Raw genomic sequence first — 57,671 nt, 5'->3', positions numbered from 1 at the left:
CCTCACCGGCATAATCATCCGGCAGGCCGCCCTTCCTTTGCGCAAGACTCGCCTGCTCCAGCGTCAGGCCATAGCGACGCTGGATTTCCCCGGTCAACTGCCGACCGCCGAACAGTTGCTCACGGGTGTAGATAATCCGCCCGTTGTGCAACACGCTCAGGGTGGTCATGGTGGCGCCGACATCCACCACTGCGACCGTCAAAGGCCCCTCGGAAACCGCAAACCGACTGGCCAGCAACCCGAATGAACGCTCCAGAGCGTAGGCCTCGACATCGACTACGCGGGCGGTCAGCCCGGCCAGAGCCAGGGCGGCCTCGCGGACCTCGACGTTTTCCTTGCGGCAAGCCGCGAGCAATACGTTGACCCGCTCCGGGTTGCGCGCGGAGGCCCCCTGGGCTTCAAAGTCGATCGCAACTTCATCCAGGGGATAAGGAATGTATTGATCAGCCTCGATCTTCAGTTGGCTTTCCATCTCGTCTTCGGAAAGTCCAGCATCCATCTCGATGATCTTGGTGATCACCGCCGAGCCTGCCACAGCGACGGCCACACCCTTGAGGCCGGTTCTGGCCCTGGTCAGCGCGCGCGCGAGGGCCAGCCCCACGCCTTCGAGGTCAGCGATGTTCTTTTCGATCACCGCGCCGACCGGCAACGGCTCGACCGCATAAGCCTCGACCCGGAAGCGTTCGCCCTGACGGCTCAATTCCAGAAGCTTTACCGAGGTAGAGCTGATATCGATTCCGAGGAGCGTACTGGATTTTTTGTTGAAGAGTCCTGGCACTACCAATTCCCTATGACTTTCCGTGAGTTACGGACTCTGCAATGTCCATTGCGTTCAATCCGCCCGTCTTGACAGCAGCGCCAACCGCGCTCCCGATCAGAAAAATGCTTATAATGCCCAGCGTTTTTTTCCGCATTTGCTCAAGCGCGGGTCGTTCTCATTTAGCCTGAACCCTGTTGCCCAATTCATTTTTGCCCTGGATATCCAAAAGCCTTGATTCGTCTGCTGAAGTTTTTCGGTTGGTCCATCGTCGCGGTTTTCTGCGGACTCCTTCTGGGTCTGAGCGGGGCGTACCTCTACCTTAGTCCCGGGCTGCCGTCCGTGGAGGCGCTGAGAAGCATCCAGTTGCAGATTCCTTTGCGGGTCTACAGCAGCGATAACAAGTTGATTGCAGAGTTCGGCGAAATGCGCCGCACACCGATCCGTTTCGCCGACATTCCCCCCAATTTCATTAATGCGTTACTAAGTGCTGAAGACGACAATTTCGCCAACCACTACGGCGTCGATCCCAGCAGCCTGATGCGTGCCGCGACCCAACTGGTCAAAAGCGGACACATCCAGTCCGGTGGCAGCACGATCACCATGCAGGTGGCGAAGAACTTCTTCCTGACCAGCGAACGCAGCTTTTCGCGCAAGACCACCGAAATCCTGCTGGCCCTGCAGATCGAACGACAGCTGACCAAGGACGAGATCCTCGAGCTGTACGTCAACAAGATCTACCTGGGTAACCGTGCCTACGGCATCGAGGCGGCGGCGCAGGTCTATTACGGCAAATCGATCCGCGATGTCAGCCTGGCGCAGATGGCAATGATTGCCGGCCTGCCCAAGGCGCCGTCGCGCTTCAACCCGCTGGCCAACCCGGCGCGCAGCAAGGAACGTCGCGACTGGATCCTGGGGCGCATGTACAAGCTCGGCAAAATCACCGAGGCCGATTACACCGCCGCGATCAACGAGCCGCTGAACGCCAGCTATCACGTACCGACTCCGGAAGTGAACGCGCCGTACATCGCCGAAATGGCCCGTGCCGAAATGGTCGGGCGTTATGGCAGCGACGCGTATACCGAAGGCTTCCGCGTCACCACCACGGTGCCGAGCGACCTCCAGGAACTGGCCAACACCGCAGTCCACGAAGGCCTGATGACCTACGATCAGCGCCACGGCTATCGCGGCCCCGAGTCGCGGCTTCCGGGCAAGACGCGTGAAGCCTGGGTAACCGAACTGACCAAGCAACGCACCATCAGCGGCCTGGAACCGGCGATCGTGACCCAGGTCGACAAGAGCGGCCTGCAAGTGCTGACCCGCACCGGCCAGGAACACGTCAGCTGGGACACCATGAAGTGGGCCCGTCCGTTCCTGAACACCAACAGCATGGGCGCCAACCCCAAGCAGCCTTCGGACGTGGCCCAGGTCGGTGACCTGATTCGCGTGCAGCGTCAGCCGGACAACTCGCTGAAGTTCAGCCAGATCCCGCAGGCCCAGGGCGCGCTGGTGTCCCTGGACCCACAGAACGGTGCCATTCGCGCCCTGGTCGGCGGCTTCGCTTTCGAACAGAGCAACTACAATCGCGCACTGCAGGCCAAGCGCCAGCCGGGCTCGAGCTTCAAACCGTTCGTCTACGCCGCCGCACTGGATAACGGCTACACCGCCTCCAGCCTGGTGAACGATGCCCCGATTGTGTTCGTCGACGAGTACCTGGACAAAGTCTGGCGACCGAAAAACGACACCAACACCTTCCTCGGCCCGATCCGCCTGCGTGAAGCGCTGTACAAGTCGCGCAACCTGGTGTCGATCCGCTTGCTGCAAGCAATGGGCGTTGGCAAGACCATCGACTACATCGCTCGCTTCGGCTTCAACAAACAGGACCTGCCACCCAACCTGTCCCTGGCGCTGGGCACCGCGACCCTGACGCCAATGGAGATCGCTACCGGCTGGAGCACCTTCGCCAACGGCGGCTACAAGATCACCCCGTACATCATCGACAGGATTGAAAGCCGCAACGGCGACACGCTGTTCGTCGCCAATCCGGCGAGCGTGCCTCAGGGCGGCGCTGCCAGCGATGGCATTGCCGCACCAGCGGCTCAAGCCTTCACGGTCAATGCGACGCCGGGCGAAGCCCCGGGCACTGTGCCGACACCACAAGCTCCCGCCGTGGCCGAACGCATCGTTGACGGGCGCACCACGTACATCCTCAACAGCATGCTTGAGGACGTGATCAAGCTCGGCACCGGTCGCCGCGCACTGGCCCTGGGCCGCCCTGACATTGCCGGCAAGACCGGTACGACCAACGAATCCAAGGACGCCTGGTTCTCCGGTTACAACGCCGATTACGTGACCACCGTGTGGACTGGTTTCGACCAGCCGGAAAGCCTGGGCCGCAAGGAATTCGGCGGCACCGTCGCGCTGCCGATCTGGATGAACTACATGGGCGCTGCACTCAAAGGCAAGCCGCCGCATACCCAAGCGGAGCCGGAAGGCCTCCTCAGCCTGCGAGTCGATCCGGTCAGCGGTCGCGCAGCCAGCCCGGGCACACCAGGCGCCTACTTCGAGCTGTTCAAGGCCGAAGATACGCCGCCGTCGGGCAACGAGCTCGGCAACGGCAATGCGCCGGGCAGTCCGCTGCCGGCAGATGAAGCTGCGCCGATCGATTTGTTCTGATTGCAGCAATATTGAAAAGCCCCGCCTACGAAAGAAGAGCGGGGCTTTTTTGTGCCTGCCGGTTTTGATGTTGTCTGGTCCGGCCTCTTCGCGAGCAAGCTCGCTCCCACAAGAATCAGCGGCGTACATAAATTCGATGTACACCATCGCCCACTGTGGGAGCGAGCTTGCTCGCGAAGAGGCCCTGACAGGTGGCACAAAACTGTCAGGCACAAAAAAGCCCCGACTCTCGCAAGCCGGGGCTTTTCGTTGAAACGTTACAACGGCTTAGCCGTTGAACACATCATCCACGCTTTTCAGCGGATAGTTCTTCGGATACGGCAGGGTCGCCACGCCGGTCTCGATGGCGGCTTTGGCCACGGCATCGGAGATCAGGGTGATCAGACGGGCATCCATTGGCTTCGGAATGATGTACTCACGGCCGAATTCCAGCTTGATGCCGCCGTAGGCGTCGCACACTTCCTGAGGCACTGGCAGCTTGGCCAGTTCACGCAGGGCGTTGGCCGCAGCGACTTTCATTTCTTCGTTGATGCGCTTGGCGCGAACGTCCAGGGCACCACGGAAGATGAACGGGAAGCCCAGTACGTTGTTGACCTGGTTCGGGTAGTCGGAACGACCGGTAGCCATGATCACGTCGCTACGGGTGGCGTGTGCCAGCTCCGGGGAGATTTCCGGATCAGGGTTGGAGCACGCGAACACGATCGGGTTGGCCGCCATGGACAGCAGGCCTTCAGGGCTCAGCAGGTTCGGGCCGGACAGGCCTACGAACACGTCAGCGCCTTGCAGGGCGTCAGCCAGGGTGCGCTTGTCGGTCGCGTGAGCGAACACAGCCTTGTACTGGTTCAGGTCGTCACGACCGGAGTGGATCACACCGGTACGGTCGACCATGTAGATGTTTTCGATGTTGGCGCCCATGCTCACCAGCAACTTCATGCAGGAGATGGCGGCGGCGCCGGCGCCCAGGCAGACGATCTTGGCTTCCGGCAGGGTTTTGCCAGCGATTTCCAGGGCGTTGATCATGCCGGCCGCGGTCACGATAGCGGTGCCGTGCTGGTCATCGTGGAATACCGGAATATCGCACTGCTCGATCAGGGCGCGTTCGATTTCAAAGCACTCGGGTGCCTTGATGTCTTCCAGGTTGATGCCACCGAAGGTGATGGAGATGCGCTTGACGGTGTCGATGAAGGCCTGCGGGCTTTCGGAGTCGACTTCGATGTCGAAAACGTCGATGCCGGCGAAGCGCTTGAACAGTACGCCTTTACCTTCCATCACTGGCTTGGAGGCCAATGGGCCGAGGTTACCCAGGCCGAGAATCGCGGTGCCATCGGAAATGACTGCAACCAGGTTGCCTTTGCCGGTGTACTTGTAGGCCAGCTCGGGATCGCGGGCGATCTCGCGTACTGGCTCGGCTACGCCCGGGCTGTAGGCCAGCGACAGGTCGCGAGCGGTAGCAGTGGCCTTGGTGAGCTCGACACTCAGCTTCCCTGGACGAGGATTGGCGTGATATTCGAGAGCGGCAGTTTTCAGATCAGACATTTTGGCATTCCGCTTTTTACTGTTGGACAGACTGGTCAGCGAGGATACGCGCCTCGCAAAGTCCCCACAAGACTGACTGGTCACCCCTGTCAAGCGCCCGCCCCTACGACTTTGGGCCAAGAGCCACGGCACACAAGGCCTGGACTGTTCACAATCGACGGAAAAAATGTCTACAATTTTTTATCACTGTACCGCTTGAAGCATCGCCGGGTCGGTCAAGGGCAACATCCAGCGCGCCTGCCCTGCTTTCAGTCCGCCACGTCGCGAACGATCCAGCACCCAGCCGCGCGCCTCGATCTGCTTGCCCTTGAGGCTTTCCAGCGAATTCACATCAAAACGCGCCAGCAGATTGGGTGCAACGCGCAATACAACCGAGTCCTGCAACTCGATCCAAACCCCACCTCGATTGCGCTGCACCTTGCTCACACGACCGCTGAGCACGGCAAAGCCGGAAGTGCTGATCTGCTCCGCTTTCAGTACAGGCGACTGGCGCCACACACCGAGCCCGGCCTGTCGAGCGTTGCGCTCTGCGGCTTGCTGACAGGCGACCAGATCGACGTTCGGCGCCACGGCCACCTGGAAACCCAGGCCTTCGGCAAGCATCTGCGCTTCGAGGTTGGCGCCATCTGCACCATAGACATGGGCCAGCGTGCGGCCGTAATGGTCCTTGCTTTCTTTGCCAGGCACCAACCCGACCCGCCCGTCACTCGCCGCCACCAATGCCTCAAGGCGCTTGCGCGCGGCCACGGCGAAGGGCTCGTCGGAACGGCCCTGCTTGCCCAGCTCCGGCGTGTTCAAGCCGATCATGCGCACATTGCGGCCATCGCTCAGACGCAGGGTGTCGCCATCCACCACCCGCTGCACCGCGACGGGTGTCAGGCCGCCTGGCGTTGGGCAAAAGGCCTGCGCGCCGGACAGCCAAATCGCGGACACAAAAAAGGCGCCCGCGAGGGACGCCTTTTTCATCAGCATGGAAAAACCGTAGCGGCTTCCCAAGTTGATCGGCCTTAGGCCTTTTTCGCGCCGAAAGCACCGAAACGGTCTGCGAAACGCTGAACGCGGCCGCCAGTGTCCAGAGTCTTCTGCTTACCGGTGTAGAACGGGTGGCATTCGTTGCAAACGTCGATCGCCAGGGCTTTGCCGAAGGTCGAACGGGTTTCGAACTTGTTGCCGCAGCTGCAGGTAACAGCAACTGCTGGGTATTCTGGATGGATATCCGCTTTCATGGTGTTTTCCTCAGGCTAGCGTGCCGCCACCCAACACTATTGTTGAATACCGCACGTAATTAGGCCGCGGATTCTACCAGACAATCCCGTTCACGCAAGCTGTCGCTTCTACCGACCGTCTGCTAGGCTCCCGGCCCAAAGCACATTCCCCTGTGGGAGCGAGCTTGCTCGCGATAGCGTCGTGTCAGGCAACATAAATGCTGACTGACAGGGCCTCATCGCGAGCAAGCTCGCTCACACAGGTTATGGGTCCAGCCTTTCATTTACTGCCCGCAAAGAGAATCCCCCGCGTGCCCGACGCCATTCTGCGCCTCGCCCTGCCTTCGCCGCTGCGCCGCCTGTTCGACTACCGCGCTCCGGCCGGCGTCCTGCGTGCCCAACTGCACCCCGGCATGCGCCTGAGGGTACCGTTCGGCCGACGCGAGATGATCGGGATCCTGGTGGAAGTCACCGATAGCAGCGAAGTGCCAGCCGAGAAACTCAAGCCGGCCCTGGCCCTGCTCGACACTACGCCACCCCTGCCGCCCGCGCTATTCAAGCTGTGCCTGTGGACCTCCCAGTATTACCAGCACAGCCTCGGCGACACCTTGAGCTGGGCGTTGCCGGTGCTGCTGCGCCAGGGTGAGCTGGCAGAAGCGCGCCAGGAACGCTTCTGGTCTGCCGCACCGGGCGCCAGCCTCGATGATCCGCGCATCGCCCGCGCCCCGCGCCAACGTGAAGCCCTTGCCACGCTGGCCCAACATCCCCACGGCGTCGCCCATCAGTTGTTGAGCAAACTGATGCTGAGCAAGGACAGCCTGGACTTGCTGCTGGCCAAGGAACTGGTGCAGGTCGAGATCCGTCGCCACGCCCCCGGCGCACGCCACGAACATTGGCTGGCGCAACCGGAACTGCCACTGAACCCGGAGCAGCGCGCCGCCTATGAGGCCATTCGCGCCGGCTTCGACAGTTACCACGCGTTCCTGCTGGCCGGCGTCACCGGCAGTGGCAAGACCGAAGTCTATCTGCAGTTGATCCGCGAAACCCTCGAGGCCGGCAAGCAGGCACTGGTGCTGATCCCGGAAATCAACCTCGGCCCGCAGACCCTGGCGCGCTTCGAACAGCGCTTCAATGCCCGCATCGCGCTGATCCATTCGGCGGTCAATGACCGCGAACGCCTCGATGCCTGGCTGGCCGCCCGTGACGGTGAGGCCGACATCATTATCGGCACCCGTTCGGCCCTGTTCACGCCGATGAAGAACCCCGGCCTGATCATCATCGACGAAGAGCACGACGGCTCCTATAAACAGCAGGAAGGCTTGCGCTACCACGCCCGCGATCTGGCGCTGGTGCGGGCGCGACAGGAAAACATCCCGATCGTCCTCGGCTCCGCCACGCCCTCGCTGGAAAGCCTGCACAACGCCTACACCGGCCGCTACGGGCTACTGCGCCTGAATGAGCGCGCCGGTGGCGCCAAGCAGCCGCGCTTCCTGCGCCTGGACGTGAAAAGCCGCCCGCTGGACAGCGGCATTTCCGGGCCGATGCAGCAAGCCATTGGCCAGACCCTGGCTGCCGGGCAGCAGGTACTGGTGTTCCTCAACCGCCGCGGCTTCGCCCCGACCCTGCTGTGTCACGATTGCGGCTGGATGTCCGAGTGCCAACGCTGCGATGCGCGAATGACCGTGCATCAGCGTTACGGCGAGCTGCGCTGCCACCACTGCGGCTACGTCGAACGCGTGCCGCGCCAGTGCCCGAAGTGCAACAAGGTCGATCTGCGCCCCGTCGGCGCCGGCACCGAACGGGCCGAGGAGCGCCTGGCGATTCTGTTCCCGGACTATCCGGTGCTGCGGGTCGACCGCGACAGCACATCGCGCAAGGACGCGATGAACCAGCTGTTCGCGACCATTCAGAAAGGCCAGCCGTGCATCCTGATCGGCACGCAAATGCTTGCCAAAGGCCACCACTTCCCAAGGGTGACGCTGGTGTCGATCCTCGACGCCGACGGCGGCCTGTTCTCCGGCGACTTCCGCGCCAGCGAACGCATGGCGCAGTTGATCGTCCAGGTCGCCGGCCGCGCAGGCCGCGCCGAAGAGCCGGGCAAAGTGATTATCCAGACGCACCTGGCCGACCACCCGCTGCTGGTGCAACTGACCGAGCAGGGCTATTTCGCTTTCGCCGAACAAGCCCTGAGCGAACGCCGCGCGGCTGGCCTGCCGCCGTTTGCGCATTTGGCGCTGCTGCGGGCCGAAGCGCATAAACCGGGTCAGGCCGAAGGTTTTCTCGATGAGGCGTGCAGCGAGGCCGAGCGTTTGCTGGCTGAACAGGGTTTGACCGGGATCGAACTGTTGGGGCCGGTGCCGGCGCCGATGGAGCGACGGGCCGGGCGTTATCGTGCGCAGTTGTTGTTGCAGGCTACGGCCCGGGCGCCGCTGCATCGGTTGCTGGCCAGTTGGTTGTTGGTGCTGGAGCAGATGCCGAGCGGGCGGGCGGTGCGCTGGTCTTTGGATGTCGATCCGGTGGATTTGTATTGAGATCAAAAGATCGCAGCCTTCGGCAGCTCCTACAGAGGGCTCGGCGTAAACCACCAACCATGTAGGAGCTGCCGAAGGCTGCGATCTTTGCTTCTTTTATCACCACACATCCACAACCTGCCTGCTAAGGTTGGCAAGCCCGTCTTCGCAACGGATAATGCCCAGTTTTTCCACCAGCGCATGATGCGCCGCCGCGCCTGCGGTCGAAAGAGAAGACCATGAAAGACACCATTCGCCAGCTGATCCAACAAGCCATCACCCAACTCGTCAACGAAGGTGTGTTGCCTGAAGGCCTGTCGCCGGCGATCCAGGTGGAAAACTCCCGCGACAAGAAGAACGGCGACTTCGCCAGCAACATTGCCATGATGCTGGCCAAACCGGCCGGCATGAAGCCCCGCGATCTGGCGGAAAAAATCATCGCCGCGCTGCCGGCTGACGAAAACGTTTCCAAGACCGAAATCGCAGGTCCCGGCTTCCTGAACTTCTTCCAGAACACCGACGCCCTGGCGACCCGCCTGGACGCCGCCCTGGCCGATGACCACATCGGCGTGCGCAAGGCCGGCCCGGTGCAGCGCACCGTGGTTGACCTGTCGGCACCGAACCTGGCCAAGGAGATGCACGTCGGCCACCTGCGCTCGACCATCATCGGCGACGGCGTGGCCCGCGTTCTCGAATTCCTCGGCGACACCGTGATCCGTCAGAACCACGTCGGCGACTGGGGCACCCAGTTCGGCATGCTGATGGCTTACCTGCAGGAAAACCCGATCACCAGCGACGAGCTGTCGGACCTGGAGAACTTCTACCGCGCCGCCAAGCAGCGCTTCGACGAATCCGAAGAGTTCGCCGACCGCGCACGGGGCCTGGTGGTCAAACTGCAAGCTGGCGACCCGGACTGCCTGGCGTTGTGGACCAAGTTCAAGGACATCTCGCTGTCCCACTGCCAGAAGATCTACGAACTGCTCAACGTCAAACTGACCATGGCCGACGTGATGGGCGAAAGTGCCTACAACGACGACCTGATCAACGTGGTCAACGATTTGAAGGCCGCTGGCATGCTGGTCGAGAGCAACGGCGCCCAGTGCGTGTTCCTCGACGAGTTCAAGAACGCCGACGGCGACCCGCTGCCGGTGATCATCGTCAAGGCGGACGGCGGCTACCTCTACGCCACCACCGACCTGGCGGCCGTGCGCTACCGCAGTGGCAAGCTCAAGGCCGATCGTGCGCTGTACTTCGTCGACCAGCGTCAGGCACTGCACTTCCAGCAGGTGTTTGCCGTGGCGCGCAAGGCCGGTTTCGTGACCCATCCGATGGAAATGGAACACATGGGCTTCGGCACCATGAACGGCGCTGACGGCCGTCCGTTCAAGACCCGTGATGGCGGCACCGTGAAGCTGATCGACCTGCTGACCGAAGCCCAGGAACGCGCCTACACCCTGGTCAAGGACAAGAACCCGGAGCTGGCCGAGGCCGAGTTGCGCAACATCGCCAAGGTCGTGGGCATCGGCGCAGTGAAATATGCCGACCTGTCCAAGCACCGCACCAGCGACTACAGCTTCAACTTCGACCTGATGCTCAACTTCGAAGGCAACACCGCACCCTACCTGCTGTACGCCTACACCCGCGTGGCCGGCGTGTTCCGCAAACTCGGCAAGGACTTCAGCGAAGTCGACGGCCAGATCGTCCTCGAAGCGACGCACGAACACGAACTGGCGGCGAAGCTCGCGCAGTTTGGCGAGATCCTGAACAACGTGTCCGAAAAAGGCACCCCGCACATCCTCTGTACTTACCTGTACGACGTCGCCGGCCTGTTCTCCAGCTTCTACGAGAACTGCCCGATCCTCGCCGCCGATACCCCGGCACAAATGCAGAGCCGCCTGCGCCTCGCCGCGCTGACCGGACGCACCCTCAAGCAAGGCCTGGAACTCTTGGGCCTGGAAACTCTGGAGCGTATGTAAGTTGGCTGCCAAGAAAAAACCTGCACCCAAGCGTGGCGCCAGCCGTTACCAAGCTCCTGCAAAGCAACCGATCCCGGGCTGGCTGTGGATGGCCATCGGCCTGACGGTCGGCGCGTTCATCGTGTTCCTGATGAAGCTGGAACCGGGCAAGGGCAGCGACACGGTCAAGCGTGAAAAAGTCGAGCAACAGCAGAAAGCCAGCAAGATCGCCGAGGCCAACAAGACCCCGCCGAGCCCGACACAACCGGTGAAGCCGAAGTACGACTTCTACACCTTGCTGCCGGAATCGGAAGTCATCGTGCCGCCGGATGCCGTGCCGGAAAAAACCCTGCCGACGCCGCAAGTGCCGGCCATCCCGACCACGCCGGTCACCCCGGCCGAAGCGGCGAAGATCGACACGGCTCGCGCCCAGGCAGCCCTGGCCGGGATCACGCCGCCGCCAGCGCCACCGGTCAAGGCTGCGCCTGTGACGAAGTTTTTCCTGCAGGCTGGCTCGTTCCGCAAAGAGACCGATGCGGACAAGGTTCGGGCGCAGATCATCCTGCTGGGCCAGGCTGTGGCGGTTGAGTCCGGGACGGTGAAGGACGAAACCTGGTATCGGGTGCTGGTCGGACCGTTCAGCAACCGTGAACAACTGACGACCGCCCAGAAACAACTGGCCGGCGCCGGCTTCAGCAATCTTTTGTTACAACAACGCCAGAGCCGCTAATCGACTGCCACAGGCACCGCGTCATCGTTCTTCGTCGGAACGCCGCCCGGAGCAAGCCCGCTCCCACATTCGACCGCGATCCAATGTGGGAGCGGGCTTGCTCGCGAAGGGGCCTTGGCAAACACCACAGCACCCGTCTGCCTCACACCACTCGTCCCCTCTCTCGCCTTACAGTTGAAAAACCCTCCACCACCCCCATATGAATGGGCATAAGGCATTTTCGCCCCGCTGCGTGGAGACTCTTCCCTTGACCACCATCGTTTCAGTTCGCCGCCACGGCAAAGTCGTCATGGGCGGCGACGGCCAGGTTTCCCTTGGTAATACCGTGATGAAAGGCAACGCGAAAAAAGTTCGCCGCCTGTACCACGGCCAGGTCATTGCCGGTTTTGCCGGTGCCACCGCCGACGCCTTTACCCTCTTCGAACGTTTCGAAGGCCAGCTTGAAAAACACCAGGGCCACCTGGTGCGCGCCGCCGTCGAACTCGCCAAGGAATGGCGCACCGACCGTTCCCTGAGCCGCCTCGAAGCCATGCTCGCGGTCGCCAACAAGGACGCCTCCCTGATCATTACCGGCAACGGTGACGTGGTCGAACCCGAAGACGGCCTGATCGCCATGGGTTCCGGTGGCGCCTACGCCCAGGCTGCGGCCAGCGCACTGTTGAAAAAAACCGACCTGTCAGCCCGGGAAATCGTCGAAACCGCCCTCGGCATCGCCGGCGACATCTGCGTATTCACCAACCACACCCAGACCATTGAGGAGCAGGACTGCGCCGAGTAAGCCCGTGCAGCCATCGCACCACGGCTCATTCTTGCTTGAGGTCCACTGAATATTATGTCCATGACTCCCCGTGAAATCGTCCACGAACTCAACCGCCACATCATCGGCCAGGACGATGCCAAGCGCGCCGTCGCCATTGCCCTGCGCAACCGCTGGCGCCGCATGCAGCTGCCTGAAGAGCTGCGCGTTGAAGTCACGCCAAAAAACATCCTGATGATCGGCCCGACCGGCGTCGGCAAAACCGAGATCGCCCGTCGCCTGGCGAAACTGGCCAATGCGCCGTTCATCAAGGTCGAAGCGACCAAGTTCACCGAAGTCGGCTATGTCGGCCGCGACGTCGAATCGATCATTCGTGACCTGGCCGATGCCGCGATCAAGCTGCTGCGCGAGCAGGAAATCGTCAAGGTTCGCCACCGCGCCGAAGACGCTGCCGAAGAGCGGATCCTCGACGCCCTGCTGCCACCGGCGCGCATGGGCTTCAGCAACGACGATGCCCCGACTGCCGATTCCAACACCCGCCAGCTGTTCCGCAAGCGCCTGCGCGAAGGTCAGCTGGACGACAAGGAGATCGAAATCGAAGTCGCCGAAATGGCCGGCGTCGACATCTCCGCGCCACCGGGCATGGAAGAAATGACCAACCAGCTGCAAAGCCTGTTTGCCAATATGGGCAAGGGCAAGAAAAAAGCCCGCAAGCTCAAGGTCAAAGAAGCGCTGAAGATGGTGCGCGACGAAGAAGCCAGCCGCCTGGTCAACGATGAAGAGCTGAAGGCCAAGGCCCTGGAAGCCGTCGAGCAGCACGGCATCGTGTTCATCGACGAAATCGACAAGGTCGCCAAGCGTGGTAATTCCGGTGGCGTCGATGTATCCCGCGAAGGCGTGCAGCGCGACTTGCTGCCGCTGATCGAAGGCTGCACCGTCAACACCAAGCTGGGCATGGTCAAGACCGACCACATCCTGTTCATTGCTTCGGGTGCGTTCCACCTGAGCAAGCCGAGCGATCTGGTGCCCGAGCTGCAAGGCCGTCTGCCGATCCGTGTCGAACTCAAGGCCCTGAGCCCGGAAGACTTCGAACGTATCCTCAGCGAGCCTCACGCCTCGCTCACCGAGCAATACTGCGCACTGCTGAAAACCGAAGGCCTGGGCATCGAGTTCCAGCCGAGTGGCATCAAGCGCATCGCGGAGATCGCCTGGCAGGTCAACGAGAAGACTGAAAACATCGGTGCCCGTCGCCTGCACACCCTGCTCGAGCGCCTGCTCGAAGAGGTGTCGTTCAGCGCCGGCGACCTGGCCAGCGCCCATGACGGCAAGGTGATCCAGATCGACGCCGACTACGTCAACAGCCATCTGGGCGAATTGGCGCAGAACGAAGACCTGTCCCGTTATATCCTGTAAGCCATACTTACAGCGATGACGGACCCTGTGGGAGCGGGCTTGCTCGCGAAAGCGGTCTGACAATCAACATCACTGTTGAATGTTAAGGCCCCTTCGCGAGCAAGCCCGCTCCCACATTTGAATCGGGGTCCCACACACAAACGGACATCCACTCATGACCCAACTCCCCACCGACATCAAGCTGCACAAAGCCTCGAAAACCCTGTCGCTGAAATACGCGTCCGGCGAGGAATACACCCTGCCCGCCGAGTTCCTGCGCGTGCACTCTCCTTCCGCCGAGGTCCAGGGCCACGGCAAACCCATCCTGCAATTTGGCAAGATCAACGTCGGCCTGACCAAGGTAGAACCGGCCGGTCAGTACGCACTGAAACTGACCTTCGATGACGGTCACGACAGCGGCCTGTTCACTTGGGAATACCTCTACGAACTGGCGCGACGTTATGACGCACTTTGGGAAGATTATCTGGCCGAACTCAAAGCGGCCGGAAAAACCCGCGACCCGAACGAATCCGTCGTCAAGCTGATGCTCTAATCCGAGCCTCTTGCTCTTTTAGAGGGCATTTTCTAATTTCATCTGTTTGAATGCTCCGCTTCAGGGCCGTCGATTGGCCTGCTTGCGAAAAAAATTAAACTCGGGTAACCAATGGAACTGGCAAGTTCCCTGCAGTGCTCACTGCGAACAAAAGCAGCGATGCAGTATTAACGGTCACCCGAGCAGCAGTACCTGGCATTGGTTGTGTGACTGCACAGCAGGCCCCGGGTACTCGTCTCAGGACATTGGAGCGTCGTAGATGAGTAACAAGAATAACGATGACTTGAAGCAACAAGCCTCCGAAAACACCTTGGGGCTGAATCCTGTCGTTGGATTGCGTGGAAAAGATCTACTGGCTTCTGCTCGCATGGTGCTCAGGCAGGCCATCAAACAACCGATTCACAGCGCCAAGCATGTCGCCCATTTCGGTCTTGAACTCAAGAACGTACTGCTAGGCAAATCCGAACTTCTTCCGAATGGCGATGACCGTCGCTTCGCCGATCCGGCCTGGAGCCAGAACCCGCTCTACAAACGTTATCTGCAAACCTATCTGGCGTGGCGCAAGGAACTCCACGACTGGATCGATGACAGCAACCTGCCGGCCAAGGACGTCAGCCGCGGGCACTTCGTGATCAACCTCATGACCGAGGCCTTCGCCCCGACCAACACGGCGGCCAACCCGGCGGCGGTCAAACGTTTTTTCGAGACCGGCGGTAAAAGCCTGCTCGACGGCCTCTCGCATCTGGCCAAGGACCTGGTACACAACGGCGGCATGCCGAGCCAGGTCAACATGGGGGCATTCGAGGTCGGCAAGACTCTGGCCGTGACCGAAGGTGCAGTGGTGTTTCGCAACGACGTGCTGGAGCTGATCCAGTACAAGCCCACCACCGAACAGGTGCACGAGCGCCCTTTGCTGGTGGTGCCACCGCAAATCAACAAATTCTACGTTTTCGACCTCAGCCCGGAGAAAAGCCTGGCGCGGTTCTGCCTGCGCAGCAACGTGCAAACCTTCATCGTCAGCTGGCGCAATCCGACCAAGGAGCAGCGTGAGTGGGGCCTGTCGACTTACATCGAAGCGCTCAAGGAAGCGGTCGACGTGGTCACCGCGATCACCGGCAGCAAGGACGTGAACATGCTCGGTGCCTGCTCCGGCGGCATCACCTGCACCGCGCTGCTGGGCCATTACGCAGCGATTGGCGAGAACAAGGTCAATGCCCTCACCCTGCTGGTCAGTGTGCTCGACACCACCCTGGACAGCGATGTGGCGCTGTTCGTCGATGAACAAACCCTCGAAAGCGCCAAGCGCCACTCCTATCAGGCTGGCGTGCTGGAAGGCCGCGACATGGCGAAAGTCTTTGCCTGGATGCGCCCCAACGACCTGATCTGGAACTACTGGGTCAACAACTACCTGCTGGGCAACGAGCCACCGGTATTCGACATCCTGTTCTGGAACAACGACACCACCCGGTTACCGGCTGCGTTCCACGGCGACCTGATTGAAATGTTCAAAAGCAATCCATTGATTCGTCCGAATGCACTGGAAGTGTGCGGCACACCGATCGACCTGAAGCAGGTCACCGCCGATATCTTTTCCCTGGCCGGGACCAGCGACCACATCACCCCGTGGCGCTCCTGCTACAAGTCGGCGCAACTGTTCGGCGGCAATGTTGAATTCGTGCTGTCCAGCAGCGGGCATATCCAGAGCATCCTGAACCCGCCGGGCAATCCGAAATCGCGCTACATGACCAGCACTGAAATGCCCGCCAATGCCGATGACTGGCAGGAAGAGTCGACCAAGCACGCCGATTCGTGGTGGCTGCATTGGCAGGCCTGGCAGGCACAGCGCTCGGGCAACCTGAAAAAAGCTCCGCTGAAACTGGGCAACAAGGCGTACCCGGCGGGCGAAGCTGCACCGGGCACTTATGTACATGAGCGGTAACTGACACACCTCGACTTCCCTGTGGAAGCGAGCTTGCTCGCGATGACGGTGGCTGGTTTGGCATATGCGCCGACTGACACTCCGCTATCGCGAGCAAGCTCGCTCCCACAGGGGGCGGGGATGAACTGGAAAAAGCGACCCACAGGGCCTGAAGCATGCCGCAACCCTTCATATTCCGTACCGTCGATCTGGATGGCCAGACGCTCCGCACGGCGGTACGCCCCGGCAAGCCTCACTTGACGCCCCTGCTGATTTTCAACGGTATCGGCGCCAACCTGGAGCTGGTGTTCCCGTTCATTGCCGCGCTGGACCCGGACCTGGAAGTCATCGCCTTCGACGTACCCGGTGTCGGCGGTTCGTCGACGCCAAACCGGCCGTATCGTTTTCCGGGGTTGGCCAAGCTCACGGCGCGGATGCTCGACTATCTCGACTACGGGCAGGTCAACGTCATCGGCGTGTCCTGGGGTGGCGCCCTGGCCCAGCAGTTTGCTTATGACTATCCGGAGCGCTGCAAGAAACTCGTGCTGGCCGCCACGGCGGCGGGTGCGGTGATGGTGCCGGGCAAACCGAAAGTGCTGTGGATGATGGCCAGCCCGCGACGCTACATCCAGCCGTCCCACGTGATCCGCATTGCGCCGATGATCTACGGGGGTGCGTTCCGTCGCGACCCGACGCTCGCCGCCAGCCATGCAGCCAAGGTGCGCTCGGCAGGCAAGCTCGGTTACTACTGGCAGCTGTTCGCCGGCCTCGGCTGGACCAGCATCCACTGGCTGCACAAGATCCGCCAGCCGACCCTGGTGCTGGCCGGCGACGATGACCCGTTGATCCCGTTGGTCAACATGCGCTTGCTGGCCTGGCGGATTCCCAACGCCCAGTTGCACATCATTGATGACGGTCATCTGTTCCTGATTACCCGGGCCGAAGCGGTGGCCCCGATCATCATGAAATTCCTGGAGGAGGAGCGCCAGCGCGCGGTGATGCATCCGCGTCCGGCGCCATTGGGCAGTTAAAGCGCTGCCTCAGCGGTCGGCAGGACGCCACGCCGCGCAACAACCCGTTACAGCGTCTATGGTGTTCTGGTTCAGTGTGTTTGTTTTTGGCCTGAAGACGAAGGAGTGTTGAATCATGCGCGAGAAACCAGCGAGGGAGTCCTTGGCGACTCCCGCCGCGTTCATCAATGCACAGAGTGCGATTACCGGTCTGCGTGGCCGGGATCTGCTGTCGACCCTGCGCAGTGTGGCCGCCCATGGCTTGCGCAACCCACTGCACAGCGCCCGGCATGCCCTCAAACTCGGCGGTCAGCTTGGCCGCGTGCTGCTGGGCGAGACCCTGCACCCGACCAACCCGCACGACGCTCGCTTCGCCGACCCGGCGTGGAGCCTCAACCCGTTTTATCGCCGTAGCCTGCAGGCCTATCTGAGCTGGCAGAAGCAGGTCAAAAGCTGGATCGACGAGAGCAACATGAGCCCGGACGACCGCGCCCGCGCCCACTTCGCCTTCACCTTGCTCAACGACGCCGTATCACCCTCCAACACCCTGCTCAACCCACTGGCGGTCAAGGAGCTGTTCAATTCCGGCGGTAACAGTCTGGTGCGAGGCATCGGCCATCTGGTGGACGATCTGCTGCATAACGACGGCCTGCCCCGGCAAGTCACCAAGCAAGCGTTCGAGGTCGGCAGGACAGTCGCCACTACTACCGGCGCCGTGGTGTTTCGCAACGAGCTGCTGGAATTGATCCAGTACAAGCCGATGAGCGAAAAGCAGTATTCCAAGCCCCTGCTGGTGGTGCCGCCACAAATCAACAAGTACTACATTTTCGACCTGAGCCCGCACAACAGTTTCGTCCAGTACGCCCTGAAAAACGGCCTGCAAACCTTCATGATCAGCTGGCGCAACCCGGATGTGCGTCACCGCGAATGGGGGCTCTCGACCTACGTCGAAGCCGTGGAAGAGGCGATGAATGTCTGCCGGGCGATCACCGGCGCACGCGAGGTCAACCTGATGGGCGCCTGCGCCGGCGGGCTGACCATTGCCGCGCTGCAAGGCCATTTGCAGGCCAAGCGGCAGCTGCGCAGGGTGTCCAGCGCGACGTATCTGGTGAGCCTGCTCGACAGTCAGCTGGACAGCCCCGCTACGCTGTTCGCCGACGAACAGACGCTGGAGGCTGCCAAGCGCCGCTCCTATCAGAAAGGCGTGCTGGACGGCCGTGACATGGCCAAGGTCTTCGCCTGGATGCGCCCCAACGATTTGATCTGGAGCTACTTCGTCAACAACTACCTGTTGGGCAAGGAGCCACCGGCGTTCGACATCCTCTACTGGAACAACGACAACACGCGCCTGCCGGCCGCCCTGCATGGCGACCTGCTGGACTTCTTCAAGCACAACCCGCTGACCCACCCGGGCGGACTGGAAGTGTGTGGCACGCCGATCGATTTGCAGAAGGTCACCGTCGACAGTTTCAGCGTCGCCGGCATCAACGATCACATCACACCGTGGGACGCGGTGTATCGCTCGACGCTGTTGCTCGGCGGCGAACGGCGCTTCGTGCTGTCCAACAGCGGTCATGTGCAGAGCATCCTCAACCCGCCGAGCAACCCGAAAGCCAACTACGTCGAGAACGGCAAACTGAGCAGCGATCCCCGTGCCTGGTACTACGACGCCAAACATGTCGACGGCAGTTGGTGGACCCAATGGCTGGGCTGGATTCAGGAACGCTCCGGCGCGCAGAAGGAAACCCACATGGCGCTCGGCAACCAGAACTACCCACCGATGGAGGCAGCACCCGGTACTTACGTGCGCGTGCGCTGACGTTCAACGAGCCGCGGCCGATGCCGGCCGTGGCAAGACCCGATCATTAAGAAGACTGGATGAAAACCCGCGACCGGATCCTCGAATGTGCCCTGCAGTTGTTCAATCAGAAGGGCGAACCGAATGTCTCCACCATGGAAGTTGCCAATGAAATGGGCATCAGCCCGGGCAACCTCTACTACCACTTTCACGGCAAGGAACCGCTGATACTCGGGCTGTTCGAGCGCTTTCAATGTGAACTGCAACCGCTGCTCGACCCACCGTCCGACGTCGAATTGGGCCCCGAAGATTACTGGCTGTTCCTGCATCTGATCGTCGAGCGCCTGTCCCACTACCGGTTTCTGTTCCAGGACCTGTCGAACCTCGCCGGACGCCTGCCGAAACTGGCCAAGGGCATTCGCAACCTGCTCAATGCACTCAAGCGCACACTGGCGTCGTTGCTCGCACGATTGAAGGCTCAAGGGCAATTGGTCAGCGACACTCAGGCGTTAGGGCAACTGGTGGAACAGATCACCATGACCCTGCTGTTTTCACTGGATTACCAGCGGATTCTCGATCGCGAAGGCGAGGTACGGCTGGTGGTTTACCAGATCATGATGCTGGTGGCGCCGCATCTGTTGCCACCGATCAAAGTGGCGACGGAGCAAATGGCGATGCAGTACCTGGAAGCACACGAGTAAGCCTGACACCCGCCAACCCTGTGGGAGCGAGCTTGCTCGCGATGGCGTCTGTTCAGCCAACATGGATGTCGACTGATACACCGCTATCGCGAGCAAGCTCGCTCCCACAGTGGGCTTGTGTCGCTCAGAAATCCGCGCACAAACAAAAACGCCCGACCTTGGCAGGCCGGGCGTTTTTTTGAGCCCTGAAAATCAGGACTGACTGGTTGGCGTCGATGGAGCTGGCGCGGCAGTCGGGGTGACAGCAGGGGTTGGTGCGGTCGCGGAGTTCGAGGCGCTGACCGGAGCTGCTGCCGGGGTTGCCGGCTTGGCAGCTGCTACTGCTGGCTTTGGCGCGGCGGCTTTTGGAGCTGCCGGCTTCTTCACTGCAGGTTTTTTCGCAGCAGCAGGTTTGGCTGCCGGCTTGGCGGCGGCGGGTTTTGCTGCAGCTGTTTTAGCCGCAGGCTTGGCCGCTGCTGGCTTGGCAGCCGGCTTGGCGACAGCTTTCGCAGCAGCCGGTTTGGCCGCTGGTTTGGCGGCGGCCGTTTTAGCGGCAGGCTTGGCAGCAGGTTTAGCCGCTGCTTTGGCCAGTGGCTTGGCAGCAGTTTTCGCGGCTGGCTTGGCGGCGGCAGTCTTGGCAGCAGGCTTGGCCGCCGCGGTTTTCGCCGCGACAGGCGCAACCTTGGCACCGGTCAGTTTTTCGATTTGCTTGGTCAGTGTCTCGACCTTGCTGTGCAGTGCCTTGACTTCGTTGCGGCTCGGTACGCCCAGACGCGAGATGGCACTGTTCAGACGCTTGTCGAAAGCACCTTCGAGCTCATCCCACTTGCCCAGTGCACGATCTTTCACACCGCTGATGCGCGATTTGGCCGAAGAAGCGGAGTCCTTTGCGGCGTCGACTGTCTTGCCAACAGCGCTCTTGGTGAGCTTCTCGGCTTTCTCGCCATCCTTGACCAATGCATCGAAGAGTTTGCTGCCGTCAGTGTCGATCTTCGAGTACACGCCTAAACCAGCCAGCCAGATTTTTCGGGAGTAATCTTCAACCTTCCCGATCCACGAGCTGCCTTCTTTTTCGGTTTTCTTTTTAACAGCCATCCCGTTCTCCTTAAGATTTACGCGCGACACGTTCGAGCAATGCCGTCAGCTCATCGAGCTTAGCAGAGAGTGTCTCAACGTCATGTTTAGACGGAATGCCGATACGATTCAAGGCACTTGCGACACGCGTGTCGAACGCCTTCTCGACCTTGTCGAGTTGAACTTCGACACGGCCTTTGAAAGTGCTGACTTCACTCTTGACTTCAACGATCTCGGCATTGGCCGCTTCGAGTTTCGAAGCGACTACTTTTTTGCCTTTCTTTTCAACAACCTGACCAGCCTTGATCAGCTCTTGAAAGTATTCGCTGCCCTCTTGGCCGACCTTGGCGTAGGCGCCCAGGCCTGCCAGCCAGATCTTGCGGGCATAGGATTTGACGTCGCCCAGCGTGCTGGTCGATGCGTCGATTTTTTTCTTCAAAATAACTTTGGCCATGGTGCACCTCACGCGCAAAAGGTTTGAGGAACTGCCCGGATAAGTGGCGGGCTCTGGCACAAAGTAGGGAGAAAAATTAGAAACGGCACCCTAACAAATGACATAAAAGGTCAGGTGCACCACAAAACAAATGTGGGAGCGAGCTTGCTCGCGATGGCGCTACATCAGTCGACAATGATATTGACTGACACTCTGTCATCGCGAGCAAGCTCGCTCCCACAGGGATCTCATTTCAAGGGGAAATCAGACCAGGGCTTTATCCAGCGCTTTCTCGATTTCCGCTTTGATCATGCCGCTCATGGCCGACATCATCAGGCCCAGCTCCACGTCGACACGAATCGAATCCTCGGTGACATGCACCGCACCTTTCACACCCGAGCGCTTGAGGTTCAGGGTGTCGCCGGACCACTGCGGCTCCAGGCCATACTGATCGGAAAGTTTCTGCGCCAGCTTGTCGGCCTTCTCGCGAGCCGCTTCCTTGCCCAGGCCGTGGGCACGTTCAACACTAATACGGGCCATTGAATGACTCCTGCTTTATGGATGCTTTCCCGGGGCATCTTGACCTCTGCTGCGTCAAAACGTCCCGATGGTTGCCCATCTTACCTTCAGCCTTGCCAAGACAAAGCATGCCTTGGGGATTAGAATGTCGCGCATTCTCTTTTGGTGACAGCGATATGACTGATCAGCGCAAAGGCAGCGATGCCGAACCCACCACTCACTTCGGCTTCAAAAACGTTCCGGAAAGCCAGAAAGCGGAAAAAGTCGCTGAGGTTTTCCACTCGGTAGCCGCCAAGTACGACCTGATGAACGACCTTCTGTCGGGCGGCATGCACCGTCTGTGGAAGCGTTTCGCGATCGAGCTGTCGGGCGTTCGTGCCGGCAATCGCGTGCTCGACATCGCCGGTGGTACCGGCGACCTGACCAGGAAGTTCTCGCACCTGGTAGGCCCGACCGGCCAGGTCGTACTGGCCGACATCAACGAATCCATGCTCAAGGTCGGCCGTGACCGCCTGCTGGACCTGGGTGTGGCCGGCAACGTCGAATTCGTCCAGGCCGATGCGGAAAAACTGCCGTTCCCGGACAACCATTTCGACTGCGTGACCATCGCCTTCGGCCTGCGCAACGTGACTCACAAGGAAGATGCCCTGCGCTCGATGCTGCGTGTGCTCAAGCCGGGTGGCCGTTTGCTGGTGCTGGAGTTCTCCAAGCCGACCAACGCGCTGATGTCCAAGGCCTATGACGCCTACTCGTTCGCCTTCATGCCATTGATGGGCAAGCTGATCACCAACGACTCGGAAAGCTATCGCTACCTGGCCGAATCGATCCGCATGCACCCGAACCAGGAAACCCTGAAGTCGATGATGGTCGAGGCCGGTTTCGACCGCGTGACCTATCACAACATGACCGCAGGCATCGTTGCCCTGCACCGCGGCATCAAGCCCTGATGCTGCTCGCCGGCCTGCTCGCCAGCGTTGAACTCGGCCTGAACCGGGTGCTGCGCCTCGACAGCACGGCGCTGCCGCGGCTGGCGCATCTGACCGGCAAAGTGATTGCCGTCGATTGCCGCAGCCCGGCGCTGCACCTGTTCATCCTGCCCAGCGACGAAGGCCTGATGCTCGCCTCCCAGTGGGAAACCGGCGCCGACTGCACCTTGCGTGCACCGGCTTCGAGCCTGTTGAAACTGGCCATGAGCAAGGACAAGACCTCCGTCCTGCACGCCCCTGAAGTCGAACTCGACGGCGACAGCGGCGTGCTGCTGGAACTGGCGGCGATCCTCCAGGACCTGGAGTTGGACTGGGAGTACGAACTCTCGCGCTGGCTCGGCCCGGTCGCCACGCAACTGGTCGGCGGCCACCTGCGCAGTCGCGCCCGCTGGTACCAGCAAGGCTTTGCCAGCCTGGGCCAGAACCTGGGCGAATACCTGGCCGAAGAATCGCGCACCCTTGTCGGTCAGCGCGAAGCCGAAGCCCGATTCAGTGAACTGGACCAGATCAAGCTCGATCTGGAACGTCTCGAGGCGCGTTTCGAGCGCCTTTCCCGATCCCTCGACCCAAGCGATAACGCATGAAGCTGCTTGCCGTCCGCCGTTTGTTGCGCATCCAGCGCGTCGTGATCCGCTACCGCCTCGATGACCTGCTGTTCGCACTGCCACTGCCGTGGTTTCTGCGAGCGCTGCGTTACGCGTTGCCGTGGCGCTGGTTCCCGCGCAAGACCCTGGACCTGAGCCGTGGTGCGCGCCTGCGCCTGGCGTTGCAGGACCTGGGGCCGATCTTCATCAAGTTCGGGCAGATCCTGTCCACACGCCGCGACCTGTTGCCCGAAGACATCGCCGATGAGCTGATGAAGCTGCAGGACCGCGTGCCGCCGTTCGACTCGCAGGTGTCGGTCAAGCTGATCGAAGAACAGCTGGGCAAGAAAATCAGCGACGTGTTCAGCCGTTTCGATGTCGAGCCGCTGGCCTCGGCTTCGGTGGCGCAGGTGCATGCCGCGCAACTGAAAACCGGCGAAGAAGTGGTGGTCAAGGTAATCCGCCCCGGCCTCAAACCGGTGATCGCCCAGGACCTGGCGTGGCTGTTCATCCTCGCCCGCGCCGCCGAAAAGCTCTCCGCCGATGCGCGCCTGCTGCACCCGGTGGACGTGGTCAGCGATTACGAAAAAACCATCTACGACGAACTCGACCTGCTGCGCGAGGCTGCCAACGCCAGCCAGTTGAAGCGCAATTTCGACGGCTCGCCGCTGCTGTACGTGCCGCAAGTCTACTGGGACTGGTGCCGGCCAAAAGTACTGGTGATGGAGCGCATCTACGGTATCCAGGTCACCGATCTGGCGACCCTGGCCGACCAGCGCACCGACATGAAAATGCTCGCCGAGCGTGGCGTGGAGATTTTCTTCACCCAAGTGTTTCGCGACAGCTTCTTCCACGCCGACATGCACCCCGGCAACATCTTCGTCAGCACCGTGAATCCGTGGAGCCCGCAGTACATTGCGATCGACTGCGGCATCGTCGGCAGCCTGACCCCGGAAGACCAGGATTACCTGGCGCGCAACCTGTTCGCCTTCTTCAAGCGCGATTACCGTCGCGTGGCGCAGTTGCACATCGATTCGGGCTGGGTGCCGGCGGAAACCAAGCTCAACGAATTCGAAGCGGCGATCCGTACCGTGTGCGAGCCGATCTTCGAAAAACCGTTAAAAGATATTTCCTTCGGTCAGGTGCTGATGCGCCTGTTCCAGACCGCTCGACGCTTCAACATGGAGGTTCAACCGCAGTTGGTCCTGCTGCAAAAAACCTTGTTGAACATCGAAGGCCTGGGCCGCCAGCTGTACCCGGACCTCGACCTGTGGAACACCGCGCAGCCGTTCCTCGAGCGCTGGATGCGCGAGCGGGTCAGCCCCAAAGCCCTGCTCGGCAACGTGCAGAGCCAGTTCGAACAGATCCCGCACCTGGCCAACATGGCCCGCGACCTGCTCGAACGCATGTCCCAGCCCCACGCCTACGACCCGCCGCCCGCGTGGCATCGACGCCGCGACGACTGGTTCCTGCGCCTGCTCGGCACGGCGCACCTGGCCGGTGGCGCCATCCTTGCCGCTGGCGGTCCACTGAATCAGTTGGATTACTGGCCGGCCGGCATCATGATGGCGGTCGGTTTGTATCTGGTCGTGCGCCGATAGCCAGTTGTGTGAACGACTGGCACACTGTTTCAACGCCTGAGCTCGACTATTGAAGTGTCGAGCCCGCTGTCGGAGTCAAAGATGAAAAACTGGCTGGACGAGATCAAGTGGGACGCCGATGGCCTCGTGCCGGCGATTGCCCAGGATCACAAGACCGGGCGCGTCCTGATGATGGCCTGGATGAACCGCGAAGCACTGGAACTGACCGCTGCCGAGAAACGCGCCATCTACTGGTCGCGCTCCCGTGGCAAGCTGTGGCGCAAGGGCGAAGAGTCCGGCCACGTGCAAACCCTGCACGAGATGCGCCTGGACTGTGACGCCGATGTCATCATCCTGATGGTCGAGCAGATCGGCGACATCGCCTGTCATACCGGCCGCCAGAGCTGCTTCTACCGCGTTTACGAGAACGGCGACTGGACAACGGTCGACCCGGTCCTGAAAGATCCGCATGCCATCTATTCCGCAGGGCACAAACATGAGTGACACTCTCACCCGCCTCGCCGAGGTACTGGAAGAGCGCAAAGGCGCCGCCGCCGACAGCTCGTATGTCGCCAGCCTGTACCACAAGGGCTTGAACAAGATTCTGGAAAAAGTCGGCGAAGAGTCGGTCGAGACCATCATTGCCGCCAAGGACGCCGCCGTCAGCGGCGACTGCAGCGATGTGATCTACGAAACCGCCGATTTGTGGTTCCACAGCATGGTCATGCTCGCCCAATTGGGGCAGCATCCACAGGCTGTACTCGATGAACTGGACCGTCGTTTCGGTCTCTCCGGACACGCCGAGAAAGCCTCGCGCCCGTCCGCCTGAATAACTATTAGAGAGGAGCAGCAGCATGGGCATTTTTGACTGGAAACACTGGATCGTCATCCTGGTTGTCGTGGTCCTGGTATTTGGCACCAAGAAACTGAAAAACCTCGGCACCGACGTCGGCGAATCGATCAAGGGCTTCAAGAAAGCCATGAACGACGACGAAAAACCGGCCGACCCGAATGCGACCCCGGCCCAACCGGTTCCACCGGTCCAGCCACAGACCACTGTGAACCAGCCGCACACCATCGACGTGCAGGCACAGAAAGTCGAAGAGCCGATCCGCAAAGACGTGTGAGCGCAGACTAATGTTTGGTATCAGCTTCTCTGAACTGCTGCTCGTCGGCCTCGTTGCCCTGCTGGTGCTGGGCCCCGAGCGCTTGCCGGGTGCTGCGCGCACCGCCGGCCTGTGGGTCGGGCGCCTGAAGCGCAGCTTCAACGCAATCAAACAGGAAGTTGAGCGTGAAATCGGTGCCGACGAGATTCGTCGGCAACTGCACAACGAACACATCCTGTCGCTTGAGCAGGAGGCGCGGAAAATCTTCACGCCGACCCAGCAGGAGCCGACGCCGGTCGAGCATGTGGGCGCGCAGACGATTCAAGCGCCTGCCGCTACTGTCGACTCGACACCTGCTCCCGTTGTAGCGCCTGTCGAACCTGCGCCCGTTGTTGCAGCCGCTCCGGTTGAACCCGCTGCGCCTGTTGCGCCTGTTGCGCCAGCCCCTCATGACCCAACATTGCCGCCGCGAGCCCCATGAGCGATCTCCCAGAAAACGACCAGCACATGCCGCTGGTTTCGCACCTCACCGAGTTGCGTACCCGACTGCTGCGCTGCGTAGCGGCGATTTTCATCATCTTCGCCGGCCTGTTTGCCTTTACCCAGCAGATCTACACCTTCGTCTCGACTCCGCTGCGTGCGTACCTGCCCGCCGGCGCGACGATGATTGCCACTGACGTGTCGTCGCCGTTCCTGACGCCGCTGAAGCTGACGATGATGGTCTCGCTGTTCCTGGCGATTCCGGTGATCCTGCACCAGATCTGGGGCTTCATCGCCCCGGGCCTGTACAAGCATGAAAAGCGCATCGCCGTGCCCTTGCTGGTCTCCAGCATCTTTCTGTTCTACGCCGGCATGGCCTTCGCCTATTTCCTGGTGTTCCCGCTGATCTTCAAGTTCTTCGCCGCCGCCACCCCGGCCGGTGTGGAAATGATGACCGACATCACCAGCTACCTCGATTTCGTCATGACGCTGTTCTTTGCCTTTGGCGTGGCGTTCGAAATCCCGGTGGCCGTGGTGCTGCTGGTGTGGATTGGTGTGGTCGACGTCAAATACCTGAAGAAAATCCGCCCGTACGTGATCATCGGCTGCTTCGTGGTCGGCATGATCCTGACGCCACCGGACATCTTCTCGCAGACCCTGCTGGCCGTGCCGATGTGGCTGTTGTTCGAGATCGGCATCCTGTTCGGCAGCCTGATCAGCAAGCGTGGCGACCATCCGGAAGACCAACCGGCTGACGATCACAACGACCAGCCGCCAGCGACCCAAGCGTGAACCTGCTGCTCCTGGAAGAGGCCGACTTCATTGCGGCCGACCGGGCGATCCTGCGTGATCGCCGGCTGACGCACATGCAGGAAGTCCACCGCTGTGAAGTGGGCGACAGCATGCGCGTCGGGCGGATCGGCGGGCTGATGGGTTCGGCCGAAGTGCTGCGCCTGGACGCCGACGAAGCGGAATTGCGCGTCACCCTCGACCAGCCGCCCCCGGCCAAGCTGCCCTTGACCCTGGTATTGGCCCTGCCACGCCCCAAGATGCTGCGCAGGGTGTTCCAGACCGTGGCGGCCATGGGTGTGCCACGTATCGTGCTGGTCAACAGCTATCGCGTCGAGAAGAGCTTCTGGCAGACCCCCTTCCTGGAGCCCGAGGCCATTCGTGAGCAGTTGATCCTCGGCCTCGAACAGGCCCGGGACAGCGTGCTGCCGGAAGTCGTCATCGAGAAGCGCTTCAAGCCGTTCGTCGAGGACCGTTTGCCAGCGATCACCGACGGCACCCTCGGCCTGGTGGGGCATCCCGGCAATTACCCGCCCTGCCCTCGCGCACTCAGCGAACCGGTGACCCTGGCCATCGGCCCCGAGGGTGGCTGGATTCCCTACGAAATCGACCTGCTGGGCAAATCCGGCCTGCAACCGGTGCAACTGGGCGAGCGCATCCTGCGCGTCGAAACCGCCGTGACCGCGCTGCTGGCCCGCCTGTTCTAACACTGCCCCCCTGTAGGAGCTGCCGAAGGCTGCGATCTTTTGATTTTGCTTTTAAAGATCAAAAGATCGCAGCCTTCGGCAGCTCCTACAGAATCTCTGTGCGCCGCCGATACAGTCCCCATAAAACCAAATTGTGGTCCGGGGAGATTCAGCATGTACCAATGGCTAGCCGAGAATCTGGGAAACGTCAGCGTCAAACGCAAGCTGGGGATCGGCTTCGGCCTGGTGCTGTTACTGACCCTGCTGATCACCTTCACCGGTTGGAGCGGCCTGAGCGGCGTCACCAGCCGTGGGGATAAACTGGGGTTCATCGCCAGCCTCAACGACCTGACCAAGGACCTGCGCATTGCACGCCTGGATTACGAGATGCGTCGCGGGGAACAAGGCCCCGGCGCCGTCAACGATCTGCTGGGCAAACTCGAAAGCGGCCTGCAGACCGCCCGCGGCCTGATCGAACAACCGGCTGACACGGCCATGGTCGATCAACAACTGGCCGCTGTCGCCGAATACCGTCGTGCCTTCAACGACATGACCCAGGCGGGTGCCCAGCGTGAAGATGCCCGCAGCAAACTCGGCGCCACCGCCGATAACGCCGTGGCCCGCGTCGCCGAAGTGGAAAAATCCATGCTGCAAGGTGACAGCGTCGCAGCATTCAATAGCGTGATCGACCTGAGCAAACTGATTCAGCAGGCGCGCTTCCAGGTTCGCGGCTACACCTACAGCGGCAAGAGCGAAGCCGAACAGCCAGCCTTCGACGCGATCGACAACGCCCTGAAGAACCTCGAGAGCCTGCCGGCCAAACTGCCTGAAGAACACATCGCCAACCTGCAACAGGCGACTGACTCACTCAAGGCCTATCGTGCCGCCGTCAGCCAGTTCCGCGACTCCCAGGTGGCCAGCGCCAAGGCCCTGGTACGCATGTCCGCCCAAGGCGAGATCCTGTTGGACATGAGCCAGAAACTCACCGTCTCGCAAACCGTCGTGCGTGACAGCGACGCCGCCCACGCCAAGAACATGCTGACCCTCGCCACCGTTCTGGCCATCGCCTTCGGCCTGCTGGCCGCCTGGGCCATCACCCGGCAGATCATCATTCCGTTGAACCAGACCCTGGCTGTCGCTGAACGCGTTGCCAGCGGCGACCTGACCCACAACCTGACGTCCCAGCGTCGCGACGAGCTCGGCCAGTTGCAGCGCGCCATGCAGAGCATGACCCAGGGCTTGCGCGAACTGATCGGCGGCATCAGCGATGGCGTCACGCAGATCGCCAGCGCCGCTGAAGAGCTGTCGGCGGTCACCGAGCAGACCAGCGCCGGGGTCAACAGCCAGAAAGTCGAGACCGATCAGGTGGCGACGGCCATGAATGAAATGGCCGCCACCGTGCAGGAAGTGGCGCGCAACGCCGAAGAGGCCTCCGAAGCGGCCGTCGCCGCCGACCAGCAGGCCCGTGAGGGCGACAAAGTGGTGGGCGAAGCCATCGCCCAGATCGAGCGCCTGGCCGCAGAAGTCGGCCACTCCACCGAGGCCATGGGCGAACTCAAGCGCGAAAGCGACAAGATCGGCAGCGTGCTCGACGTGATCAAGTCCGTGGCCCAGCAAACCAACCTGCTGGCGCTCAACGCCGCGATTGAAGCAGCCCGTGCCGGTGAAGCCGGACGTGGGTTTGCCGTGGTCGCAGACGAAGTCCGCAGCCTGGCCCAGCGCACCCAGAAATCCACCGAAGAGATCGAAGAGCTGATCGTCGGCCTGCAAAACGGCACGCAGCAAGTGGCGACCATCATGGACAACAGCCGCACCCTGACCGACAGCAGTGTCGAACTGACCCGCCGCGCCGGTGGCTCACTGGAAAGCATCACCCGCACCGTCTCGGCGATTCAGGCGATGAACCAGCAGATCGCCGCTGCCGCCGAACAGCAAAGCGCCGTGGCCGAAGAGATCAACCGCAGCGTGCTGAACGTGCGGGATGTGTCGGACCAGACCTCGGCAGCCAGTGAAGAGACCGCAGCCTCCAGCGTTGAGCTGGCACGACTGGGGACGCATCTGCAGATGCTGGTGGGCAAGTTCAGGGTTTGAGGTGATCTGCAGACCTCGGTTCACTCAGGACCGAGGTGATGTCTTCGCGGGCAAGCCCGCTCCCACAGGTATTTTCGGTGTTCACACAATGCGTGCCTCACCTTGAACCCTGTGGGAGCGGGCTTGCCCGCGAAAGCGATTGACCAGACACCGCCGTTACAGAATCTGGTGCAAGCTCAAGAACCAACTTCAAACCATAAAAAAACCCGCTTTCGCGGGTTTTTTTATCATGCCAACTGAGGCTGTTCGCTCATCGGCTTGAGCGGCAGCAACGGTGCATGGGGGTCGGCCTGGACCGACTTGCGCCATGCGCCCAGCCACTCGGCATGCCCTTCGCTCCAGACCTGCTCGTGCAAGCGAGCCAAGGCCACCGGATCGCTCAACAACTGCACACGCTCGTTGTTGGTCAAGCCTTCAGGTCCAACCTTCATCGCGTGCCGCACCCGCTCGATCCGCAACCACTCAATCGGCTCAGCCTGATTGTGCCGCGAGGTCGCCAGCGAGCACGCCAGGGCGTTCTGCTGTGGATCGACCACCGAACGGACGAAGCCGTCGTTCAGCGCGTGCCAGCGGTTTTCATGGGTGTACTGGTCGGTGGCCAGCAAGGCCTGCGGCGGATTGTATTCCTCAGGGATCAGGAACAGGCTCTCGTCACGGGACTTCAGGCCCAGGCCGACGCGGCTGGAGATCACCGACACCGGGATCGACAGCATCAACGAACCGACGATCGGCACCAGCCACCACAGGAAGCTCGGGTTCAGCCAGATCACCAGCATGGCCCAGAAGAAGCCCAGCAGGGTTTGCGGACCGTGGCGCTTGATCGCTTCGCTCCACGGCGTGGAGTCGTCGTCACGCTGCGGCGAGTTCCAGGTCGCGGCCCAGCCGAGGAACGCGGCGAGGACGAAACGGGTGTGGAAAATCATCCGCACCGGCGCCAGCAGCATGGAGAACAGCATCTCCAGCAGCATCGACAGGGTCACCTTGAACTTGCCGCCGAACTCTTTCGCGCCCTTGGCCCAGATCAGGATGATGCTCAGCAACTTCGGCAGGAACAGCAACACGATGGTGGTCGAGAACAGCGCAATCGCCTTGTCCGGGTGCCATTGTGGCCACAGCGGATAGAGCTGGCGCGGTTCGAGGAAGTATTGCGGTTCCATTAGCGTGTTGACCGCCAGCAGCGCGGTCGACAGCACCAGGAAGAAGAACCACAACGGCGCCGACAGGTAGGACATCACGCCGGTCAGGAACACCGCGCGGTGCACCGGGTGCATGCCTTTTACCAGGAACAGGCGGAAGTTCATCAGGTTGCCGTGGCACCAGCGACGGTCACGCTTGAGTTCGTCCAGCAGGTTCGGCGGCAGTTCTTCATAGCTGCCCGGCAAGTCGTAGGCAATCCACACGCCCCAACCGGCACGGCGCATCAGCGCGGCTTCAACGAAGTCGTGGGACAGGATCGAACCGGAGAACGCGCCTTTACCGGGCAACGGCGCGAGGGCGCAGTGATCGATAAACGGCTTCATGCGGATGATCGCGTTGTGACCCCAATAGTGCGACTCGCCCAGTTGCCAGAAGTGCAGGCCGGCGGTGAACAGCGGGCCATACACCCGAGTGGCGAACTGCTGCATGCGCGCATACAGGGTGTCCATGCCCGACGCCCGTGGCGCGGTCTGGATGATCCCGGCGTCCGGCGTGGCTTCCATCAGGCGCACCAGACTGGTCAGGCACTCACCGCTCATCACGGAGTCGGCGTCGAGTACGACCATGTACTTGTAGTCACCACCCCAGCGACGGCAGAAGTCGTCGAGGTTGCCGCTCTTGCGTTTTACGCGACGGCGACGGCGGCGATAGAAGATCTTGCCGAAGCCACCGGCTTCGCGACAGACGTCCAGCCAGGCCTGTTGCTCGGCCACACAGATATCGGCGTCGTTACTGTCGCTGAGGACGAAGAAATCGAAGCGGTCCAGGTCACCCGTGGCCGCGACCGACTCGAAGGTCGCCCGCAGGCCGGCGAACACCCGAGGCACGTCTTCGTTGCAGATCGGCATCACCAGTGCGGTGCGCGCATCCTTTGGAATCGCCTCGTTACCGGCACTTTTACCGGAGATACGGTATTTATCGTGGCCAGTCAGCAATTCGAGGAAGCCCATCAGCGCGGTCCAGAAACCGGCCGATACCCAGCAGAACAGAATCCCGAACAGGATCAGGATGCTGGTCTGCAAGGCGTAAGGCAGCACTTGCGTGGCGGTTTGCAGCAGCGGTTGGTGCAGCACTTCGTTGAGGTCGACGAACGACCAGCCCTGGTACGGCATGATGCCTTTCATGTACCAGCCGGCGACGATGGTCTGGCCGAGCATCAGCAGCAACAGAATGTAGCGACGGATCGAACCGACGGTACGCCAGCGCGCAGCCGGCAGTACACGCTCGTCCTTCGGCGGCTTCGGCGGGTTGGTACGACCGGTCATCCGCCGCCAGCCACGCACCAGAATGTTGGTGCGCCACGGCTCCGGCACGACCTTGGTCCGCCGGATCGGCGGGGTCGCCTTGAGGCAGACCCGGCCGTTGGCGTCGAGCACCAGCATTTCCGCGTCCTGCAGTTCTTCGGCAGTGCTCAGGGTCAGGCGTTTGCCGACCGAAGCCTGGGCGGCTTCGGTCGGGGCGTCGAACGTCGAAGACGACAGGCGTTCGTGCAATTCGCTGAAAGACTGGCAGCCCGCGAGTTCCGCGCGCTGCTCGTCGGTCATCGGCAGATGCGCCAGATACTCGGAAAGAGTTTCTGGCCGTACTTGAGAGTTACTCATCGGCAGGCAACTGATAGCTCCAGGTCTCGGTCAGGACTTCTTCAGTCGGCGCCGATTCCGGTGTGGCTGGGGCCGCGTCGGCAGCGACTGGCTGCTTGGCGTCTTTATTGGCCTTGTCCTTGGCATCTGCAACAGGCTTCGCTTCAGCCTGCTTGGCCTCCGCTTGCTTGGCTTCCTTGTCGGCTTTCTCTTGTTGCTTGGCGGCAACCTTGTCGGCCTTGGCAACCGACGAGTTGGACGACGGAATCGAGGTCTTGGCCAGGTCTGCCGGCACGATGTTCTGCACCAGCGCCGCACGCATCTCGGTGGCCTTGCCCGGGTCCTTGATCTTCATCCGCAGGGTCAGGCGCCAGCCCTTGGTTTCAGGGTTGTAGCGAACGCTGTTTTCCACCAGCTCGGCGTTGTCGCCGACGCTGACCTGGCTGCGAACCTCGGAATCGGCCGGCAACGCCGCCAGGGACGGGCCTTCGAAGTCCACCAGATAGGCAACGCTGCCGTCCGGCTGACGAATCAGGTTGGACTGCTTGACGTCACCGGTCGAACGCAGGGTCTGCTTGACCCAGGCGCTGTCCGGCGCGTGAATCGCCGCTTCGTCCATGGTCCAGTGCATACGATAAGCGACATCGAGCGGCTGGCCAGGTTCCGGCAATTTTTCCGGATTCCAGAAGGCCACGATGTTGTCGTTGGTTTCGTCGGCGGTCGGAATCTCGACCAGGTCGACGGTGCCCTTGCCCCAGTCACCCTTCGGCTCGATCCAGGCGCTTGGGCGCTTGTCGTAGCGGTCGTCGAGGTCTTCGTAGTGGCTGAAGTCGCGGCCACGTTGCAGCAGACCGAACCCGCGCGGGTTTTCCACGCTGAAGTTGCTCACCGCCAGGTGTTTCGGATTGTTCAGCGGACGCCAGATCCACTCGCCGTTGCCGGCATGGATCGCCAGGCCGCTGGAGTCGTGCAGTTCGCGGCGGTAGTTCAGTACTTTCGACGGCTGGTTGGCACCGAACAGGAACATGCTGGTCAACGGGGCGATGCCCAGCTTGCCGACCTTGTCACGCAGGAACATCTGGGCCTTTACGTCGACGATGGTGTCGCTGCCCGGACGCAGGGTCAGGCGATAGGCGCCGGTGGCACGCGGAGAGTCCAGCAGGGCGAAGATCACCAGGTGCTTGTCGCCCGGCTTGGGCTGTTGAATCCAGAATTCGCGGAAACGCGGGAATTCTTCGCCGGACGGCAAGGCGGTATCGATGGCCATGCCGCGAGCGGACAAGCCATAGACGTGACCCTTGCCGACGACGCGGAAGTAGCTCGCGCCGAGCATGGTCATGATTTCGTCTTGCTTGTCGGCCTTGTTGATCGGGTACAGCACACGGAAACCGGCATAACCCAGCTGTTCGGTGGCCTTCGGATCGAACTGCATGTCGCCGAAGTCGAAACGACTCGGATCGTATTTGATCTCTTCGACGGTGTTCGCGGTGATTTCGTTGATTTTCACCGGCGTATCGAAATGCATGCCCTGGTGGTAGAAGGACAGCTTGAACGGCGTCTTCTGATCCGCCCATTCGGCTTTTTCCGTCAGAAAACGAATTTTCTGATAGTCCGCGAACTTCATGTCGCGGAACTCGTTCGGCAGGTTACTGCGCGGCGCTTCGTATTTCTGCGCGGCCAGCTCTTTTGCCTTGGCCGACACATCATCCAGACTGAATGCCCAAAGCTGGCCGGCGCTGAGCAGGCAGAGCAGTGCAGAGCCCGCTACCAGGGCGCTGCGTAACCGTTTGGCAGACAATTTTGGTGCGTTACAGGGACTAACAATCACGAGCAACCCTCGCCGAAAACAGATCAAAAAACCAACGGCCAGTTAAAGGGTCTGCACGGTATACGGTATGAAAAAACCGCCCTTGCAAACCACTCTTGCCAAGTTGGCGAGCATTGTTCCGACTCCGCTGGGGCGAAATGATTCCCCAATCGGATCCAGACAAGTCTCTACCTAAGTCAAAATGGACCAACGAACGCTGATCCCCGTAGCGCGCGATTATCTAGTAGGCCGCGTTACAACGCATCAGGGGTAACAAAGTATTTATCGCGATAAAGCCCTGTTTTCAGTCGAAATGAGCGTAAAAACTTGTTTCAAGCACTTTCAGGTCTGTAACAGGAAGGTTACCGGGCCATCATTGACCAGGTGCACCTGCATATCCGCGCCGAATCTACCTGATGCCACAGTGCCATGCACCTGTTTCGCTTTGCTTAATAGATAGTCGAACAGTTCCTCACCCAAGGCCGGAGGGGCCGCAGTCGAGAAACCCGGACGCAGCCCGCTTCGGGTATCGGCAGCCAGGGTGAACTGAGAGACCAGCAGCAGCCCGCCGCCCACATCCGCCAGGGACAGATTCATCTTGCCCTCAGCGTCACTGAACACCCGATAGTTAAGCAGTTTATTAAGAAGTTTGTCGGCGCTGGCCCGCGTATCGTCTGGCTCAACGGCCACCAGGACCAGCAATCCCTGATCAACGGCACCCACGACTTCGCCGGCAACCTCGACTCGTGCGCCACGCACCCGTTGCAGCAGACCCTTCATGCCTCGTCAGGCGCCAGGTCGAGCAGACGCCGGGCCATCTGATCGGCGGCGCGGACCAGCGCGTCGGTGATGCCCGGTTCGGAAGCGGCATGACCGGCATCGCGGATGACCTGCAGTTCGCTGTTCGGCCAGGCTTGATGCAATTCCCAGGCGTTATCCAGCGGGCAGATCACGTCATAGCGGCCATGGATGATCACGCCGGGCAAATGGGCGATCTTGCCCATGTCGCGGATCAACTGGTTCGGTTCCAGGAAGGCGTGGTTGCTGAAGTAGTGGCATTCGATGCGGGCAATCGACAAGGCACGCTGTGGCTCGGAGAAGCGATCGACCACCAGCGGGTTCGGACGCAGGGTCGCAGTACGGCCCTCCCAGGTGGACCAGGCCTTGGCCGCGTGCATCTGGGCAATCTGGTCGTTGCCAACCAGACGCTTGTGGAACGCGGTGAGCAAATCGCCGCGCTCGTCCAGCGGGATCGGCGCGATATAGTCCTGCCAGTAATCGGGGAACAGACGGCTCGCGCCAGCCTGATAGAACCATTCGATTTCCTGCGGACGGCACAGAAAAATCCCGCGCAGGATCAGACCGTGTACGCGCTCAGGATGGGTTTGCGCATAGGCCAGCGCCAGGGTCGAACCCCAGGAGCCGCCAAACAGCACCCATTTGTCGATGCCCAGGTGCTGGCGAATCCGCTCCAGGTCGGCGACCAGATCCCAGGTGGTGTTGTTTTCCAGGCTGGCGTGGGGAGTGGAACGACCACAGCCGCGCTGGTCGAAGGTAACAATGCGATACAGGTTGGGATCGAAGAAGCAACGACTCTGGGCATCACATCCGGCACCGGGGCCGCCGTGGATGAACACCACCGGCAAACCTTCCGGTGAACCGCTTTCGTCGACATACAGCGTGTGGGTCTCGTCGACGGCCAGATCGTGCCGGGCGTAGGGTTTGATCTGCGGGTACAAAGTCTGCATTGCGCACTCCGTATGGGGTCGAGGTCATCCCTGGGGGGACTTCTATTATTCTGCCGTCCGGCATCATAAACCCGAATTACGTCAATGAGCATGCCCCTGCGGAGTCAGAGTTTTGCCGCCAGGTATCCGAACAGGGTCTGGTACAGCTCATCGACCTCGGCCACCTGCCCGCGGGCCCGCAAACAGCCATGAACCAGACCCTCACCGACATACAGCGTGGCAGCACCGCCCGCAGCATTCAGTCGCTCGGCATACTGCACACCGTCATCACGCAACGGGTCGAATTGCGCCACGGCGATCCAGGCCGGTGGCAATCCCCTGAAATCCGTGGCGAGCAATGGCATGGCGTAGGCGCTCGGCTGGCGGGTGCCCCGCAGGTAAAGGGCGTGATAGCAATCGACGTCACTGCTGCTGAGTAACGGCGCGTCGACGCACTCACTGCGCGATGGCAGCCGGTGATCGCCGCCCAACCCCGGATAGATCAGAACCTGCGCGCACGGCAACGGCTCGCCGGCATCGCGCAGTGCCAGGCACAACGCTGCTGCGAGATTGCCGCCGGCACTGTCACCGGCCACCAGCATGCGCTCCGGATCGAGTTGAAACGGCCCGGTGCGCAGTGCTCGCCAGACCTTCAGGCAATCATCGAACGCAGCGGGAAACGGATGCTCCGGTGCCCGGCGATAATCGACGGCGATCACCAGCACACCGAGTGTCGATGCCAGTTCGGCACAGATGAAATCGTGGGAGTCCAGGTCCCCCACCACCCAGCCGCCACCATGCAGGTAAACGATGCACGACGTACTGCTGGCCGGTGGCTGATAGGAACGGACAGCAACGCCGGACAACACGAAGTCGACCACATACAACCCGGCGGGACGTACTGGGGTAAACGCCCGGCACATCTCGCTGTAGGCCAGGCGCAATCCGGTGAGGCTGCTGTCGGTGCTGTTGAAACTGACGGTTTTCTCGACGAATGCCGTCATCTGTCTGGAAAGCGGGTAAGAAGCCATGAGCCGGATGCCCGTTCAGGGAAATGTGTGGGACCCACCCTGTGGGAGCGAGCCTGCTCGCGAAGAGGCCGGCACATCCAACATCAATGTTGACTGTCAGACCGTCTTCGCGAGCAGGCTCGCTCCCACAGGTCTTGCACAAATCAGACGGGGGTCAGTTCTTCAGGCTGGCCTGAACTGTGGCGATGCCGTCCTTGCCATCGAAACTGCTGACCCCGGCCAGCCAGCGCTGCAGGTCTTCGGGATGTTCGCGCAGCCATTTTCTAGCGACATCCTGAGCCGTCTGGCGCTCCATGATCGGTACCATCAGCTGGCTTTCCTGGGCAGCGGTGAAGGTCAGGTTCTCCAGCAACCGATTGACGTTCGGGCAGCGCTCGGCGTAATCCGGGGCGGTGACGGTGGATACGGTCGCCGCACCTTCGTTCGGCCCGTACACGTCTTCGCTGCCGGTCAGGTAGGCGATCTTCATGTTGATGTTCATCGGGTGCGGGGTCCAGCCGACGAATACCACGAACTCCTTGCGATTCACCGCCCGCTGCACGGCCGCCAGCATCCCGGCCTCACCGGACTCGATCAGTTTGAAGTCCTTCAGGCCGAAGTGATTGGTCTCGATCATCGTCTTGATCGTGGTGTTGGCACCGCTGCCCGGCTCGATGCCGTAGATCTTGCCGCCGAGCTGGTCTTTGAACCTGGCGATGTCGGCGAAGGTTTTCAGGCCCGCCGCTGCCACATAGTCAGGGACCGCGAGGGTGGCCTGGGCATCGGCCAGGCTCGGTTTGTCCATGACCTTGACCTGATTGGCCGCCACAAACGGCGCGATGTTCTTATCCATCGCCGGTTTCCAGTAACCGAGGAAGATGTCGAGGCGCTTGTCACGGATGCCGGCAAAGATGATTTGCTGCACGGCGCTGGTTTGCCTGCTTTCGTAGCCCAGACCATTGAGCAGCACATCGGCCATGCCGCTGGTGGCAATCACATCGGTCCAGTTGACCACGCCCATGCGCACGGCCTTGCAGGAGGCGTCGTCCGCGGCCAGGACGCTGGTGCTCAGGAGAGCGGTGCCGCAGAGGATTGAGAGACAGCGGGCGAACAGACCTTTGGGGCTTGTCATAGAGAGCATTCTCGTGCGGCAGCGGATTATTGTCGGGCCGGTGTCTTTGTGCACCGTGGCCAGAACAATACGCAGCAGACGAGCGGTAAAAGCGACCTGTGGCGACCGTGTTTTGCACGGTGGCGACAAAAAAGATCGCAGCCTTCGGCAGCTCCTACAGGTAAACGCGAATCCCCTGTAGGAGCTGCCGCAGGCTGCGATCTTTTGATCTCAAGCGCCGTAGCGCTGCTGCCCCCACGCGAGCAAACCTTGCAGCAACTCCTTCAACACCACCCGCGTCGGCTCCGCCAGATCCGCCCGATAACGGAACGGCTCGAACTCTTCCATGTACGTGCACTGCCCGAGTTCCAGTTGCACAGCGTGGATGTTCTCGCCCGGGTTGCCGTAATGGCGGGTGATGTGGCCGCCCTTGAAGCGTCCGTTCAACACGTGGGTGTAATTGTCGTGGCGCGCGCAGATCGCTTCCAGTCGGGTCGCCAGCTGAGGATCGCAACTGGCGCCATTGAAGGTGCCGAGGTTGAAGTCCGGCAGTTTGCCGTCGAACAGGTGCGGGATGATCGAGCGGATCGAGTGTGCGTCGAACAGCAGCGCGTAGCCGAACTCGGCCTTCAGTCGCGCCAATTCCTGCTGCAGGGTGCTGTGGTACGGCGTCCAGATTTGTTCCAGATAGGTTGCGCGCTCCTCTTTCGAAGGCTCCAGCCCTTCACGGAATAACGGGATACCGTCGAACAGCGTCGCCGGGTACAGGCCCGTGGTGGCGCCGACGTACAAAGGTTTGTCGTCGGACGGCCGGTTCAGGTCGATGACGAAGCGCGAGTATTCGGCGGCCAGGGTGCTGGCGCCCAGTTCAGCGGCGAAGTCATACAACTGCGGAATGTGCCAGTCGGTGTCCGGCAGGCTTTTCGCGTCGGGGATCAATCCAGCCTCGACCGCAGGCGTCAGACGTACGCCAGCGTGGGGCATGCTGATCAGCAGCGGTACGCGGCCTTGTTTGAAGTTAAGTACCTTATCCACAACGGCTCTCCTACAGATTTGTCTCGACGCCGTGGCGCACGACGCGTTTTTCCAGGTCGCCGCCCAGCCAGTACGACAGGTCGGCCGGACGATCGATTTGCCAGGCGACGAAATCCGCGACCTTGCCGGCTTCCAGCGAGCCGTGGGTATCGGCCATGCCCAGCGCGGTAGCGGCGTGAATCGTGGCACCCGCCAAGGCCTCTTCCGGGGTCATGCGGAAGCAGGTGCAAGCCATGTTCAGCATCAGGCGCAACGACAGTCCCGGTGAGGTGCCCGGGTTGAGGTCGCTGGCGATGGCGATTTTCACGCCGTGCTTGCGCAGGGCATCCATCGGCGGCAATTGGGTTTCGCGCAGGAAGTAAAAGGCCCCGGGCAACAACACCGCGACGGTACCGGACTCAGCCATGGCGATGGCGTCGTCTTCGGTCATGAACTCCAGGTGATCGGCGGACAACGCGTGGTAACGCGCCGCCAGGCTCGAGCCGTGCAGCGACGACAATTGCTCGGCGTGCAGCTTCACCGGTAAGCCCAGTTCCTGTGCGGTGATGAATACGCGCTCGACCTGCGCCGGCGAGAACGCCAGGTATTCACAGAATGCATCCACCGCGTCGACCAGCCCTTCGGCCGCCAGGGCCGGGAGCATGTCGGCGCAGATGTGATCGATGTAATCGTCGGCGCGATCGGTGTATTCCGGCGGCAAGGCGTGGGCGGCCAGACAAGTGCTGCGCACGCTGACGGGCAGTTCGGCACCGAGGCGACGGGCCACACGCAGCATCTTGCGCTCGTTGGCCAGGTCCAGGCCGTAGCCGGACTTGATTTCGATACTGGTGACGCCATCGCGCATCAGGCTTTTCAGGCGCTTGGCGGCACTGGCGAACAGTTCGTCTTCGCTGGCCGCGCGGGTGGCGCGCACGGTACTGGCGATACCACCACCGCTGGCGGCGATTTCCGCGTAGCTGACGCCTTGCAGGCGCTTTTCGAATTCACCGCTGCGGTTACCGCCGAACACCGTGTGGGTGTGGCAGTCGATCAGTCCCGGGGTGACCCAGGCGCCTTCGAGATCATTGACGGCCGGGTAATCCCCCGCCGGTAGTTCAGCGCGCGGGCCGATCCACTCAATGAGCGCGCCTGACGTCACGATGGCCGCATCCTCGATGATCGAGTAGACGCCTTGCGCCATGGTTGCGACGTGACAGTGTTGCCAGAGCGTTTTCATCCTTGGCCTCCGTTAGGTTATCGATGAGAAAAAGTCGGGTCCGGTGTCACCAGGGCTGCCTGGCCTGCCGCCGGTTTCACCCAGGTCAGGTAGGCCAGCACCAGCAGCACGATCCACACCACGCCGACTATCAGGGCCGCCTGGGTGTCCGGGAAGTAGCCCAACACGCCGAAGACGAACAGCATGAAGGCAATCGCCGCTATCGGTGCATAAGGCCAGAACGGTACCGGGAATTTCAATTGTGCGACCTGCTCGGCGCTCATGGAACGACGCATGGCCACCTGGGTAAACAGAATCATCAGCCAGACCCAAACCGTGGCAAAGGTCGCGATGGAGGCGATCAGCAGAAACACGTTTTCCGGGATCAGGTAGTTCAGCAACACGCCCAGCAACAGCGCGGCGCTCATCACCACAACGGTCATCCATGGCACGCCGTTGCGCGACAACCGCGCGAAGCCCTTGGGTGCGTGGCCCTGCTGAGCCAGGCCGTACATCATGCGGCCAGCACCGAAGATGTCACTGTTGATGGCCGAGATCGCCGCCGAGATCACCACGATATTGAGGATGGTCGCCGCCGAGCTGATGCCCAGATTGTCGAAAATCTGCACGAACGGACTGCCCTGGCTGCCGATCTGCTGCCATGGAAAGATCGACATCAGCACCAGCATCGTCAGGACGTAGAACAACAGGATGCGCAACGGCACGGCATTGATCGCCCGGGGCAGCACATGCTGCGGGTCCTTGGCTTCACCGGCGGTCACACCGATGATTTCAATCCCGCCGAACGCGAACATCACCACCGCGAACGAAGCGATCAGACCGCTCACGCCATTGGGCATGAAGCCGCCATGGCTCCAGAGATTGCTGATGTCGGTCGCCTGGGCGCCGGGCGCCGTGCTGATGCCGAACAACATGATGCCGAAGCCACCCAGGATCATCGCGACAATGGCCGCGACCTTGAGCAGCGACAGCCAGAACTCCATTTCACCGAAGACCTTGACGTTGCACAGGTTCAGGCCGCCTACCACCGAGACGATGCCCAGCACCCAGATCCAGCGGGAAACCTCCGGGAACCAGAAGCCCATGTAGATACCGAATGCAGTGACGTCGGCCATGCCGACGATGACCATTTCGAATGCGTAGGTCCAACCGAGGATGAAGCCCGCCATCGGTCCGAGATAGGTGCTGGCGTACTGGCCGAAAGAGCCGGCCACGGGATTGTGCACAGCCATCTCACCGAGGGCGCGCATGACCATGAACACCGCCGCGCCACCAATCAGGTACGCGAGCAGCACCGCAGGCCCGGCCATTTGAATGGCCGAGGCAGAACCGTAAAACAGCCCGGTGCCGATTGCCGACCCCAGCGCCATGAAGCGAATATGTCGGGCAGAGAGCCCGCGTTTCAAACCCTTTGCTGACTGTTGCATTGCTCGTCCTTAATTGTTGTTATTCGACGCAAAATCGAATCGCCTCCTGCAGGAACTGTCGAGCGCAACGAGGCTGCGATCTTTTAAAAGCAGGATCAAAAGATCGCAGCCTGCGGCAGCTCCTACATTGGAGCCCTTACAGGCTCGGCAGCAACTTCGCCGAAACCAACTCGTTCAGGCAGCGCGAGGCCAACAACTCGGTCGCGGCATTGATGTCCGGCGCGAAGAAGCGGTCCTTCTCATAGAACGGCACTTCGTTGCGCAGGATGGCGCGGGCCTGTTCCAGTTTTGGCGAAGTCTTCAGGCCGTTGCGCAGGTCCAGGCCCTGAACCGCGGCCAGCCATTCAACCGCGAGAATCCCGCGAGTGTTCTCGGCCATTTCCCACAGACGCTTGCCGGCTGCCGGCGCCATCGACACATGGTCTTCCTGGTTGGCGGAGGTCGGCAGGCTGTCCACCGAGTGCGGATGGGACAGCGCCTTGTTTTCGCTGGCCAGTGCCGCGGCGGTCACCTGGGCGATCATGAAGCCGGAGTTCACGCCGCCGTTGGCCACCAGGAACGGCGGCAGTTGCGACATGTGCTTGTCCATCATCAGCGAGATGCGGCGTTCGCTCAGGGAGCCGATTTCAGCGATGGCCAGGGCCATGTTATCGGCGGCCATGGCCACCGGCTCGGCGTGGAAGTTGCCGCCGGAAATCACGTCACCCTCGGCAGCGAACACCAGCGGGTTGTCGGAGACGGCGTTGGCTTCGATGGCCAGCACTTCGGCGGCCTGACGGAACTGGGTCAGGCAGGCGCCCATGACTTGTGGCTGGCAACGCAGGGAGTACGGGTCTTGTACCTTCTCGCAGTTCTCGTGGGAGTCGGAGACTTCGCTGCGCTCGCCCAGCAGATCGCGATAAGCGGCGGCCGCGTCGATCTGGCCTTTCTGGCCACGGGCCGCATGGATGCGAGCATCGAACGGCGAGCGCGAGCCCAGTACCGCTTCAACGGTCAGGCCGCCCAGTGCCAGGGCACCGGCGAACAGGTCTTCACCTTCGAACAGGCCACGCAGGGCGAACGCGGTGGACACCTGAGTGCCGTTGAGCAGCGCCAGGCCTTCTTTCGCGGCCAGGGTCAGCGGGGTCAGGCCGGCGACTTTCAGCGCTTCGGTGGCTTCCATCCACTCGCCCTTGTAGCGTGCCTTGCCTTCGCCCAGCAGCACCAGCGACATGTGGGCCAGAGGCGCCAGGTCACCGGAAGCACCGACCGAACCTTTCAGGGGAATGTGCGGGTACACCTCGGCGTTGATCAGGGCGATCAGCGCGTCGATCACCACGCGGCGGATGCCGGAGAAACCACGGCTCAGGCTGTTGACCTTGAGCACCATGATCAGACGCACCAGTTCGTCGCTGATCGGCTGGCCGACACCGGCGGCGTGGGACAGCACCAGCGAGCGCTGCAGGTTTTCCAGGTCTTCGCTGGCGATGCGGGTCGAGGCCAGCAGGCCGAAACCGGTGTTGATGCCGTAGGCGGTGCGGTTCTCGGCGAGGATCTGCTCCACGCAGGCCACGCTGGCTTCGATCTGGGCTGCAGCACTGTGATCGAGGGTGATTTTGACCGGTTGCTGATAGACATCACGCAGTTGGGCAAGGCTCAGTTGGCCGGGAATCAAATTAAGCGCAGTCATGTTCATTCTCCTTTTGAGAGTTTGTTGTTAACTACCAGACGCTCCGGAAATATCCGTTGTCCGTCGCTTCCCCCTTTTTAAGGGGGCTGGCGCCTTGGCACGCTGGTCTTGTTTGGAAATCAGTTCAAGTTCGGTAAGGTTTTTTGCAGCAAAGCAGGGTCTTTCAGAACGCCGGCAGCGGCAGCGATGTCCGGCGCCAGCCAGCGATCCTGGTCATAGGCCGGAACGCGCTCGCGCAGCAGACGCCAAGCGGCATCGGTGCCCGCGCCGAAGCGTTGCTCTTTCAAGAATTCAAACGCCTGGGCCGCCAACAGGTACTCGATGGCGAGGATCTGCGTGCAGTTTTCCAGCGCGCGATGCAGCTTCAGCGCGGCGTTGGTGCCCAGACTCAGGTGATCTTCCTGCAGACCCGATGTCACGTAGTTATCCAGCACCGCCGGTTGCGCCAGCTGACGGTTTTCCGCACACAGGGAAGCGGCCACGTATTGCACGATCATCATCCCGGAGTTCACCCCCGGGTTGGCCACCAGGAACGCCGGCAAGCCGCTGACGTGCGGGTTGATCAAGCGGTCCAGGCGACGTTCGGCAATGGAGCCGATTTCCGCCATGGCAATCGCCAGCAGGTCCGCGGCCATGGCCACGGACTGGCCGTGGGGGTTGGCCTGGGACACCACGCGGTAGTTGTCCGCAGTCCCCAGCACCAGCGGGTTGTCGGTGGCGCCGTTGAGTTCGGTTTCGATCTGTTTGGTCGCGTGCACCAATTGATCGCGCGCAGCGCCATGCACTTGCGGGATCGAGCGAATGCTCAGGGCATCTTGCGTGCGAATGCCTTTGCTCTGGGCGATCACTTCACTGCCGTCGAGCAAGGCGCGCAGGTTGATCCCGACCTGTTGCATGCCAGGGTGGGGCTTGAGCGCGATGATCTCGGCATCGAACGCGTCGATCTGCCCGCGCTGGGCTTCGAAGCTCATGGCACCGATCACGTCGGCCCATTCCAGCAGGCGCGTAGCGTCGGCAATGGCCAGGCAGCTCAGGCCGGTCATGCACGGCGTGCCGTTGACCAGGCACAAACCGTCCTTGGCGCCAAGCTTGACCGGCTGAAGGCCTTCTTCGGCCAGCGCCTGTTGCGCGGCAACGATCTGCCCGCGATAGCTGACATTGCCCACGCCCAGCAGCGCGATGCCGATGTGGGCCATGTGGGTCAGGTAGCCCACGGAACCCTGGGACGGCACCTGCGGGGTGATGCCCCGGTTGAGCAGCGCCAGCAGCGCTTCGACGACCTGACGGTGCAGGCCGGATTTGCCGTGGCTGTAGTTGACGATGGCGGCGCACATGATCGAGCGGGTCTGCTCGTCGGCCAGTGGTGCACCAACGCCGCAGGCGTGGCTGAGCAAGGTATTGCGCGACAATTGGCTGAGTTGCTCGTCCTGCAGCGAGACGTTGCACAGCGCGCCCAGGCCGGTGTTGATGCCGTAGGCGCGTTCGCCGCTGGTGACGATGCGCTGGACGATGGCCTGGGCGTTTTCGATGCGCGCCCAGATCGGCGCCGACAGTTCAAGCTGCGCGCCATGACGAGCGACGGCGACCACATCCTGCCAAGTGACCTGCGCTTGGGTGATAACGATTTTTTCAGCCTGGGACATCTTCAACCTCATCCAAATATTGATGCAGCTTCACCGCCGCCTTCGCGAGCAGGCTCGCTCCCACATTGGAATGCATTTCCCTGTGGGAGCGAGCCTGCTCGCGAAGAGGCCAGCTCACTCACTGCAAATCTCTTAAACCACCGCCGCCCGACGCTGCACAAAGCGGTCGACATACTCATCCGCCGGCGAGTGCAGGATCTCTCTCGGCGTGCCGACCTGGATCAGGCGGCCATCCTTGAGGATCGCGATGCGGTTGCCGATGCGCACGGCTTCGTCGAGGTCGTGGGTGATGAAGACGATGGTCTTGTGCAGGGTCTTTTGCAGTTCCAGCAACTGGTCCTGCATCTCCGCACGAATCAGCGGGTCGAGGGCACTGAAGGCTTCGTCCATCAGGATGATGTCGGTGTCCGCCGCCAGGGCGCGGGCCAGGCCCACACGCTGGCGCATGCCGCCGGAAAGCTGATGCGGGTATTTGTTTTCGTAGCCCTTGAGGCCCACGGTGTTGATCCAGTGCAGCGCACGCTCGGCGCACATGGCTTTGCTTTCACCACGGATTTTCAGGCCGTAGGCGACGTTGTCCAGCACGCTCTTGTGCGGCAACAGGCCGAAGCTCTGGAACACCATGCTGATCTTGCGCCGGCGAAATTCGCGCAAGGCTTCCATGTCGTACTGCAGGATGTCCACGCCGTCCACCAGGATCGCCCCGCTGGTCGGATCGATCAGGCGGTTGAAGTGGCGTACCAGGGTCGACTTGCCGGAGCCCGACAGGCCCATGATCACGAAAATCTCGCCGCTGCCAATGCTCAGCGACAGGTCGTTCACGCCCACCACGCAGCCGGTTTCGGCCAGCACCTGATCCTTGGTCTTGCCCTGGCCGACCATGGCCAGCGCGTCCTTGGCACGGTTGCCGAATATCTTGAAGACGTTTTTGACTTCGATCTTGCTCACGGTTGCGTTGTTCATTTGCTCACCTCATGCCGTGCGCGACCGTACGCCTGTGTAATGCGGTCGATCACCACAGCCAGAATCACGATCGCCAGACCGGCTTCGAGGCCACGTCCGACGTTCAGGGTCTGAATCCCCACCAGCACGTCTTCACCCAGGCCACGGGCACCGATCATCGAGGCGATCACGACCATCGACAGGGCCATCATGGTGGTCTGGTTGATACCCGCCATGATGCTCGGCAGGGCCAGCGGCAGTTGCACGCCGAACAGTTGCTGCCAGCGGTTGGCACCGAAGGCGTTGATCGCTTCCATCACTTCGCCGTCGACCTGGCGAATGCCCAGATCGGTCAGGCGGATCAGCGGTGGCGCGGCGTAGATCACGGTGGCGAAAATCGCCGGGACCTTGCCCAGGCCAAACAGCATCAGCACCGGGATCAGGTACACGAAGCTCGGCATGGTCTGCATGATGTCCAGCAAGGGCATCAGCACCGAACGCAGGCGATTGCTGCGTGCCGAGAGAATGCCCAGCGGAATGCCGATCAACACCGAAATGATCGTCGCCACCATCATCAGCGCCAGGGTCTGCATCAGCTTGTCCCAGAGGCCGACCGCACCCACCAGGAACAGCAGGCCGACGATCACTGACGTGGTCACGACTTTACGGGTCGCGTGCCAGGCCACGCCCGCCACGATCGCCAGCATCAGCCACCAGGGCGCCGCACGCAGCAGGCTCTCAAGATTGACGATGGCCCACAGCAGCGTATCGGAGATGTGCCGGAACACGTCGCCGTAGTTGGTGACCAGCGAATCGACCCAACCGTTGACCCAGTCGGCGATGGAAAAGGTAAAGCTTTCGGGAAACATAAGAGACTCTCAATCAAGGGGTTGCGATCAAGCGTCCGACTGCCGTTGCCGGCAGTCGGAAAAGCCCAACCTACAAGGCCGCGTCGATTTTCTTGGCTGCGTCTTCGCTCACCCACGCGTGCCAGACTTCAGGATGTTCCTTCAAGAAGATCTTGGCCAGTTTTGGCGACTCGATCCGCTCTTTGGTCATGCGTCCCAGGTTCTGGTTCAGCAGGTCGATCGGCACGTTGACCTTTTCCAGCACGGCCACCAGTTCCGGGGCTTCGTCGTGGAAGGTCTTGGACAGGCCGACCTTGATGGTCACAGTCTTGTTCACGCCTGGTTTCTCTTCGAGTTTCACCACGTCGACCTGGCCCATCAGCGGCGTTGGCGACCAGTAGTAGAACAGGATCGGCTCGCCACGCTTGTAGCTCGACAGCACGGCGGCATCCAGCGCCGGGCCGGTGCCTGGGCGGAAGTTGGTGTAGGTGCTTTCCAGGCCGTAGCTTTTCAGCATTTCGCTGTTGTCGAGTTCACAGGTCCAGCCGGCCGGGCAATTGTAGAAACGGCCCTTGGATGGCTCTTCGGCGTCCTTGAAAACGGCCGAGTACTTGGCCAGGTCGGCAATATTCTTCAGGTCCGGCGCCTTGGCTTCCAGCTTGCGCTTGGCGTCGCCTTCGATCACGTAGCGCGGCACGTACCAGCCTTCGATCGCACCCACCACCGGCGCGCCGACACCGACGACCTTGCCGGCCTTCTCAGCCTTGTTCCAGACTTCGCTACGGCCGACCCATTCTTCGGCAAACACTTGAATATCGTTGCTGCTCAGGGCGTTTTCCATGGTGATGGAGTTGCCCGGCAGGCTGTCGGTCTTGCAGTCGTAGCCTTTCTCCAACACGACTTGCATCACGTCGGTCAGCAGCATGGCGCTTTCCCAGTTCAAACCGGCAAATTTCACCGGCTTGCCCGACTCGCACCAACCCGCCGCCTGAGTGGCGCCAGCGCTGGCCAGCAGGCCCATGGAAAGCAATGTGGTCAGCAGGGTCTTGTTCGATTTCATTGTTTTGACGCTCCTAATCATGAATTGGCTTACGGCAGTCAAGAGGCATCCAGCCCTGTCCACGTCCAATCAGGCCTGCGCCGCAGCGCGACCGACATTCAGCTTTTGTTCGGTGACCGCGTCCTGCTCGACCGGCAGGATCAAACGATCAGGCACTGTGCCGTGCCATTTTTTCGCACACAGGTAATACAGGGCTGCGGGAATCACCAGACCGATGATCCAGGAAATATCCACATCACCCAGGGCCGCCACCAGCGGACCGGTATAGAACTTGGTGGAGATGAACGGTAGCTGCACCAGCACACCGAACACATAGACGCTGATACCGAGAAGGTTCCAACGACCGTAGCGACCGTTCGGATCGCCCAGCGCCGGCACGTCATAGCGCTCGCGAGTGATGCAGTAGTAGTCCACCAGGTTGATCGCACTCCATGGCGTGAAGAACGCCAGCAAGAACAGGATGAAGGACTTGAACGCACCGAGGAACGAGTGCTGGCCGAGCAACGCCATCAGGGTCGCAGCACCGACGATGACCAGCACGAAGACCAGACGCTGCAAGCGCGTGACTTTCAGGTCACCGCGGAAACCGCTGATGATGGTCGCGATGCACATGAAGCTGCCGTAGGAGTTCAGCGTGGAAATGGTGACCTTGCCGAACGCGATGCTGAAGTACAGCAGCGCAGCGGTGGCACCGGTCCCGCCCAGACCCACGATGTAGGCCACTTCGTGGCCGGCGAATTGCCCGTTGGCCGAAGCGGCAGCGAACACGCCGAGGACCATCGCCACTTGTGCACCAATGACCGAACCTGCGCCTGCGGCGAAAAAGGTTTTCACCGAGGAAATCTTGCTCGGCAGGTAGCGAGAATAGTCAGCCACATAAGGGCCGAAGGCGATCTGCCAGGACGCCGCGAGCGACACCGCGAGCAAGAAACTGCTCCAGCTGAAGTGGCGGATCTGCAACAGAGCGCCAACGTCAACCTGGCTGATCAGACGGCTGAACAGATAAACAAAGGCAATCACGCCAATGACACTGGCAACACGGCCGATCCAATGGATCACCCGATAACCGAGCACCGTGACCAGCACGATGACACTGGCGAAAAGGAGGATACCGACGGTGTCGCTGACGCCAAACAACTGGCCCAGCGCCTGGCCGGATAACACGGTTCCCGTTGCGGTGAAGCCCAGGTACATCAAGCAGACCAGCACGATCGGGATGGCCGCGCCGTACACGCCGAACTGTACCCGGCTGGAAATCATCTGTGGCAGGCCGAGCTTGGGGCCTTGCGCCGCATGCAGCGCCATCACGCCGCCACCGAGCAATTGCCCGATCAGCAGGCCGATCAGCGACCAGAACACGTCACCGCCCAGCACCACGGCCAGCGCCCCAGTGACAATCGCGGTGATTTGCAGGTTGGCACCCATCCACAGGGTGAACTGGCTAAACAGACGACCGTGTCTTTCCGCTTCCGGGATGTAGTCGATCGAGCGTTTCTCGATCAACGGTTTGTTGCCTGCACGCTCGCTGTTAACAGCCATGGTTCAACCTCTATGGATTGTTATTCTTGGTTAACTCGATCCCTGTAGGAGCTGTCGAGTGAAACGAGGCTGCGATCTCTTGTTTTTAAAAGATCAAGATCAAAAGATCGCAGCCTGCGGCAGCTCCTACAGGGCAAGCATTACTTGCCGGTAATCATCGGCAGGTTCAGCCCTTGTTCCTTGGCGCAGTCGATGGCGATCTGGTAACCGGCATCGGCATGACGCATAACGCCAGTGGCCGGGTCGTTGTGCAGCACGCGAGCGATACGCTCGGCCGCTTCGTCGGTACCGTCGCAGACGATCACCATGCCCGAGTGCTGGGAGAAGCCCATGCCGACGCCGCCGCCGTGGTGCAGCGACACCCAGGTCGCGCCGCTCGCGGTGTTGAGCAGGGCGTTGAGCAGTGGCCAGTCGGACACGGCGTCGGAACCGTCTTGCATCGATTCGGTTTCGCGGTTCGGGCTCGATACCGAGCCGGAGTCCAGGTGGTCGCGGCCGATCACGATTGGCGCGGACAGCTCACCGCTACGCACCATTTCGTTGAACGCCAGGCCCAGCTTGGCACGCAGGCCCAGGCCAACCCAGCAGATACGTGCCGGCAGGCCCTGGAAGCTGATGCGCTCGCGCGCCATGTCCAGCCAGTTGTGCAGGTGGGCGTCGTCCGGGATCAGCTCTTTTACTTTAGCGTCGGTCTTGTAGATGTCTTCAGCGTTGCCCGACAGCGCAGCCCAACGGAACGGGCCGATACCGCGGCAGAACAGCGGACGGATGTAGGCCGGTACGAAGCCTGGGAAGTCGAATGCGTTTTCCACGCCTTCTTCCTGGGCCATCTGACGGATGTTGTTGCCGTAGTCGAAGGTCGGCACGCCCATTTTCTGGAAGTCCAGCATCGCTTTGACGTGCACGGCCATCGATTGCTTGGCGGCCTTGATCACTGCGGCAGGTTCAGTCTTGGCGCGAGCGCGGTACTGGTCCCAGGTCCAGCCGGCAGGCAGGTAACCGTTGAGCGGGTCGTGGGCGCTGGTCTGGTCGGTGACCATGTCCGGGCGCACGCCACGCTTGACCAGTTCCGGCAGGATTTCAGCCGCGTTACCCAGCAGCGCGATGGAGATCGCCTTGCCTTCCTTGGTGTACTTGTCGATACGCGCCAGCGCGTCGTCGAGGTCTTTGGCTTGCTCATCGACATAACGGCTTTTCAGACGGAAATCGATGCTGACCTGCTGGCATTCGATGTTCAGCGAGCAGGCGCCAGCCAGTGTCGCGGCCAGAGGCTGGGCACCGCCCATGCCGCCGAGACCGGCGGTCAGGACCCACTTGCCCTTGAGGTTGTCGTTGTAGTGCTGGCGACCGGCTTCGACGAAGGTTTCGTAGGTGCCCTGGACGATGCCCTGGCTGCCGATGTAGATCCAGCTGCCGGCGGTCATCTGGCCGTACATGGCCAGGCCTTTGGCGTCGAGTTCGTTGAAGTGTTCCCAGCTCGCCCAGTGCGGCACCAGGTTGGAGTTGGCGATCAGTACGCGCGGCGCGTTGGTGTGGGTCTTGAACACGCCGACCGGCTTGCCGGATTGCACCAGCAGGGTCTCGTCGTCATTCAGGTTGGTCAGGCTTTCGACGATCTTGTCGTAGCATTCCCAGTTACGGGCAGCGCGACCGATACCACCGTAAACCACCAGTTCCTTAGGGTTCTCGGCGACTTCCGGGTCGAGGTTGTTCATCAGCATGCGCAGCGGCGCTTCGGTCAGCCAGCTCTTGGCGGTCAGCTTGTTACCGCGGGCAGCGCGGATTTCAACGTCACGAAATTTAGTCACGAAAAGAACTCCTCAGCAATCAATCCAAAACCAACCCAGGCAGTGGGCGAGCAAGCCAATGGGCATCAGTGCACACCGGCGAATCAGTGGACGATGGTTGAGTCCTCGTGACTCATACACATACGTCTTTACTTGTACATACAAGCATATGCAATCAAGCGGCCAACTTGTTGGATGAGCATTCAAGAAAAATCCTGAAACGGCTGGAGAGCGCCTGGAACAAGGGCTCCGGGGAAGATGAAATTTTTCGGAGGGGATTTTTGGCGGGTGTGGGGTTTGTTACTTGGGCGTGGTTTTGCGCCGCACTGGGGCGTTCGGTAACAAGTTGGTGCGCTTTTGGGAACGGTTAAAAGCAAAAGATCGCAGCCTTCGGCAGCTCCTACAGGGGAACGCATTCCAAATGTAGGAGCTGCCGAAGGCTGCGATCTTTTGACGATTTGTGAATCAGCGTGCGGTCAGCTCAATCACGCAGCAGGCGGCGCTGGTGGAGACTTCCAGTAACCCACCGTTACCGACCAATTGCAGGCAATCATGGCGACCCAGTTGCGAGGCGTCGGCATTGACCTTCACCTCCAACGCTTCACTGACACTGAACACCAGCACAGTCCCCGCCTCGCTGAAAAACCGCTGTTCACTGTCCAACCACTGCAACCGTGCACGGTAACGCTGCGGCGCGTAGATCAGGTTGAAATCACGGATCGGCCCGCCGAGCAGCGTGCAGGAGACATGACTCTCGCCACTGAAGGCAAACGGGTCGAGCGGTAACAGTGAGCGCGTGATCTGGCCATCCACCGACAAGCTCATGCCGTCACCCTGCAACACGGTGATGATCCGCTCATAACCGGCGAAGGTGGAAAACCCGCCCGATTCGCCAATGTCGGCAATCGACAGGCGCCAGCCAAACCCATCCAGGCCGGTGCCGGCATCGCGGGTGATTTCTTCGGTGCTGCCGCCGCCGTTTTTCCACGGCATGCGCGGGTAATCGACCGCGCGCAAAACTTTCAGACTACTCATTTATGGCTCTCTATTTATGAAACCGACCTTCCAGACGATGACGGGAACCGGGGTGGATCAAGCGAGCGGCGGTCACCGGCTGGCGGCCGGACCAGGTGCGGCGACGGATCAGCAGGCACGGCTCGCCCTTTTCAATCTGCAGCAATTTGCATTCGGACGGCTCGGCCAGGATCGCCTCGACCACGTGCTCGCCTTCGGTCAGCGGCGCGACCTGGTTCAGGTAGGCGTAGGGCGTTTGCAGGGTGAAGTCCTGCTTGAGGTAATCCGGCGCCACCAGCGCGTTGACGAAACGGTCTTCGATCTGCACCGGAATATCGTTTTCAAAATGCACGATCAGCGAATGGAACACCTTCTGCCCTTCGCGCATGTCCAGGGCCAGGGCGCGCTCGGAACCGGCGGCCTCTTCTTCAAGGGTAATGACCTTGCAGGTGTGGCGATGACCGCGAGAGGCGATTTCATCGGCGATGTTGTGCACTTCGAACAGCGCGGATTGGCTTTTCGGCTCGGCGACGAACGTACCGACGCCTTGCATGCGCACCAACAGACCGTCGGCAGTCATCTCGCGCAGGGCACGGTTGATGGTCATGCGGCTGAAGCCCAACTGGCTGACCAGCTCACTTTCCGACGGAACGCGGTAGTGCGGCGGCCAGTTTCCGCTGTCGATTTGCTGGGTGATCATTTGTTTGACGCGGGCGTACAAGGGCGCCGGACTGTCGCCCATGTTCGCGGCCAACGGAGAGACTGGAGGCGGAGTCGGCACGGTTAATCCTTGGTCGTTTAGTTGATGTCGCTAGCTTGCCGGAGTTTACCGGGCAGGCAAACGTCTGTATATGTATATACAAATAACACACGATGGGGTGCTGAACCATGTCCGCCTTCTTTGCCGAACGCGCGCTGCTGCCTAGTGGATGGGCCAACAATGTACGTCTTGAGGTCAGCGCCGATGGCGTATTGACCCATATCCAGGCCGATTCTCATGCAGATGGCGCCGAGCGGTTGAGCGGTCCGCTGCTGCCTGGCATGCCGAATCTGCACTCCCATGCCTTCCAGCGGGCCATGGCCGGGCTGGCGGAAGTGGCGGGAAATCCGAACGACAGTTTCTGGACCTGGCGCGATCTGATGTACCGTCTCGTCGGAAAAATCAGCCCGGAGCAACTCGGCGTCATCGCCCGTCAGCTGTACATCGAAATGCTAAAAGCCGGTTACACCTCGGTGGCGGAATTTCATTACGTACACCATGACATCAGCGGCCAACCTTATGCCGACCCGGCTGAACTGGCCCTGCGTATCAGCCAGGCAGCAGGCTCCGCGGGCATCGGTTTGACCCTGTTGCCGGTGCTCTACAGCCACTCCGGTTTCGGTGGCCAGACCCCGAACGAAGGCCAGCGCCGCTTCATCAACAGCACCGAAAACTACCTCAAGCTGCAATCGCGCCTGCAACCGGTCCTGGCACAGCAACCGGCTCAGTCCCTGGGATTGTGTTTCCACTCATTGCGCGCGGTCACGCCGCAGCAGATCAGTGAAGTGCTGGCAGCCAGCGACAAGCAGTGCCCGGTGCACATCCACATCGCCGAGCAGCAGAAAGAAGTCGACGACTGCCTGACCTGGAGTGGTCGTCGTCCGCTGCAATGGCTGTACGAAAACGTCGACGTCGATCAACGCTGGTGCCTGGTCCACGCGACCCACGCCAACCCGGAAGAAGTCACGTCGATGGCCAAGAGTCGTGCCATCGCCGGCCTGTGCCTGACCACCGAAGCCAACCTCGGCGACGGGATCTTCCCGGCGGTGGACTTCCTCGCCCAGGGCGGCCGCATGGGCATCGGTTCCGACAGCCATGTGTCATTGAGCGTGGTGGAAGAATTGCGCTGGCTGGAATACGGCCAGCGTTTGCGCGACCAACGGCGTAATCGATTGTATGGCGCGGAGCAGCCGATGGTCGGACGCACGCTGTTTGATGCCGCGCTGGATGGCGGCGCCCAGGCACTGGGTCAGCCGATTGGCGCGCTGGAAGTCGGCAAGCGCGCCGACTGGCTGGTGCTCGACGGCAACGATCCGTATCTGGCAACAGCCAGCGGCGACGGAATTCTCAACCGCTGGCTGTTTGCCGGTGGGGATCGTCAGGTGCGGGATGTGCTGGTCAATGGCCAGTGGGTAGTGCGTGACGGGCGCCATGCCGGAGAAGAAGAAAGCAGCCGCGCCTTCACCCAAGTCCTGCGCGAATTGCTCGGGTAAAAGCAAAAGATCGCAGCCTGCGGCAGCTCCTACAGGGGATTGATGTTGACCCTGTAGGAGCTGCCGCAGGCTGCGATCTTTTTTCAGTTCGAGGTCTTGGCCATCTGCTGTTCCGACGCCCGCCAGATCAACCGGGTGGTGTCGTAACCCTGCTGACGCGCCCTGCTCAGCAGCTCCTCACGCACCACTCCATTTACAGTCGGCGTGCGCGACAACAGCCACAGATACTTGCGACTCGGGTCACCGACGATGGCGGTCTTGTAGTCATCGCTGACGTACAGCACCCAGTACTCGCCCTTCGCCGTACCCGGGATCAGCCTGGAAAACCAGGTATCGAACTCGACCCGCAGCTTGTCGTTCTTGCCGGGCACCTCCGGATAAGCCGTGCCCTTGACCTCTTCCCATTGCCACTGCGCTGTCAGACAGCGGTTCAATACCGCGACGTTGCCATCGGGTTTAAGCGTGTAATGGGCTTCGGATTGCGCGCAGTCGCGCTGGAAGTACATCGGCAGACGAGCCAACTCGTACCAGGTGCCCTGGTAGCGCTTGAGGTTGACGCTGTTGGCCGTCTTGGGCGCCAAAGGGTCCGGGCCAGACGAGGCACAGCCAGCCAACACCAGGCCGGCAAAAAGGATGATCAATAACCGCTTCATTATTTTTCTCCCGTGGGCGAACGCCCCGGTTTACTTCAGGCCTTGGCCGGAAAACATCAGCACTTTGTCACCGGCGAACTGCACGCTGATAAAGCTGTTTTTGTCGCCCCAGGTGCAACTGGACATGCCGAGCGCGCCTGAACAATCGGCGGGTTTGCCCAACAGGGTTTCCACATCGGCCTTGGCCATGCCGGCCGAGAGCTTCGAGTAGTTTTCCTGATTGACCTTGCTGCAGGCAGCGAGCAATACGCAGAACGAAAGCAGGGCGATGGAACGCAGCGACATGGTGAAACTCCGGGGGGCGTAGGGGATTGGCATGGCTGCCAAGCTGAAGCTTAGAAGAGAAAACCCCTGTGAGGTTCCGTGCCCGGCAGGCTATTTATCGGGCCACTCGTCTGCCTTTTGCCGAAAATCAACCACTTTCCTCGTTCACCGGGCATTTCGTCGTTTTTCAGCAAAATCCGCCTAATCTTTAGCGCCGCTCAGTCGACATAAATGCAACGCAATGCCACGTCGGTGGCATTTGCTCCCCCATTTTGTAGAACAGCCCCTCTGCGGTAGCTCATCCCATGACCAGAAACATGAAGTTCAGCCACAAGATCTTGCTGGCTGCCGCCCTCGTGGTGGCCGTCGCATTCGCTTGTTTCATCCTGTTCAACGACTATCGCCAGCGCGAAACCCTGCGCAACAGTACCGAAGCCTCGATGCAGGAACTCGGCAGCCTGACCACCAGCAACATCCAGACCTGGCTGGAAAGCCGCATGCAGTTGCTGCAGTCGATGGCCCAACAGGTCAGCGCCGACGGCAGTGCGCCCGCCGGCCTGAAACGGATCATCGACCTGCCCGCCTACACCGGCAACTTCCAGCTGAGCTACTTCGGTGGCGCCGACGGCGTGATGTTCTCGGTCCCGGCGGGCAACCGTGCGGCGGACTACGACCCACGTGCCCGTGGCTGGTACAAAGCGGCCAATAGCGCACAACAGACCATCGTCACCGAACCCTACATCGCCGCCTCCTCCGGCAAACTGGTGATCACCGTGGCCACCCCGGTAAAGCACCAGGGCCAGATGATTGGCGTCGCCGGCGCCGACATCGACCTGTCCAGCGTCAGCGCGATCATCAACTCGCTGAACTTCGGTGGCCACGGCCATGCGTTCATTGTCGGTGCCGACGGCAAGATCCTGATTCACCCGGACAGCAAGCTGGTGCTCAAGAACCTGGCCGAGGCCTATCCGAGCGACACGCCGAAAGTCAGCCCGGGCCTGAAAGAAGTCGAGATCGACGGCAAGCGCCAGTTCATCTCCTTCACCCACGTCAACGGCGTGCCATCGGCGGACTGGTACGTGGCACTGGTGCTCGACCAGGAAACGGCGTTCTCGATGCTCAGCGAATTCCGCACCTCGGCGATCATCGCCATGGTGATCGCCGTAGTCATCATCATCGCCCTGCTGGGCATGCTGATCAGCCTGCTTATGCAGCCGCTGCTGACCATGGGCCGCGCCATGCACGACATCGCCGAAGGCGAAGGTGACCTGACCAAACGCCTGACCATTCACGGTCTCGACGAATTCGGCGCGCTGGGGCTGTCGTTCAACCGCTTCGTCGAACGCATTCACACCTCGATCATCGAAGTGGCCTCGGCCACAGGGCAGGTCAACGAAGTAGCGCTACGCGTAGTGGCCGCGTCGAACTCGTCGATGTACAACTCCGACCAGCAAGCCTCGCGCACCAGCAGTGTGGCTGCGGCGATCAACCAGCTCGGCGCCGCCGCCCAGGAAATCGCGCAGAACGCCGCCCTCGCCTCGCAGCACTCCAGCGACGCCCGCAACCTGGCCGAAGACGGCCAGCAAGTGGTGGATAAAACCATCGCGGCGATGCAACAGTTGTCGGCGAAGATCAGCGACTCGTGCGGCAACATCGAAACCCTCAACAGCAACACGGTCAACATCGGGCAGATCCTGGAAGTGATCACCAGCATCTCCCAGCAGACCAACCTGCTGGCGCTCAACGCCGCCATCGAAGCGGCCCGCGCCGGTGAGGCCGGTCGCGGTTTTGCCGTGGTGGCCGATGAGGTGCGCAACCTCGCTCACCGCACCCAGGACTCAGCGCAGCAAGTGCAGACGATGATCGAAGAGCTGCAAGTCGGCGCCCGCGCAGCGGTGGGCATCATGACCGACAGCCAGCGCCAGAGCGAAAGCAGCGTCGGCATCGCCAACCAGGCCGGCGAACGCCTGGGCAGCGTGACCCAGCGCATTGGTGAGATCGACGGGATGAACCAGTCCGTGGCGACAGCGACCGAAGAGCAGACCGCCGTGGTGGAGTCGATCAACGTCGACATCACCGAGATC

At 61.3% G+C, this 57,671-nt stretch carries 50 protein-coding genes and 2 pseudogenes (1 of these 52 running past the window's edge); 25 read left to right on the top strand and 27 right to left on the bottom strand.

From position 1 onward, the window contains the following. Positions 1-778 carry the 5' portion of a pilus assembly protein PilM gene (locus AC07YV_RS00260; RefSeq protein ID WP_102698569.1) on the bottom strand. It extends 287 nt beyond the left edge of the window, so the window shows 778 of its 1,065 coding nt (coding positions 1-778); it begins with the start codon at positions 776-778; its stop codon lies off the left edge, out of view. A 213-nt stretch (positions 779-991) separates the two neighbouring features. Between AC07YV_RS00260 and AC07YV_RS00255 the strand changes: the two genes are divergently transcribed. After that, positions 992-3,433, top strand: coding sequence for a penicillin-binding protein 1A (locus tag AC07YV_RS00255; RefSeq protein ID WP_102698568.1), 2,442 nt, complete (start codon positions 992-994; stop codon positions 3,431-3,433). Positions 3,434-3,700: 267 nt separating this feature from the next. On the opposite strand, the gene AC07YV_RS00250 is transcribed toward AC07YV_RS00255, so the two are convergent. The 3 genes from AC07YV_RS00250 to rpmE form a co-directional block, all read right to left on the bottom strand. Next, positions 3,701-4,969, bottom strand: a complete 1,269-nt coding sequence (locus tag AC07YV_RS00250) for a malic enzyme-like NAD(P)-binding protein (protein WP_007989306.1) — start codon at positions 4,967-4,969, stop codon at positions 3,701-3,703. A 183-nt stretch (positions 4,970-5,152) separates the two neighbouring features. Continuing rightward, entirely contained in the window at positions 5,153-5,941 is a 789-nt protein-coding gene (locus AC07YV_RS00245) for a thermonuclease family protein (protein ID WP_102698567.1), read from the bottom strand. Between the two features lie 35 nt (positions 5,942-5,976). After that, on the bottom strand, positions 5,977-6,195 hold the full coding sequence (gene rpmE, locus AC07YV_RS00240) for a 50S ribosomal protein L31 (RefSeq protein ID WP_008047849.1): 219 nt from the start codon (positions 6,193-6,195) through the stop codon (positions 5,977-5,979). Positions 6,196-6,485: 290 nt separating this feature from the next. On the opposite strand from rpmE, the gene AC07YV_RS00235 reads away from it, so the two are divergent. The 10 genes from AC07YV_RS00235 to AC07YV_RS00190 all read left to right on the top strand — a co-directional run bounded on the left by AC07YV_RS00235 (position 6,486) and on the right by AC07YV_RS00190 (position 19,498). Further along, the gene (locus tag AC07YV_RS00235; protein ID WP_102698566.1) at positions 6,486-8,705 is read left to right on the top strand and encodes a primosomal protein N'; all 2,220 of its coding nucleotides are present in this window, start codon (positions 6,486-6,488) and stop codon (positions 8,703-8,705) included. A 218-nt stretch (positions 8,706-8,923) separates the two neighbouring features. Further along, positions 8,924-10,660 (top strand): arginine--tRNA ligase, encoded by a 1,737-nt coding sequence (gene argS, locus AC07YV_RS00230; RefSeq protein WP_102698565.1) that lies wholly within the window; start codon positions 8,924-8,926, stop codon positions 10,658-10,660. A 1-nt stretch (position 10,661) separates the two neighbouring features. Continuing rightward, positions 10,662-11,369: an SPOR domain-containing protein gene (locus AC07YV_RS00225; RefSeq protein ID WP_095942351.1), complete on the top strand. Its 708-nt coding sequence runs from the start codon at positions 10,662-10,664 to the stop codon at positions 11,367-11,369. A 247-nt stretch (positions 11,370-11,616) separates the two neighbouring features. After that, positions 11,617-12,147: an ATP-dependent protease subunit HslV gene (gene hslV, locus AC07YV_RS00220; protein WP_007975582.1), complete on the top strand. Its 531-nt coding sequence runs from the start codon at positions 11,617-11,619 to the stop codon at positions 12,145-12,147. 54 nt (positions 12,148-12,201) lie between these two features. Next, entirely contained in the window at positions 12,202-13,539 is a 1,338-nt protein-coding gene (gene hslU, locus AC07YV_RS00215; protein WP_102698564.1) for an ATP-dependent protease ATPase subunit HslU, read from the top strand. Positions 13,540-13,693: 154 nt separating this feature from the next. Then, positions 13,694-14,071, top strand: a complete 378-nt coding sequence (locus tag AC07YV_RS00210; protein ID WP_007999201.1) for a gamma-butyrobetaine hydroxylase family protein — start codon at positions 13,694-13,696, stop codon at positions 14,069-14,071. 259 nt (positions 14,072-14,330) lie between these two features. Further along, the gene (gene phaC, locus AC07YV_RS00205; RefSeq protein ID WP_102698563.1) at positions 14,331-16,010 is read left to right on the top strand and encodes a class II poly(R)-hydroxyalkanoic acid synthase; all 1,680 of its coding nucleotides are present in this window, start codon (positions 14,331-14,333) and stop codon (positions 16,008-16,010) included. A 155-nt stretch (positions 16,011-16,165) separates the two neighbouring features. Next, positions 16,166-17,020 (top strand): poly(3-hydroxyalkanoate) depolymerase, encoded by an 855-nt coding sequence (gene phaZ / locus AC07YV_RS00200; protein ID WP_007975576.1) that lies wholly within the window; start codon positions 16,166-16,168, stop codon positions 17,018-17,020. Between the two features lie 115 nt (positions 17,021-17,135). Continuing rightward, on the top strand, positions 17,136-18,818 hold the full coding sequence (phaC, locus tag AC07YV_RS00195) for a class II poly(R)-hydroxyalkanoic acid synthase (RefSeq protein ID WP_102698562.1): 1,683 nt from the start codon (positions 17,136-17,138) through the stop codon (positions 18,816-18,818). 59 nt (positions 18,819-18,877) lie between these two features. Then, positions 18,878-19,498, top strand: coding sequence for a TetR/AcrR family transcriptional regulator (locus AC07YV_RS00190; RefSeq protein WP_007975574.1), 621 nt, complete (start codon positions 18,878-18,880; stop codon positions 19,496-19,498). A 192-nt stretch (positions 19,499-19,690) separates the two neighbouring features. On the opposite strand, the gene AC07YV_RS00185 is transcribed toward AC07YV_RS00190, so the two are convergent. The 3 genes from AC07YV_RS00185 to AC07YV_RS00175 all read right to left on the bottom strand — a co-directional run bounded on the left by AC07YV_RS00185 (position 19,691) and on the right by AC07YV_RS00175 (position 21,524). Next, positions 19,691-20,572 (bottom strand): phasin family protein, encoded by an 882-nt coding sequence (locus tag AC07YV_RS00185; protein ID WP_102698560.1) that lies wholly within the window; start codon positions 20,570-20,572, stop codon positions 19,691-19,693. Positions 20,573-20,582: 10 nt separating this feature from the next. Next, on the bottom strand, positions 20,583-21,005 hold the full coding sequence (locus AC07YV_RS00180; RefSeq protein ID WP_102698559.1) for a phasin family protein: 423 nt from the start codon (positions 21,003-21,005) through the stop codon (positions 20,583-20,585). Between the two features lie 243 nt (positions 21,006-21,248). After that, the gene (locus AC07YV_RS00175) at positions 21,249-21,524 is read right to left on the bottom strand and encodes a polyhydroxyalkanoic acid system family protein (protein WP_102698558.1); all 276 of its coding nucleotides are present in this window, start codon (positions 21,522-21,524) and stop codon (positions 21,249-21,251) included. 155 nt (positions 21,525-21,679) lie between these two features. Between AC07YV_RS00175 and ubiE the strand changes: the two genes are divergently transcribed. The 11 genes and pseudogenes from ubiE to AC07YV_RS00120 all read left to right on the top strand — a co-directional run bounded on the left by ubiE (position 21,680) and on the right by AC07YV_RS00120 (position 29,805). Beyond that, positions 21,680-22,450: a bifunctional demethylmenaquinone methyltransferase/2-methoxy-6-polyprenyl-1,4-benzoquinol methylase UbiE gene (gene ubiE, locus AC07YV_RS00170; protein WP_007975568.1), complete on the top strand. Its 771-nt coding sequence runs from the start codon at positions 21,680-21,682 to the stop codon at positions 22,448-22,450. Beyond that, positions 22,450-23,073, top strand: a complete 624-nt coding sequence (locus AC07YV_RS00165) for a ubiquinone biosynthesis accessory factor UbiJ (RefSeq protein ID WP_015093123.1) — start codon at positions 22,450-22,452, stop codon at positions 23,071-23,073. Before ubiE ends, AC07YV_RS00165 begins: the two co-directional genes overlap by 1 nt. Next, on the top strand, positions 23,070-24,674 hold the full coding sequence (gene ubiB / locus AC07YV_RS00160) for a ubiquinone biosynthesis regulatory protein kinase UbiB (protein WP_102698557.1): 1,605 nt from the start codon (positions 23,070-23,072) through the stop codon (positions 24,672-24,674). Before AC07YV_RS00165 ends, ubiB begins: the two co-directional genes overlap by 4 nt. An 81-nt stretch (positions 24,675-24,755) precedes the next feature. Beyond that, a complete protein-coding gene (gene hisI, locus AC07YV_RS00155) occupies positions 24,756-25,157 on the top strand; it encodes a phosphoribosyl-AMP cyclohydrolase (protein ID WP_102698556.1) in 402 nt (133 codons plus the stop codon). Further along, positions 25,150-25,482 carry a phosphoribosyl-ATP diphosphatase gene (locus tag AC07YV_RS00150; protein ID WP_007975564.1) on the top strand — a complete coding sequence of 111 codons (333 nt, stop codon included), beginning with the start codon at positions 25,150-25,152 and terminating at the stop codon, positions 25,480-25,482. The genes hisI and AC07YV_RS00150 overlap by 8 nt, the downstream gene beginning before the upstream one ends. Positions 25,483-25,507: 25 nt before the next feature. After that, positions 25,508-25,780 (top strand): twin-arginine translocase TatA/TatE family subunit, encoded by a 273-nt coding sequence (locus AC07YV_RS00145; protein WP_102698555.1) that lies wholly within the window; start codon positions 25,508-25,510, stop codon positions 25,778-25,780. A gap of 10 nt (positions 25,781-25,790) precedes the next feature. After that, positions 25,791-26,240, top strand: a complete 450-nt coding sequence (tatB, locus tag AC07YV_RS00140) for a Sec-independent protein translocase protein TatB (RefSeq protein WP_102698554.1) — start codon at positions 25,791-25,793, stop codon at positions 26,238-26,240. Continuing rightward, positions 26,237-27,031, top strand: coding sequence for a twin-arginine translocase subunit TatC (gene tatC / locus AC07YV_RS00135; protein ID WP_057712372.1), 795 nt, complete (start codon positions 26,237-26,239; stop codon positions 27,029-27,031). Before tatB ends, tatC begins: the two co-directional genes overlap by 4 nt. Further along, a complete protein-coding gene (locus AC07YV_RS00130; RefSeq protein WP_015093117.1) occupies positions 27,028-27,735 on the top strand; it encodes a 16S rRNA (uracil(1498)-N(3))-methyltransferase in 708 nt (235 codons plus the stop codon). Before tatC ends, AC07YV_RS00130 begins: the two co-directional genes overlap by 4 nt. Positions 27,736-27,888: 153 nt before the next feature. After that, positions 27,889-28,950 (top strand): annotated as a pseudogene (locus AC07YV_RS00125) (methyl-accepting chemotaxis protein); the annotation flags it as partial. Continuing rightward, the gene (locus tag AC07YV_RS00120; protein ID WP_371918066.1) at positions 28,933-29,805 is read left to right on the top strand and encodes a methyl-accepting chemotaxis protein; all 873 of its coding nucleotides are present in this window, start codon (positions 28,933-28,935) and stop codon (positions 29,803-29,805) included. The pseudogene AC07YV_RS00125 and the gene AC07YV_RS00120, both read left to right, overlap by 18 nt. Before the next feature lie 227 nt (positions 29,806-30,032). Here AC07YV_RS00120 and mdoH read toward each other — a convergent pair whose 3' ends face one another. The 18 genes from mdoH to hutC all read right to left on the bottom strand — a co-directional run bounded on the left by mdoH (position 30,033) and on the right by hutC (position 53,159). Beyond that, positions 30,033-32,603: a glucans biosynthesis glucosyltransferase MdoH gene (gene mdoH / locus AC07YV_RS00115; RefSeq protein ID WP_102698552.1), complete on the bottom strand. Its 2,571-nt coding sequence runs from the start codon at positions 32,601-32,603 to the stop codon at positions 30,033-30,035. Next, positions 32,596-34,410 (bottom strand): glucan biosynthesis protein G, encoded by a 1,815-nt coding sequence (locus tag AC07YV_RS00110; RefSeq protein ID WP_102698551.1) that lies wholly within the window; start codon positions 34,408-34,410, stop codon positions 32,596-32,598. The genes mdoH and AC07YV_RS00110 overlap by 8 nt, the downstream gene beginning before the upstream one ends. 321 nt (positions 34,411-34,731) lie before the next feature. Further along, positions 34,732-35,169 carry a D-aminoacyl-tRNA deacylase gene (gene dtd, locus AC07YV_RS00105; protein ID WP_015093112.1) on the bottom strand — a complete coding sequence of 146 codons (438 nt, stop codon included), beginning with the start codon at positions 35,167-35,169 and terminating at the stop codon, positions 34,732-34,734. Continuing rightward, entirely contained in the window at positions 35,166-36,137 is a 972-nt protein-coding gene (pip, locus tag AC07YV_RS00100) for a prolyl aminopeptidase (RefSeq protein ID WP_095964593.1), read from the bottom strand. The genes dtd and pip overlap by 4 nt, the downstream gene beginning before the upstream one ends. A gap of 104 nt (positions 36,138-36,241) precedes the next feature. Beyond that, positions 36,242-37,147 (bottom strand): alpha/beta hydrolase, encoded by a 906-nt coding sequence (locus AC07YV_RS00095; protein WP_102698550.1) that lies wholly within the window; start codon positions 37,145-37,147, stop codon positions 36,242-36,244. A gap of 154 nt (positions 37,148-37,301) precedes the next feature. Next, on the bottom strand, positions 37,302-38,258 hold the full coding sequence (locus AC07YV_RS00090) for a choline ABC transporter substrate-binding protein (RefSeq protein ID WP_102698549.1): 957 nt from the start codon (positions 38,256-38,258) through the stop codon (positions 37,302-37,304). Positions 38,259-38,468: 210 nt separating this feature from the next. Next, positions 38,469-39,272 (bottom strand): N-formylglutamate deformylase, encoded by an 804-nt coding sequence (gene hutG / locus AC07YV_RS00085; RefSeq protein WP_102698548.1) that lies wholly within the window; start codon positions 39,270-39,272, stop codon positions 38,469-38,471. 10 nt (positions 39,273-39,282) lie between these two features. After that, entirely contained in the window at positions 39,283-40,488 is a 1,206-nt protein-coding gene (gene hutI / locus AC07YV_RS00080) for an imidazolonepropionase (protein WP_102698547.1), read from the bottom strand. Positions 40,489-40,505: 17 nt separating this feature from the next. After that, on the bottom strand, positions 40,506-41,915 hold the full coding sequence (locus AC07YV_RS00075; protein ID WP_102698546.1) for an amino acid permease: 1,410 nt from the start codon (positions 41,913-41,915) through the stop codon (positions 40,506-40,508). 136 nt (positions 41,916-42,051) lie between these two features. After that, positions 42,052-43,584: a histidine ammonia-lyase gene (gene hutH, locus AC07YV_RS00070; protein ID WP_102698545.1), complete on the bottom strand. Its 1,533-nt coding sequence runs from the start codon at positions 43,582-43,584 to the stop codon at positions 42,052-42,054. 119 nt (positions 43,585-43,703) lie between these two features. Further along, a complete protein-coding gene (hutH, locus tag AC07YV_RS00065; RefSeq protein ID WP_102698544.1) occupies positions 43,704-45,227 on the bottom strand; it encodes a histidine ammonia-lyase in 1,524 nt (507 codons plus the stop codon). Between the two features lie 132 nt (positions 45,228-45,359). Then, complete coding sequence (locus AC07YV_RS00060) at positions 45,360-46,190, bottom strand: quaternary amine ABC transporter ATP-binding protein (RefSeq protein WP_007975542.1); 831 nt, start codon at positions 46,188-46,190, stop codon at positions 45,360-45,362. Next, positions 46,187-47,038, bottom strand: coding sequence for an ABC transporter permease (locus AC07YV_RS00055; protein WP_007975541.1), 852 nt, complete (start codon positions 47,036-47,038; stop codon positions 46,187-46,189). The genes AC07YV_RS00060 and AC07YV_RS00055 overlap by 4 nt, the downstream gene beginning before the upstream one ends. Before the next feature lie 70 nt (positions 47,039-47,108). After that, entirely contained in the window at positions 47,109-48,077 is a 969-nt protein-coding gene (locus AC07YV_RS00050) for an ABC transporter substrate-binding protein (protein ID WP_095964585.1), read from the bottom strand. A 69-nt stretch (positions 48,078-48,146) separates the two neighbouring features. Then, positions 48,147-49,616, bottom strand: coding sequence for a purine-cytosine permease family protein (locus tag AC07YV_RS00045; RefSeq protein ID WP_102698543.1), 1,470 nt, complete (start codon positions 49,614-49,616; stop codon positions 48,147-48,149). 140 nt (positions 49,617-49,756) lie between these two features. Continuing rightward, a complete protein-coding gene (gene hutU / locus AC07YV_RS00040) occupies positions 49,757-51,424 on the bottom strand; it encodes a urocanate hydratase (protein ID WP_102698542.1) in 1,668 nt (555 codons plus the stop codon). A gap of 444 nt (positions 51,425-51,868) precedes the next feature. Continuing rightward, positions 51,869-52,438 (bottom strand): HutD/Ves family protein, encoded by a 570-nt coding sequence (locus tag AC07YV_RS00035; RefSeq protein WP_102698541.1) that lies wholly within the window; start codon positions 52,436-52,438, stop codon positions 51,869-51,871. Positions 52,439-52,448: 10 nt separating this feature from the next. Further along, complete coding sequence (gene hutC / locus AC07YV_RS00030; RefSeq protein WP_162135916.1) at positions 52,449-53,159, bottom strand: histidine utilization transcriptional repressor HutC; 711 nt, start codon at positions 53,157-53,159, stop codon at positions 52,449-52,451. 146 nt (positions 53,160-53,305) lie between these two features. Between hutC and AC07YV_RS00025 the strand changes: the two genes are divergently transcribed. Next, positions 53,306-54,670: a formimidoylglutamate deiminase gene (locus tag AC07YV_RS00025; RefSeq protein ID WP_102698540.1), complete on the top strand. Its 1,365-nt coding sequence runs from the start codon at positions 53,306-53,308 to the stop codon at positions 54,668-54,670. An 83-nt stretch (positions 54,671-54,753) separates the two neighbouring features. Here the strand turns inward: AC07YV_RS00025 and AC07YV_RS00020 are convergent, their stop codons facing one another. Then, complete coding sequence (locus AC07YV_RS00020; RefSeq protein ID WP_102698539.1) at positions 54,754-55,323, bottom strand: lipocalin family protein; 570 nt, start codon at positions 55,321-55,323, stop codon at positions 54,754-54,756. 30 nt (positions 55,324-55,353) lie between these two features. Further along, positions 55,354-55,608, bottom strand: coding sequence for a hypothetical protein (locus AC07YV_RS00015; RefSeq protein ID WP_007975531.1), 255 nt, complete (start codon positions 55,606-55,608; stop codon positions 55,354-55,356). Between the two features lie 284 nt (positions 55,609-55,892). Here AC07YV_RS00015 and AC07YV_RS00010 point away from each other — a divergent pair. After that, positions 55,893-56,927, top strand: a pseudogene (locus AC07YV_RS00010) (HAMP domain-containing protein); the annotation flags it as partial. 93 nt (positions 56,928-57,020) lie between these two features. Next, positions 57,021-57,671: methyl-accepting chemotaxis protein (locus tag AC07YV_RS00005; RefSeq protein WP_494990258.1), on the top strand; the 651-nt coding region annotated here is incomplete at its 3' end.

The organism is Pseudomonas sp. GW456-E7 (genome assembly GCF_059424105.1).
Note: the sequence above shows the minus strand (reverse complement) of the source record. Positions and strands in the feature narration are given on the sequence as shown.

Bases quoted from the DNA above. Each gene is read 5' to 3' on its own strand.
- AC07YV_RS00250 (WP_007989306.1), bottom strand. From the start codon at position 4,969: ATGTCTGATCTGAAAACTGCCGCTCTCGAATATCACGCCAATCCTCGT.
- AC07YV_RS00245 (WP_102698567.1), bottom strand. From the start codon at position 5,941: ATGCTGATGAAAAAGGCGTCCCTCGCGGGCGCCTTTTTTGTGTCCGCG.
- hutH (WP_102698544.1), bottom strand. From the start codon at position 45,227: ATGTCCCAGGCTGAAAAAATCGTTATCACCCAAGCGCAGGTCACTTGG.
- AC07YV_RS00165 (WP_015093123.1), top strand. From the start codon at position 22,450: ATGCTGCTCGCCGGCCTGCTCGCCAGCGTTGAACTCGGCCTGAACCGG.
- tatB (WP_102698554.1), top strand. From the start codon at position 25,791: ATGTTTGGTATCAGCTTCTCTGAACTGCTGCTCGTCGGCCTCGTTGCC.
- dtd (WP_015093112.1), bottom strand. From the start codon at position 35,169: ATGAAGGGTCTGCTGCAACGGGTGCGTGGCGCACGAGTCGAGGTTGCC.
- AC07YV_RS00185 (WP_102698560.1), bottom strand. From the start codon at position 20,572: ATGGCTGTTAAAAAGAAAACCGAAAAAGAAGGCAGCTCGTGGATCGGG.
- AC07YV_RS00025 (WP_102698540.1), top strand. From the start codon at position 53,306: ATGTCCGCCTTCTTTGCCGAACGCGCGCTGCTGCCTAGTGGATGGGCC.
- hutH (WP_102698545.1), bottom strand. From the start codon at position 43,584: ATGACTGCGCTTAATTTGATTCCCGGCCAACTGAGCCTTGCCCAACTG.
- hutC (WP_162135916.1), bottom strand. From the start codon at position 53,159: ATGGGCGACAGTCCGGCGCCCTTGTACGCCCGCGTCAAACAAATGATC.
- tatC (WP_057712372.1), top strand. From the start codon at position 26,237: ATGAGCGATCTCCCAGAAAACGACCAGCACATGCCGCTGGTTTCGCAC.
- AC07YV_RS00090 (WP_102698549.1), bottom strand. From the start codon at position 38,258: ATGACAAGCCCCAAAGGTCTGTTCGCCCGCTGTCTCTCAATCCTCTGC.
- AC07YV_RS00120 (WP_371918066.1), top strand. From the start codon at position 28,933: ATGCAGAGCATGACCCAGGGCTTGCGCGAACTGATCGGCGGCATCAGC.
- AC07YV_RS00145 (WP_102698555.1), top strand. From the start codon at position 25,508: ATGGGCATTTTTGACTGGAAACACTGGATCGTCATCCTGGTTGTCGTG.
- AC07YV_RS00190 (WP_007975574.1), top strand. From the start codon at position 18,878: ATGAAAACCCGCGACCGGATCCTCGAATGTGCCCTGCAGTTGTTCAAT.
- phaZ (WP_007975576.1), top strand. From the start codon at position 16,166: ATGCCGCAACCCTTCATATTCCGTACCGTCGATCTGGATGGCCAGACG.
- phaC (WP_102698562.1), top strand. From the start codon at position 17,136: ATGCGCGAGAAACCAGCGAGGGAGTCCTTGGCGACTCCCGCCGCGTTC.
- argS (WP_102698565.1), top strand. From the start codon at position 8,924: ATGAAAGACACCATTCGCCAGCTGATCCAACAAGCCATCACCCAACTC.
- ubiB (WP_102698557.1), top strand. From the start codon at position 23,070: ATGAAGCTGCTTGCCGTCCGCCGTTTGTTGCGCATCCAGCGCGTCGTG.
- ubiE (WP_007975568.1), top strand. From the start codon at position 21,680: ATGACTGATCAGCGCAAAGGCAGCGATGCCGAACCCACCACTCACTTC.
- AC07YV_RS00095 (WP_102698550.1), bottom strand. From the start codon at position 37,147: ATGGCTTCTTACCCGCTTTCCAGACAGATGACGGCATTCGTCGAGAAA.
- AC07YV_RS00055 (WP_007975541.1), bottom strand. From the start codon at position 47,038: ATGTTTCCCGAAAGCTTTACCTTTTCCATCGCCGACTGGGTCAACGGT.
- AC07YV_RS00175 (WP_102698558.1), bottom strand. From the start codon at position 21,524: ATGGCCCGTATTAGTGTTGAACGTGCCCACGGCCTGGGCAAGGAAGCG.
- phaC (WP_102698563.1), top strand. From the start codon at position 14,331: ATGAGTAACAAGAATAACGATGACTTGAAGCAACAAGCCTCCGAAAAC.
- mdoH (WP_102698552.1), bottom strand. From the start codon at position 32,603: ATGAGTAACTCTCAAGTACGGCCAGAAACTCTTTCCGAGTATCTGGCG.
- AC07YV_RS00045 (WP_102698543.1), bottom strand. From the start codon at position 49,616: ATGGCTGTTAACAGCGAGCGTGCAGGCAACAAACCGTTGATCGAGAAA.
- hslU (WP_102698564.1), top strand. From the start codon at position 12,202: ATGTCCATGACTCCCCGTGAAATCGTCCACGAACTCAACCGCCACATC.
- AC07YV_RS00035 (WP_102698541.1), bottom strand. From the start codon at position 52,438: ATGAGTAGTCTGAAAGTTTTGCGCGCGGTCGATTACCCGCGCATGCCG.
- AC07YV_RS00060 (WP_007975542.1), bottom strand. From the start codon at position 46,190: ATGAACAACGCAACCGTGAGCAAGATCGAAGTCAAAAACGTCTTCAAG.
- pip (WP_095964593.1), bottom strand. From the start codon at position 36,137: ATGCAGACTTTGTACCCGCAGATCAAACCCTACGCCCGGCACGATCTG.
- hisI (WP_102698556.1), top strand. From the start codon at position 24,756: ATGAAAAACTGGCTGGACGAGATCAAGTGGGACGCCGATGGCCTCGTG.
- AC07YV_RS00180 (WP_102698559.1), bottom strand. From the start codon at position 21,005: ATGGCCAAAGTTATTTTGAAGAAAAAAATCGACGCATCGACCAGCACG.
- AC07YV_RS00075 (WP_102698546.1), bottom strand. From the start codon at position 41,915: ATGCAACAGTCAGCAAAGGGTTTGAAACGCGGGCTCTCTGCCCGACAT.
- AC07YV_RS00015 (WP_007975531.1), bottom strand. From the start codon at position 55,608: ATGTCGCTGCGTTCCATCGCCCTGCTTTCGTTCTGCGTATTGCTCGCT.
- AC07YV_RS00020 (WP_102698539.1), bottom strand. From the start codon at position 55,323: ATGAAGCGGTTATTGATCATCCTTTTTGCCGGCCTGGTGTTGGCTGGC.
- AC07YV_RS00050 (WP_095964585.1), bottom strand. From the start codon at position 48,077: ATGAAATCGAACAAGACCCTGCTGACCACATTGCTTTCCATGGGCCTG.
- hutI (WP_102698547.1), bottom strand. From the start codon at position 40,488: ATGAAAACGCTCTGGCAACACTGTCACGTCGCAACCATGGCGCAAGGC.
- AC07YV_RS00150 (WP_007975564.1), top strand. From the start codon at position 25,150: ATGAGTGACACTCTCACCCGCCTCGCCGAGGTACTGGAAGAGCGCAAA.
- AC07YV_RS00210 (WP_007999201.1), top strand. From the start codon at position 13,694: ATGACCCAACTCCCCACCGACATCAAGCTGCACAAAGCCTCGAAAACC.
- rpmE (WP_008047849.1), bottom strand. From the start codon at position 6,195: ATGAAAGCGGATATCCATCCAGAATACCCAGCAGTTGCTGTTACCTGC.